Here is a 54,663-nt window from a genome sequence, read left to right on the forward strand (position 1 = left end):
GATAGTCTTGCAGAAAGAGCACAGAAGGAATATGGCATAAAACCAGAGCTCAAATGGCAAATAGGGCATCCCGCTAAGGTCATCGTAGATGTTGCAGAGAAGACGGTTGGCGCAGACTTGATTGTGATGGGTAGTAGGGGACTGGGAGGTTTTAAAGAGTTGTTGCTTGGGAGTGTGTCTCATGCTGTTGTCAATCACGCCAGAGTGCCGGTATTGATCGTAAGATAAAGCGTGCAAAGATTTGACAACCTTCAACACCAAGTTAACACCTTGCAGCAACCCACCACCCTAAGTTAACAGGCAACCGATCAGCTGGAAATAACCCCAAGAATTACCAGTGTGCTAATTCAGAAAATATAGTTGGTTCCGACGCTGTTCTGTATAAAAGCGTCGGGCATGTTTCTGGCAATTTCGCTCACTGCTTTCAAGCCAGAGCAATGACATGGCACAATAAACTTTGGCTTCAATCTCTCTAATTCCTCTACAGTTCTAGGGATTATTGGTTCAAATAATCCGCCTGATAGATGCATGCCTCCAACCACGGAGTAGATTCTATCTTCTCCGGTCAATTCCATAGCATAATTCAAGGTGTTTATTATCCCAGCATGTCCACAGCCTGTGATAATCACTAGTCCCTTATCTTTGACATTCAAAATAATAGCTTGATCATCTTTGATCAATGGATCAGCTTCCAATTTTCCATCATCGACCTCAGAATAGTGGTTGGGAAACCCTTTTTCGAAACTATTGGTCCTAGGAATTTCTCCTGTAACGAGGACTCTGTCCTCAATCCATGAGCTATGTGAATTCTTTTCAATAATCTCATACCCTGCCTCGGTCAAAAGAGATCTATTTGGAGCCGGTAAGTCTATTGTTCTACCATCCTGAAATTTCACTAATCTATTTCTAAAGGCGTCCTCGTGGAGAACGAGTGGGATTCGTTGTATTTTATTCATCTTGTTTCGAAGATTGAGCAGGCCACCTGCATGGTCGATATGTCCGTGACTTGAAATCACTGACCCACAATAAGATAAGTCAAACCCAAGTACATCTGCATTGTGAGAAGCGGCCATTGGATCTAAACCAGAATCAAGTAGTAGTCTGTGCTTTACTCCATCTACGTGTAAAGTTAAAGCAGCACAAAAACCGTGTTCAGCTATCAGTGGTTGGTCATACCAATTCTTAGCTAGGACTGGTCGGCGAGCCACCTCAGTATTTGGCAGAAGTACATCTACATTATTATCAACTAAACACATAACCTCTACCTTTTCAACTTCTTTTAATATCATATTTTCTAATGTCATCATGATAACGACAAGTACTTACTAAGGATTTAGTACACGAATTGCTGGTATCGACACAGAAATGTATGTAAGATCAAAGTGATCAGCGTCTACCGCATGAGCGCAGATCCAAAACAGAGCCAAGAACAAGATGATTACTATCCCCCCACTACTATCTTGGGATAGTAATGGAGTACCAAGACGGGTACCAGAATACTAGGGGAAAGCGCAGTAGCTGCCTTATCTCAGTAGCAACGTGCGGAGGTAGGTAATGTCGGATAGCCTACTTCATTTGGATATTTCCTTAATATTGTGGGACGAAGTAACGACATATGGGGTTGTTACAACCTTTGGTCATGTTTGCTCCAGTCATGATAATTAACATAGCATTTGTGACTACGCTATTCCTTTCACTACCAAGTGGTGCGATGCAGTTCGCATATGGCGATTGCATCCAAGATGAAGACTGGCCAGACAAGCCATGCCTTGACACGCCGCCTTATTCAGACGATTATATGAAACAGATTTGGCAGCAATACTTTGATTTCAAAGGTAAGGATTGGATGGAGATGAAGAAAGCAGAGATGTACCAAATGATAGCAAATGGAACATTGACAGAATGGGTAGAAACCCGTAGCTCACCAAATAACTTTGCCAATTACAATGTATGGTACTACTATTACCTAAATGGTCAAGCTCCAAATGCGAATGGGCCACAGCCAACTCAGGAACAATTGCAAGAATGCAAAGAGCTTGGAATAGGAGTAGGGAAATGTTCCGAAACTGAAATCTTGAGACATAGGTGTCTAGGACCGGCACCATCGCAGGAAGGTGTTAATCCATGCAACCATTCAAATGAGCCACCGATAAAGCTCGATGCACCTCTAACCATCCTGTTCGCAGGGGCAGGAGCAGCCGCTGTAGTTGGAATATTTGTGGCTATACGATTTAGCAAGAAATCACGCAGAGGGATTTGAAGTGCTGGCCAGGTTCAAAGAAGTAACTAAAGGCTCAATAGCGACAATCCACATATTCGTCATGAATACAATACCTGTGTGAAATTATGCAAAAGGAACACGATCACGACATCAACAAAAGGGCGATTATAGCGACTCTAATCGTAGCCACAGCATCAATTCTAGGACTCATCTCATTATCGTCTTATCTAAACGCGGCAGCATGGCTGACTGTAGAGAGACTAATACCATCGGCCCAAATTACTGAAATAGGCATAATATACGACACGGAAGAGGAGCTGGCCCAGTTCCTCAAGCTCAACGAGGCAATAGACATTGTGGATGCAAAGTATGCTGCTAGCGAAATTAAGGACCGAAATGAATTTGCTCGTACAACTGCAACGGTAATTGCATCAAACTCTGAGGGCAATAGGCTGCTGGAATTAGCAGGGAAGAAAGAAGCGAGTGAATTAGTACCGAGGACAGCCGGCAGTGAAGGTTTTGTAATCAAGACACAGAATGGCAATTTGTATTATCTGACGATAGAATTCAAACGGACAGGTTCGGTGTTCCCCATCAGATAGCCAATGGCTGCCAAACGCTCAAAGCGACAGGCAATTCTTGAAATGTAACATAATTAGTCATTATGTTGACCAAGGGAGTGGATAACAGTGGTAATGATTATATCGGGTAACCAAGTGTCGACATGCCTTCTACCCCTCGTACCAAACAGCAGGCCGGACGAGGTTACGCAATCATGTGTTTATCAATAAGTTCATGCGCTGAGTGTGAGGGGATAATCAAGAAAGGCAGCGCTCCACTTGGCCCCGCCCTCTCACTCTTCCCGTTCTTTATTGGCATGGCGCGGCTCCCCCATTCTGATTCGGTTTTTTGCAAGTTCGCCTTACGCCGCCGGCTGTATGGACTCTGATTTCTGCTTCTTGGCCAGCTCGATTACTTTTTCGACTATATGCCCTTCTACATCCACCTGATCGGCAATATCTTGAAGCGTGTGGCCTCCTTCGTAGAGGTTCATGACTCGCTCTAGCTTCCACTTGTCAATTCCGATATGCTTGAGTTTTGGGATATCCATGGTTTTGATTCGGCATTCATCGATTTATTCATGAGGACTGCACTGCACTATAATGCATACTAACACCTTTTATTTCTGCTAGGAGAACCTCGATGTATGAAAACGATTGAAGCAATCATTAGGTTAGAAAAAGTGGCGGATGTGCGAAGGGCTCTTACTGACAAGGGCTTCACTTCTATGACCCTGTTCCAAGTGACTGGTCGCGGCGAACAGAAGGAGGTGAGATTGGACCTTGCAGTCGGTACCGAAGTGGTATTTGATTTGTTTGCGAGGGCATACATAATGATGGCTGTCGAGGACGACAAGGCTGAAGAAGTCGCAAGAATAATTACTCAAGCTGCAAAGACTGGCTCAAAGGGCGATGGGTTGATTCTCGTAAGACCAGTTGAAAGGGCGATGAAAATAAGGACAGGAGAACCGATCTGAAACGCGGCTCCTTGTCGAGCTTGTTCACCGCGTCCCTGAACGTCTTGACGCACGGTCAAGTCTAGGAGGCGGCACTGTCATACGCAGACTGTATCATGAGCGAGGAAGTTTCTGGATCTAGATAAATGGGCAATTGACCCCCTAGAGAAGCAGAAAGAGGAAGTAAAGGCAAGACTCGAAACAATTGGCCGCGACGAACTCAAGCGCTAGAGTTGCTCAGGAAATTGGGCAACGGCGGAAACAGCGAAGTTTCGAACCTGCATTACAAGAATAAAAAGTAAGGCTAGGCTGTCTTCTGTGCCGTTCTAGATTCTAGCGCCCTTTTGGTATCCTCACATGCCCTCTGAAGGCACCATTTAGCATATTTGCGCGCCAGAATAACTCCGATTATCCATCCCCACGGAGTTTTTGGCAGAGAATAGTCAATCTCAAAGAAAACTTTTGTTCCCTTTTCAGTGGGGCTGACTCGTAGATGCATAACATAGCCTGACATTACAATCATCTTTGGCTTTCCAATAGTCTTCCAACTTTTTTCCCTGTTCTTTATCCATTTGGTAACCGTTTCCTTGATGTCGATAGGCATGTTCATGACGCTTCCTTTCCATCTGTATGTCGCGCCAATGCCTTTCTTATCATCAATCACTTCAAGCCGAAGACGGCTTCCCATCATGGGCATCGAGCTTTCGCCGCTCATGTGCCAGCCAACATTGTTTATGTCGTCCATGTGTGCAAATACCTTTTCTGGTGTTGCCAGAATCTCTATTTCGTATCGTGCTCTAGCCATGTTTTTACCTCTAATATTGCGGAATCAGATGATTTACCGCTTTCACTGCGTCATCTCCATATTACTGCCTTCACCCATGGCCTTTCGGAACTCTTCCATGAACTCCTGATTCTCTAGCATGTGGCCTATCATCTGGAACCTTATCTTCGGGTCGTCTATCATCCGCATAATCATGTCTTGTGTAAAGTCGTGGTGTTTGTTCATGTATTCGATTATCTGTGCCCTAAATTGCGCATCATTCATCATACTCTGCATGAATTCTTGATTTTGTATCATCATGGTCATCATCTGGCCGGAGATCTCAGGGTCGCCCATCATACCTGACATTGTGTTTTGCATAAACTGCGAGTTTTCTCTCATATTAGCAATCATCTGAGATCGGAATTCCGGATCATTCATCATCTCCTGCATAAATTGTTGGTTTTGCATCATTGACATCATCATTTGCTGCCTTCCAGTCTGGTCCTGCATCATCTGCTGCGTCCACTGGTTAGCCATCTGAGGGTTTTGTTGCATCATGCTATTGAACATCTGCTGGTTCCACATTGGCATTTGCTGGGTTGAAAGGAAAATCCCATAGCCTATTGCCAGGCCGGCAAAGAAGACTCCTACAGTGATACCAATCCACACGTATTGACTTGCCATGTAATGCAATGATCATTTGGAAGATATATACTCTGAGAATAATGTGCAAGACACTGCATTGCAATGGATTCCCGTCAGTGATATATCTGAAATGCAGACAGTAAGCAATCATGGCAAAGGACCCGGTATGCGGCATGGTAGTAGACGAGAAGACCGCGCTTGCATCGGACATAGGCGGGAGGAAGTTCTACTTTTGCAGCACAAACTGCCTGAATACCTTCACAAACCCGGAAAAGGAATTGTCAAAACTGAAGAAGAGGATGTATGTGGCCGCATCAGGAGCACTGGTCCTTGCAATCCTGCGCGCCGCCGTTTATCTGGGTCTTGCATTTGGCGCAGTTACAGTGACATGGGCACCGATTCCTGATATTCCGTATCTCACATGGGGCCTTCTGCTTTTCATAATCGTAACGCCAATCCAGTTCATAGGCGGATGGACATTCTATGTTGGCGCGTACGAGGCTATCAAAAGAAGGACAGCGAACATGGACCTGCTCATCTCTATTGGTACATTGGCAGCCTACATTTACAGCACTATAGTCCTGTTCCTCCCAGGCGCACTGCCTGTTAAAGAAAGAGATGTGTACTTTGAAGTCTCTGCCGTCATTATTGCTTTTGTGCTTCTCGGAAAATATATGGAGGAAGCTATAAAGAAGAGGAGTTCTGCTTCGGTAAGAAAACTGCTTGATCTGAGGCCTGCCATGGCAAGAGTGCTTCGCAATGGTGAGGAAAAGGAGACCCCTGCTGCGGAAGTCGTTGTTGACGACATACTGATCGTCAAACCCGGTGAAAAGATACCCACCGACGGTACTGTGCTGGAAGGTAGTTCAGCAGTGGACGAAAAAATGATAACTGGTGAATCTATACCAGTGGACAAGAAGCCCGGTGATCAAGTGATTGGTGCCACAGTCAACAAGCAGGGCATGTTGAAGATTAAGGCGACGAAGGTTGGAAAAGAAACCGCGCTTTCGCAAATTGTGCACATAGTTGAAGAGGCTCAGGCATCTACAGGAAAGATACAGCGGCTTGTAGATTCGGTATCGGCGAAGTTCGTTCCTGCTGTCGTTTCGGTAGCTGTTGCTTCTTTTCTTATCTGGTATTTCGTAATGGGCAACTTTGTAATGGGACTGCTTTCGTTCATTGCTGTTCTTATCATCGCATGCCCATGCGCGCTTGGTATCGCTACGCCTGCAGCATTGATGGTAGGGGTTGGCAAGGGTGCGGAAGCGGGAATTCTGATACGCGGAGCAGAATACTTGGAACGCTCGCAGAAAATAACTGCCGTCGTCTTTGACAAGACAGGCACTCTGACAAAGGGCGAGCCCGCTGTCACTGACATGGTTGTAATCTCAGGAACAAGAGAAAAACTCCTCAAAGTGGCAGGGGCCGCAGAAATGGGTTCCGAGCACCCACTTGCTCAAGCCATACTAAAAGAAATTAAGAAGCAACAAATTGTTCTGCAAAATCCGAAGCATTTTGAAGCCGTATCAGGAATGGGAGTGACGGCGGAGCTTGACGGGAGACGCATTCTGTTTGGCAACAGAAAGCTGATCTGCAAGTTTGAGATTGATAGTGGATCTGTGGAACAGCAAATGGATCAGCTTGAATCAGACGGCAAGACAGTAATGATGGCCGCAGAGGGTGATGAAATAGTCGGTCTGATAGCAGTGGCAGACACGATAAAGCCTTCATCGCCCGCTGCCATCAGCGAACTGAAGAAACTTGGAGTCGAAACCGTGATGCTGACCGGAGATAATGAAAAGACTGCCAAGGCAGTAGCAAGAAGTGTGGGAATTGACCGGGTTATAGCAAACATTCTTCCTGCGGAAAAGGCTGCGATGGTAAGGCAGTTGCAGTCTGAAGGTAAAGTTGTAGCGATGGTTGGTGATGGAATCAATGATGCGCCAGCTCTTGCTCAGGCGGACATCGGAATAGCCATAGGCAGCGGCTCAGACATCGCAAAGGAGACAGGTGGAATCATACTGATTAAGGATGATGTGATGGATGTTGCTCGCTCGATAAAATTGGCAAGAGCCACAATGAAGAAGATAAAACAGAACTTATTCTGGGCACTGATATATAACGCAGCAGGAGTGCCAGTTGCCGGATTAGGATTGCTGAGCCCGATAATCGCGGCTGCGGCTATGGCACTGAGCTCCATATCTGTGATAGCAAACTCCACGCTTCTGAGGAGATATAGGCTTGTCGACAAAGAGGAGAGTCATGCAGCAGTTCAAATGCGGAATCTGAAGGAAATGGAAATCGAGGCATGAAATACCAAGATTCCCTACTTCCCTTAAGTCGGCGAGATGATGTGGAAGTAACCAACGTTATGAAGGACGAGAGATACTGGAAAAAGCATTATGTGGTCGAATCTGATGCTGATGAAATTGAAAGAAATATCAAATCAACGATCTTTACATCTAACGGCGAAAACTTTGAACTGATATATTTTGAAAAAAACAAAGATGTGCCAAATATCCTGACCGCTTTCTGCAGTCATGTCGCTTGTATCGACACGGCCTCCAAAGCCTCTGTCAGAGCTTCGGATCCCTACCATGTTTCTGGTTCCTGTCAGAGGCTTTTTCCCGTCACACCTCAAGGATTTGTTCACCCAACTTCCCGCTATTGAGAAAAGGCTAGTCGAGGTGGATGGCGGAGTTTTCTGGATGCTCTCTCATCCAAACAATGCGGCGAAGATAATCTGCAGCTGGTTTCATGAGACTTTGTAGCTTGCAAAGCCCCATGTTCGGAGTGTATTATGGTAACCCGCAAAATGTTACTTCCACTTAGCTGGAATGCACTGCATTGCAATGGATTCGCCGTCGATAAATATCACTAAACCAGCTTGGACGGTATGACTGAACAGGTTTCACAAACATATTGCGAGGTATGTGGAATAGATGTGAAGGCAGACACCGAGCTCAAGAGGTTTGGCAAGCTCTTCTGCTCACAGGAGCATATGGAGCAGTATGTGAAAGCTAAACAGAGGGAGCTCGGTCTAGACGAGCGGCATGAAAGGAGAAGAATAAGGTTCGGCTGCTGACATGGACATAAAGAAAATACTCGTCCCGCATGATGGCGACCAGATGTCTGACAAGGCAGCGATTTATGCCGCAGAGCTAGCCAAAGCACTTAATGCCGAAATCATACTGCTGTATGTGATAGAGGAAATAGAAGTTCCGGCCACACTTCTGCTTGGAAATGACCGCGTTTTGATTGAAAGAGCGAGGAGAAGCATCGCCAGGTCAATCGAGCAGAGGTGGAACAAGTTTGCACAAGATAAAGCCAAATTGTTGTCTTCAGAGAAGGTGAAAGTGTCGTCAAATTTGAAGACAGGCGACCCGGCGGAGCAGATAGTAAAGTTTGCCAAGGAAACGAGTGCAGATATGATAGTGATGGGAAGCAGGAGGCTCGAAGGCGTCTCTAAAGTAGTAGTCGCGCTGGGAAGTGTGGCAAGGAAGGTTTCAGAGAGAGCCTCTTGTCCAGTGATGCTTGTCCACTGATGCAAAAGAAACGGAGTAGTTGAGGCTGGTTACAATGACGCAAGTGGTGGAAACGCTCCTTTTCTACGCCACTTTCTTTTTCTATACTTTTTATCCTTTGTAAACTAAACGCTCAGGCGTCTACTATAAATTGAATGAAAAAAGGAAGGTGTCGAGCATGCATAGAACCCTACGACCCTATCAACGGCAGGTGAGGAATTTCCGAAAGGTGCTTTTCTGTCATCTTCTGGCGGCGTAGCTTATTTGGCTTGCATTGACTCTGGCGGGGCTATCTCTGAACTTCTCGCTTTCGGACCTGTTCAAGGGCAAACCACGTTAGTGCAGCCGCGCAACGGCAATGTCGCAGCTATTGTGACAATTGGTCCACCTCCACTCCCCTCAGCGTCCGACGTTTGCCTGAACACTTCGGACACCATTGAAGTCATCAAGATCACATATGACAATGTGGTACTGCACATACAACAAAACGGTGTCGACATTCTGACCTTTAACTTCGGAAACGTCGACACTTAGATGAAAGAGCTGGCAACTATGTCAAGCCCTGTCATTACCTGTCTCTAGCTGGTCCCCGCTTGTTATCGCGGGAAGGGACTTTCTCCTTGCTACCGAAAGTGCCATAGCAACAGATGAAAGAGACACTAGTGCCGCCGTAACAAATATCAGGTTATAGGCATTCTCGGTTGGGAATAGGCCCGGCACTCCCTGAACAGCCCCCTGATTCATCTGTTGGAATACTCCGGCAAGCGCCGGACCCACCGACATTCCGACTAGGTTGAGAAGTAGTGTCATTCCAAGGGCAATCCCGGTCACCTGCATCGGCACGGAAAGGAGAATAACATTAAATGCGCCGGTCATCGAAAGCGAAAGCCCGGCTGCGAGTATGGCGAGTCCAACTGAAACCATGTTTTCGGTCGCATGGAACATGAACAGGATAAAGAATCCGATCGCGCTGATTACAGTGCCAATTAGTGTCAGCCTGGTATTTTTGACTTTGTTCAGGATAAAGCCGGACATGATTGTCCCGATCAGCAACACAACCATAAAGGGCAGCTGAACGCTCGCGACGGCCACAGCGTTGCCTCCGAATCCTAGCGGCTGCGGGCTCCTTACCAAGACAGGGATCGTCAGGTATACCATGAAAATTGACATCGAGACGAGCAGAAGAATGATGGTCGGCGGAAGGAAAAGTTTGTTGGTCATTAACTTGAGATTAAGCAAAGGTGAGTGCACTCTCTTTTCAATGGCGATAAATACTGCAAGCAATACTCCTGATGTGGCAAAAAGGCCGGCAACCTGATACCCTGCGCTGGCGCTGTTGCTTTCCAGGAAAGTGATGCCGACGAGAAATGAAATTATTGTAGCCGCAAGGGTCAGCGTTCCCTTCATGTCAACTGTCTGGTTATTCGACGGAATGCCGTTACTCGCATCCATTGATGCTGGACCCTGGACGCGCACGAACCTCACTATTATCAGCCAGAGTGCAATTGCGACAGGAAGTATCGCTAAGAACGTTGCCTGCCACCCAAAATTTTGGATTATGGCTGCGCCACCCACCAGACCGATAACTGCCCCGCCAGAAAATGTGGAGCTGAATATCGTCTGGCCTATTGTTAGCTTTTTCTCCGGAAAGACTTCTCTGATGATTCCAAAAGCAATAGGGAACATCGCCATTCCAACGCCCTGCGCCGCTCTTGCAGCGAGCATGAATTCGATGTTTGTGGCAAATCGCCCAGACAGAACGCCCACTGTATAAACTGCCATTACTATGAGCAGTATCTTTTTCTTGCCATAGATGTCAGACAGCCTGCCTGCAATCGGCGTCATGACGGCCGCCGCAATTAGGTAAGACGAAAGTAGCCACGACGAGGTGCTGTACGAGATGTGGAAATCGCGAATGAAATCCGGAATGGCGGGCAGTATCATTGTCTCGTCAAACATAACGATCAGGCCCAAACAACTCAGGATGATGAGCGTTCTCCATCCTGAACGATTCGTGTCTTGTTTTTCTACGCTATCCACTTTTCAACTACCTTTTTTAGGATCGACCCAGCAATCAAAGAACTGGAAAGTGAGACGCTAGGCAATCGTAACTTAAAACAAATCCCAGGTTCTCTGTCTTGCGCTTTGACGGAACGACACTTTGTATCATAAATTGCCTTCTTAATAACTAAACTTTTACTTCTTGTCATGATTAGCTTTTCGGTTCCTGTATTCATCAATCAAACCGGCGGACTCTCGTTGAGCATCAGCGCCAAAAGCGCCGCCCTCAGCTCCTTCCCGTTTGCAGCCTGTCTGAAATACACCGCATTTTTCGTAGCGTCAACAGAGTGCGATATCTCGTCTAGGCGCGGCAGAGGGTGCATCACCGCCACGTCCTTTTTCGCCTTTTCAAGCGTCGCGCTGTCTATCATGTACGACCCCCTGACCTTCTCATACTCCTGCAAATCAGGGAAGCGCTCGCGCTGTATCCTGGTGACGTAGAGCACGTCGGCCTTTTGCAGCACACCGTCAAGCTCGTTGTGCTCCGTTATCTTTAGCTTGCCCTGAACTTCGTATATCGACTCTTTGCGCACCGCAAGCGACGGCGGCGACACCAAGTGGATGTCGACTTTGTAGTTGGCAAGGCCGTACAGCAGCGAGTACACGGTCCGGCCATACTTCAGGTCGCCCACGATTGCAATCGACAAACCGTCTATCCGACCCTTTTCCTTCAGGATTGTATACAAATCCAGCAGTGCCTGTGTCGGGTGCTCCTCGCTTCCGGACCCGGCGTTGATTATCGGGTTCTCCGACAATTCAGCTGCAAACCTGCTCGAGCCGTCCATTGGGTGCCTTAGCACTATCACGTCCGAATAGAGGTCGATTATCCTTATCGTGTCGGCCAGGCTCTCGCCCTTCTCCACCGACGACGATTTCAATTCCGAGATGCCGATGAAGCTCCCGCCCAATGACGCCATCGCCGACTCAAAGCTCATCCGCGTTCTAGTGCTGGGCTCGTAGAATATGTAGCCGAGAGTTCTGCCCTTGCCAAGCTCCCCTCTTTCGCCTGGCTTCATCTCCCTTATCTTGTCCGTCGCAGAAAAGATGTACTCGAGGTCGGACTTGGCGAAGTCCTTTATCGAGACGATGTCGCGGTCGTAAAAAGGGTTGGGCATCGCTCTTTTTCAAAGGCTGGGCGGTAATAAACACTTACTTGTCAAAGTGGCCGGCGGTGCGCTGGAACTCCGAGAGGAACTTTTTCGCCTCGATGTCGTCCTCGAAGTAGAGCGCAAAGCTGGTGACGTATTTGCCGATGACGAGGCAATATTCGCCGTCCTCACCGTCCTTCTCAAACTCCAAATAATCAAGGTCGTTTGGCCCGCCCTTGTATCCGTCGTTGTACAACACCGCCTGCATGAGGTTGACTATGTCGTAGAACTCGCTGTATTTCATGGCAAAGTCGACGCTCATGCCAAGGTCGGAAGACTCTACGTGGAGCGTGAACTCGCGGTTGCTCTTCATCAGGCTGAATGAAAAGTACGCGAGCTCGGTCAGCTCCGGCAGGGTTTCATCGACTTCCATGCCCCCATTGTAGATACGATAGTTTATTTTAACTCTCTTGTCTGAAATCTCATGATGCCGGCGTCGTTTGTGTATGGACAGGTTACACTCAACTTTACGGTGGAGGGCAGGGCTGCCAGCGCCACTGTAAAGTACAGGTACTATGCGCAGGACAAGAAAGTCGAGTACGAGAGCGTCAAGTGCTCGGACTACAAGCTGAGGGAAAAGATAGAAAGCGACCCTGCCATGAGGGAGAGGATAAACGGCTATGTTGCAGAGGTCATTTTGAAACGAAACGAGGGCCTAAGCTAGAGTCCTACTATCAAGGCAGGATCCAGCACAAACGGGGTTTTTAATAACTGGCCGATTCTATAATGCCCCATGCCGCACTTTTGCTTATTAAGTTGCCTGTTCCATAAAACCGCGTGAAGGTCGGCATCATCGGCTCCGGCGACGTGGGCAAAAAGCTGGGCGACGGCTTTGTGGCACTTGGACATTCGGTGAAGATAGGCACGCGCGACGTGAACAAGCTCGCCGAGTGGGCGTCGAAACACGGTACCCACGCGTCGGCAGGCAGCTTTGCAGATGCAGCCAGGTTCGGCGACATTATCGTCATAGCTACGTCGTGGGCCGGGACCACAAGCGCACTTGAGATGGCAGATCCACAGAACATGGCCGGCAAGGTCGTAATCGATGTTACCAATCCTCTTGACTTTTCTACTATGCCGCCCACCCTTGCAATAGGCCGCACCGACTCTGCCGGCGAGACTGTGCAGCGCTTGTTGCCGGCGGCAAGGGTGGTCAAGGCGTTCAACATAGTGGGCAACCCGCACATGTACAAGCCCAGCTTTTCGGAGGGCAGGCCCACGATGTTCATCTGCGGCAACGACGACTCGGCAAAAAAGATGGTCACAGACATCCTCACTGCGTTTGGCTGGGAGAGCGTCGACATCGGCGGCATCGAAGGCTCGAGGTTGTTAGAGCCTTTGGCGATGCTGTGGATAACCTACTACTTCCGCACCAACACGGGCAACCACGCGTTCAAGCTACTGCGCAAGTAACCATAGGTTCATATTCAATGTCCGAACACGCAAGCGTGTAACACTTGGAGATTTACCGCTATACTTTCTACAAGAGCCCCAACATCGGGATTTTTGTCAGGGCAAACGACAGCGTGATGCTGATGCCGCATGGCTTTGCCGAGACCAAGAGCGACAAGCTCGCTGAATACCTGCAGGTCCGGCCGGTTCCCACGTCCATAGCCACCACCAGGCTCATAGGGCCGATGTCGGTGATGAACAACAACGGCATCCTGCTCCCGTCGCTGGCCGATGAGGAGGAGGTGAGCTGGCTCAAGCAGAGCACCGGCCTCAACGTTGAAAAGCTTGCAAGCAGGTTCACGGCGGTAGGCAATCTCATTGCGGCAAACGATAACGGCGCGCTGGTCTCGCCTCTTTTGAAAGAAGTCGAGGGGCAGATCCAAGACGTTTTAGGCGTGCCTGCGCACAATATGGGTGTGGGCGGCTTTGTGCAGACCGGTGCTGTGGTGGTGGCAACCAACGCTGGAGCCGGCGTCCACCCAAAAGCAAGCGAGGATGAGGTGAACGTGGTGGCAGAGGCATTGCAGGTGCCAGCAGAGCCCCTGACGATAAACGGCGGCGTCCCCTTCCTGACGTCAGGCATCGTGGCAAACACAAGGGCGTTAGTCGCGGGAAGCCTTACAAGCGGCCCAGAGCTTATCATGCTCAGCAGGATCTTCCAGGCGTAATGTTTGCTATCGAAATTCTATGCGTTGGAAACGAGCTCCTCGCCGGTATTACGCTCAACACCAACGCGCACTGGCTTGCCGCGCAGATAGCGAAAGCAGGCGGCACCGTTGGCAGGATCACAGTCGTGAGAGACAACCTCGGCGCTATATCGTCGGCCGTACAAGAGTCGCTTGCAAGAAAGCCTGACATTCTCGTTATAACGGGTGGGCTCGGGGCCACCTACGACGACATGACGCTTGAAGGCGTCGCCAAGGCGGTTGGAAGAAAAGTGGTCATCGACGAGCGGGCGGTGCAGATGCTGAAAAACAGCTATGCCCGGAGAAACTTGCACTACAGGATAAACAAAGTCCCCTTAAAGATGGCGACGATCCCGGAGGGCTCAACGCCGATTGAAAACCCGGTGGGAAGCGCCCCGTCAGTCGTGATTGACGGAAAGATATTCTGCCTGCCCGGCGTTCCGGGCGAGATGAAGGCCGTGTTTACTGATCATATACTGCCGCTTGTCAAGGAAGGCGTCGGCGGGTTTGTCGCCAAGGAAGTGAACTACTCCGTCAGGGGCGTGTCCGAGGCCATGATAGCGCCGGCGCTCGCAAAAATAGTGAGGGCAAACCCGGACCACGCGGTGTATTTGAAGACGCACCCCAAAGGATATTATAAGAAGATGATGCCGCAGATACGAGTCCAGCTTATTTGCATGGGCGACGACGCAAAAAAAGTGAAAAAGCGGCTTGATAAAATCTCGGCACAGCTGCTCAAAGAGATAAAGAGGCTGGGCGGCAGGCTGTCATGATACGATATATTCTGGCAGGCATCGGCGCAGGGGCGACAAGCGCCTTTTACCTTTATTTCACCTATCACCCACTTTTAATACACGGCGCAATCCACGCGGCGATTTTCGCCGCAGGGATAATCGCGATGCTCATAACAGGAACGCTTACTGCAAAAAAGGCCGGCGCTTATATCGCGGGCGCTCTGCCCGTCCACCTTGCCATCCACTTTCTCGTGATAGGCGACCTTCAGCGTATTGGCGTGAGCCAGCTCTTGAACTTCTCGTCCTCGCCGTGAACCGCTGCCTCAAAGAGCGTCTTTAGCTGCTTTGTCACCGCGCCGGGCCTGCCGCCGTCTCTGCCTACGTTGCGGTTGTCGATTTCGCCGACCGGCTTTATCTCTGCAGCAGTGCCAGTGAGGAACACCTCGTCGGCAAAATACAGTTCGTCGCGCGCGATGTCACGCTCGATGCACCTGATGCCGTTTGCCTGCGCGATTGCGATGACGCTGTCCCTGGTTATACCGCCGAGCGCGCCGACAGAAGTCGGCGGCGTCGCAAGAGCACCGTCCTTTACAATAAAGATGTTCTCTGCAGACGCTTCGACTACCATGCCGGCAGAGTTTAGCATTATTGCCTCGTCGAAGCCCGCCTTTATCGCCTCCACCCGGGCAAGAGCAGAGTTGGCATAGTTCGCAGTCGCCTTGGCGTGCATCGGCATCGACCGCGGGTCGAGCCTTGCCCATGACGAGGTCATGAGGCGCGCGCCCTTTTCCTCGCCCGAGCCCTTGATGTACTCGTCCCACTTCCACGCGGCGATTGCGACTGAAACCTTGTTCGGCATCGGGTTGACGCCCATTTTGCCGTAGCCGTAGAACGCAATCGGCCTGACGTAGCACTCCTCCATGCCGTTTGCGCGGACCGTTTCGATTGCCGCCTGCTCCAGCTGCTGGCGGGAAAAACCCAGGTCCATAAAGTAGGCCTTACCGCTGTCTATAAGGCGCTGCATGTGGTCCTGCAACCGGAAGATCATGCTGCCATTTACGGTCTTGTAGCAGCGTATGCCCTCGAACACGCCTGTGCCGTAGTGCAGCCCGTGCGTCAAGACATGTATGGTGGCGTTATCGTAATCGACCAGCGAGCCGTTGAACCAGATCTTGCCCTCGGTCATTTCCTGGCTCCGTGTATCTTGTTCCTTGTCATGTGTATGGCCTTGACGGCCTCTGCGACGCTTGTGCCCTTGTCCTCGAGCACTATCAGTATCCGCGAGGTCTCTTCCTGCGCGTCAAGGTTGAGGATGTTTATATCGTGCTCGCTCACCGTGCTCGAAGCGGTCGAGGCTATCTTGGGCACGCGCCACATCTCGTCGCCAATGAGCGTCACCACTGCCCTGCCGTACACCACCTCCGTCTTTGGATAGTAGGCGCGGAAGTGGCGTTCCTGCCTCCTGACATAGTCGGCGTCAAGGAACAGCAACCGCGTCATCTCCGTGTCGTCCTTGACGTAGGGCGACAGCTTGACAAAGTCATGATACTGCTTATCGCGCTCCAAATTTGCTATCAGGTGGGATGCTGACAGGGTCTCCATCCTGACAATCGCGCAGTTCTTTTTGCCGGTCACCATCTTGATGGGGTTGACCCTGTCGTCGGCCGGCGGCGTGCGCTTTATCACAGTCAGGCTGCCTGGCTCTGTCATGTTGGTGATGGCAATGGGTATATCGAGCCCGTTGTCGTCTATCTCTTTGATTGCAATGGGGTCGAGGATCTTCATGCCAAACATGCCGGCTATCCTTGCCTCGTTGTACGAGAGGTAAGGCACAAAGTCGAGGCCTTCCTTCACTATCTTGGGATCGGCGCTCAAGACAGCGCTGTCCTTTTCAAACGATATTTTTGTTTCATATTTGTCGTTCAGGATTATTGCTATGTCTGCCGCGGTCCTGTCTGAGCCGCCCCGCTCGTACGTCGTTTCAAGGTTGTCGACCGTCCTGCCGATAAAGCCGCCCATACTGACGACGTCGTTGCTTTCAATGAGCTCCACAAGGTGGGCCGCCGCCTGCCGCGACTCGCCTACCATAAAATTGGCAGCTTCAAAGTTGTCGTCCGTTATTATCGGCCAGTGCTCTATTGGCACGTGTGCCGCCTTTATCCCGTGGGCGCGCATCACGTAGCCCATCAGGTAGCACATAGTCACCTCGCCGCTATACGCAAGCGTGCGGGAGCGTATGACGTCGACAAAGCGCTTGTTCTCTGCAGCGCCCTTTAATGATATGATGACCTGGCGATAGAACTTATTCAGCTGGTCCAAGAATTCTTTTTTCTGATCGTCCTTGAGGTGCTCTGCCGCGATGCGCTCGTAGACCTCCCTGAGCACTTCTATCTCGATGGGGTTTGACAAGGCATAGTTTTTGCCCACCCTTATTGCTACGTCTGTCATAGAGCTAACCTTGCCCTCGTGCTCTATCAGAGGCGCAGAGAATACGGCGACCACCTTTGACTCCATCTGCATCTGTTTTATCCTCTCAATGACCTTAGGGATCATTACGCCGTCGACTCCCAGGGTGCTACCGCCGAACTTGGCAACAGTTATGGAGGTCAAGTAAGGGCTAGAGCGCGCTGTTCCCTATATTAAATAATGGTCATTTGCTTGCAGAGACGTACAAGACATTCGCATCGGGTGCGGCGGCAGCGTGACACACATCGGCTTCATGATATGCCGCTGTACGAACTGCGGCCACGAGGAAAAGCCTGAAGATGTCATGTGAGTCAGGCGTTGAATTTCAAGACAATGTCCGCTGCTTTTTGCGCGCCCGACACATCGGCCTTTTCGCTGCGGCGGCTAATCTTTTCTTCAATCAGCGACTCGAGCTTAAAGATGTCGTCGTATTTGTAGCCGAGACGTGCAGCGCCCTCTTCCTGCTCGAAATGATCCTTGATCGGGATGAATATTCCCGGTGTGCCGTACGCCATCGACTCGTCCATCGTTGACCGGCCTGCAAGCGATATTACAAGATCTGCAGCGTAAATGAGCTCGTGCAGGTTTTCCACAAAGCCAAGGTTGCGGTAATCCGGCGAATCAGGCAATTTCAGCGACGGACCGGGCACAACGACTAGATCAGCATCCAGTTTTTCTTTCAGTTTCTTGTACGCCTCAACTGTTTTGTCGATCAGGTGACGGCCAACATCGGTGCCCCCCACGCTCACGACAATTGTTCTTTTGGTGAGATTGAACCGCCGCCGGAGCGTGTCGCGGTCCGCGCTCACGTCGCGTACTATCGACCCTACGTATCGCAGGTTGCCTCGGTCGTCGCCCGCATCAGGGATTATCACGTAGTCGCACTTGTCCATCATGTCGCGCATAGACCTGTTCATCTTTTTCTCCACAAGCGACGCCGCGCCTTTCGTGAAATGCGTCTCCAGGATGTCTGTGAGAAGAACGCGCTTTCTGCCCATTTCTTCCGCTATGGATATGGAGGCAAAGTCCTCGTCGCTGATTACAAGCCCGGCATTTTCTTTGATGATGCCCTTTGCTATTTCTTTGCATCTCTTGTAGTACGAGTAGTACGACATCAGCCACCGGAAGGACTGCTGAAGCTGCCCGTTTTCCACGCTAAATCTTTGCGGTTTGTAAAGGTCGAGGCAGCGGTAGCCGCTCTTCTCAATAAGCGCCGGCGCGCCCTCGCCGGAGATGAACAGCAAGTCGCTTTTTGGCACTGCAAGCTTGTCCGCTATTGCGATGTCACGCGTCGCGTGCCCCAGGCCTATCGGGCTTGTGAAAAAAAGCGTCAAAGGGCAATCAGCTTGACGTGGTCCATCTTCTTGTTCGTCTGGAACTTTTTGGTCATGTTCTTGATTTCTGATGCGTCGCCCCGGAGGAAGAAGATCTCCAGGCACCTGCCGCCGTCTATCTTGTTGTGTATGTGGGTGCCAATCAGCCTGTCGTAGTCGTGCTCCATCTGCACCACCTGGTCATCTGACTTTTCGTCGTGGACCGCAAGCAATATTGCATACAAACTTCCTGAAAGGTTCTGCCGGCCCTTCTCCTCTGCCAGCAAAGTCCTGATGCCGGCCCTGACTATCTCGGACCTTCCGGAGAACCCTAAAGCCTTTTGCATCTTGTCAAGCTCGCTCACTATCTCGTCGTTGAGGGATATACTGACTATGGGCATCGTGCTGCTTTGTTATTAACTGACTTATAAACACATCATATTTTTTATTAACGAAGGTATATATTGTTAATAACCCCTAGAGGCTGTGTGAGGCAGAGCAGGGTTGCGCTTGTGGCAATTGCGGTCGCCATACCGCTTGGGATGCTTGCAACGGTTTACACCGGGGGCAGGCCGGCAGGCACGATCGCAGCAGAGCACAAGGTGCAGGTCGTGGCGTCGTTCTACCCGCTATACGACTTTTCCTCTCACGTCGCGGGGGGCAGGGCCGACGTGACGTCGCTTGTGCCGCCCGGCATAGAGCCGCACGACTGGGAGCCCACGCTTGGCGACGTGACCAGAGTTAGGTCAGCGGACATGCTGGTGATAAACGGCGCCGGCTTTGAAGCATGGGTAGATAGCATCGGCGCCAAAAAAATAGTCAATACGACCGAGGAGATAGAGCTGGAAGAGTATGAAGAGAAGGAAGGTGATGGGCACGGTCATGGAGTAGTCAACCCGCACATATGGCTTGACCCGGTGCTTGCAAAACACCAGGTTGAGGCGATACGGGCGGCCCTTGCGCAGGCCGATCCTGACAACGCGGACTATTACAGCGAAAATGCTGCCAGCTACACTGCAGAACTTGACTCGCTTGATGCGTTAATAAGATCCGAGCTGTCCAGCTGCGACAAGTCGGAGTTTATAGCGTTCCACGACGCGTTCGGGCACTTTGCGGAAAGGTACGGCCTCAAGCAGCACGCAATACACGGCGTCTCTCCGGAGGGCGAGATACTGCCACAGCGCCTGCAGCAGGTGATCGAGCTTGCAAGGTCGCTTGGGATAAGCGTCATCTATTCCGAAGATCTGGTGGACAGCAGGCTCGCGGAAGTGGTTGCCGGCGAGATCCCCGGCGGCAGAGTTTTAGTATTGAGCCCGATTGAAGGTATCAGCAGCAATGAGAGGGCGGCAGGAATAGGCTACATCGAAAAGATGATGGAAAACGTCGCAAACCTCAAGGAGGGGCTGGGATGCGCGTAGTAGAGCTTGAAAACGTGTCGTTCTATTACGGCAGTACTCTCGTTCTTGACAACATCACATTTGCAGTCGAGCGGGGCGACTTGCTTGGTATGATAGGCCCTAACGGCGCCGGCAAGACCACGCTCTTTTCCTGCATGCTGGGGCTTCTTGGCGGCTACAGGGGAACCATCAGGATGTTTGGCGAGGACATCCGGAAAAATGGCAGGTTGTTCCAGAAGGTAGGCTACGTCCCCCAGAGAAAGACCATCGAGCAGAACTTTCCGGCGACAGTCGAGGAAATAGTCTCGCTTGGCATAACGAAAACGCTCGGGGAGAAGATCGAGGGCGAGCGCATAGCTTCTGCGCTTGACATAGTCGGGCTCCTCGATGTCAGGGACAAGCGCGTCGGAGAACTGTCAGGGGGCCAGCAGCAGCGCGTATTAATAGCAAAGGCCATCGTGGACGAACCGGAGCTCCTGATACTGGACGAGCCGGCGACCGGCATCGACCTTGAGACACAGAATCGCTTTTACGCCCTTCTGAGAAGGCTGAATCAGGAGCAAAAGATAACGATGATCTGGTCATCGCACGACCTTGACGCCGTAAGCAAGCTGGCAAGCAGGGTCGCGTGCATCAACCGCAGCATGTTCTTCCACGGCCACACCCACGAGTTCTTTGAAAACCCGGACCTTCTCAAGGCATATTCGGAGGCAAGCATGCAGGCACACATGCACCTGCACGACCACCAGTAGGTTACAGAGATGGTCCTGGAAATACTCGAGTTTGGATTCATGCAACGCGCGCTCGTCGCCGGCGTCGCGGTCGCCATAACGACATCTGTAATAGGTCTATTTCTGGTCCTCAGGAAAAACTCGCTTTTTGGCGACGCGCTATCGCACGTCGCGTTCGGTGGCATCGCAGTCGGCCTCGTCGCCGGCATCTATCCACTTTGGACCGGCCTCGGACTTGCAGTAATGGGGGCGCTCGGCATCACAAAGCTCAGGCAGTCGACCAAGATACCGGCGGACGCGACGGTCGCCATACTGCTGTCGTCCGGGCTTGCGCTTGGTATACTACTCGTAAGCGCGTCGGGCGGCTTTACGCTCGACCTGTTCAGCTTTCTGTTTGGAAGCATTCTGCTTGTAAGTGTCACGGACACGCTTGCCATACTTGCTATGGCCGGCGTGATACTATCGATTGTCATCGTTCTGTACAAAAAACTTGTCTACATTACGTTTGACGAGGAGCAGGCAAGAGTCAGCGGACTTGACATAACGCGCCTAAACTACCTCTTCGTGGTGCTTGCAAGTGTGGCTGCCGTGGTGTCGATGAGGCTGGTGGGCATATTGCTCGTGTCGTCGCTCATAGTCATACCAAATGTAACGGCGTTGCTATTTGGAAAAGGGTTCAAAAAGACCGCGCTCATCTCCGTTGCAGTCTCTGTATTTTCAGTGATAACAGGCATCGCCGTGTCATACGCGTTCAACCTTGCCCCCGCCGGGACCATAGTGTTGGTGCAGGTGGCCGTGTTTATTGCGGCTCTCGTCGCGCGGCACTCGCCAAAACAAGTCGAGGAAATAAAGGCCTAAAAGCCGAAATCTCCGCCAAAGTCGCCACCGAAATCTCCGCCGCCGTCTTCCATGCCGCTTGCCCCTCCATCGGCACCTGCATCCCCTCCTGCGCCGTCTTCTCCTGCCGCAGCGCTTTCAGCCGGCGTCATGGCCGCGCCCATGAGCGACATCATTGACATGAAGAACATGGCGTTCATTATGCCTGAAAACAGCATAAACGGCAGCCACATCCTGTCCGACTGCATTGAATTCTGCAATTGCAACATCTGGCCGTTTGAGTGCCACTGCTGGAACTGCTGGAACTTTTTCTCCAGCTCCTGCTTCTTCGCCAACAGTATGCGCGTGCCTGTCTCTGTTATCTGGAAATCCTCCTTTTGGTTGCCAAGAAAGCCCTTCTTTACAACTATGGTGATGAGGTGCTGCGCGGCAAGGTCGTTTATCACCTTGTCCACGACTGCCTTGTCGAGTTTTGTCTCCTTGACTATCTTGCCAAATGATTTCATGCCCCTTGAGATTGCGTCGAGCACCATGAAGTGGTCCGGGCTCTCGTTTACCGATGACACGGTATTATTTCCACTGAAATAGGATTTAAATCATTTCCTAGATTCATGGTAGTGCAGGGCACGGTATAGCGCCACTATCGACGCTGCGTTCAGTATCTTGCCCTTCAGCAGCATCGCCTTTACCTTTTCAATCGAAACAAACTCTAGCTTGATTTTTTCCATCCTGCCCAGCTTCTGCCTGCCCGTCTTTTCGATGCCGTAGGCGGCAAACACGTTGCCGGTCTGGGCAAACATTGAGTAGTCAAGCGTGTACGAGGCGATGTGAACCATTTTCATTGCCCTGTAGCCCGTCTCCTCTTCCAGCTCGCGAACGGCCGCCTGCCTTGCAGTCTCGCCCCTGTCAATATATCCCGAGGGCACCTCCACCTGCCACGAGTCCACGAGATGCCGGTAGCTCTTTATGCTCAATATCCTGCCGTCTGATGAAAACGGCACTATTGTGCAATAGTCGGGGCGCCTTGCGCGGATGTAGACCTTGTCCTTTCCCGCAAGGTCAAGCACGTCCTCATGCACTTGCAGGTAATAATGGTCGTACACCTTTTTTGACGATTTTACCTTCCAGCCGGCTGGCGCGTTTTTCACGTGGTTGTGCAAGGCTATTCCAAATTAAAAGATCTCGTCCCTATCCTTCCTGATGCCGCCAAGCCCCGTCTTGACCTTTGTGGCGCACTCGAGGCAAACTCCCGGCGAGAAGGGAAAGTCCCTGGTGCACTTTTTACACACCGGTTTGCCGCAGTCGGAGCAGTCAAGCGACGCCGTCCTCATGTTGCAGATGTAACACAGGGTCATGCTATTGTTACGTCAAAGTTGCGTAAAAGATTAGCGATACCGTTAAATCTGCAGGCGCGGGCAAATCTGCAGATGCAAGCCGGAAGGCCGGGGCACATTTTCGCCTGCACCAGCAAGACAGAGCGCGAGTGCTTTGACCGCATGTTGTTTGCTGCGGGAAGGCTGTACGGCGACCGCGTCCTTGCCGTGAAAAAGGGCGACCCGCTCTTCTTGCTGAACCTTGACGCTGACGTTATCCATGGCGCGTTTGCGGCCAGGTCCGACGGCAAAAAGGACATAGAGCCGCGAGCCTGGGGCGGCAGGTACCCGTACCAGGTTAGTGTTGCAAAGAACGGTTCTGTGCATTCCGCAAAAAACGCAAAAAAGATGCTTGCAAAAATGGGGCTTTCTTGGCGCAACGAGCTTCCGCCGGAGGCCGCAACCGCGCTCTTGTCATACATCAAAAACCCTAATGGCAAAGTCGCGTCGTTCAAAAAACAGGAGGAAAAGCCCAGTTTCGAGTCGACGACGCTGTGGGACTACCCCCGGCAGAGCTATGGCAAGACTCCCAAGGGCGATAACAAGTACGCTGGAGTCACGCCTGCGTTTGCGATATACAATATGGTCTGGCGCTACACCGAGCCCGGCGACCTTGTGCTGGACCCGATGGCAGGAAGCGGCACGACCCTAGACGTATGCAAGGAAGAGGGCAGAAAATGTATGGCGTTTGACATCGCGCCGCCAAGGCAGGACGTAAAGCAGAACGACGCGCGCGCGATACCGCTGGCAGACGAGAGCGTCGACATGGTTTTCATCGATTCTCCGTACGGTGACAACATTGACTACAACGACCACCCCGGTAACATCGGCACCCTTTCTGCCGAGTCCGAGGAATTCTACGACGAGCTAGAGAAAGTCATGGCAGAATGCAAACGCGTCATGAAGCCTGGCAAGGCCATCGGCTGGGTTATAGGCGACCAGTGGGTCAAGAAAAAGTTTACGCCTGTCGGCTTTATGGTGTACGAGCGGCTTGCCCGGCACTTTGAGCCGGTCGATGTCATCTGCCTTGCCAGGCGCGGCCAGAGCTCCAACACTAACATATGGCGTTCCCGGGCGCTGCGCTTCAACTTTTACCTCAGGGGCTTCAAGTACCTTTTCATAATGAGAAAGCCTGATGGTTCGGTTCCGGCATCGCGAAAAAATGTCAGCTGGACCCAGTACCGGAGATAGGCATGCAGTGCAAGCCGGTGTACACGCTCTGCTTAATGGCTGAACGGTTGTCACTATTAGATTCATGACCGCACATGTTCTACATACTACCTGCGCGGGTTTGACAAGCCCGTGACGATGTAGTTGACAGAGTCGCCAATGTAGCACGCGTGGTCTGCTATCCTTTCAAGGTAGCGTAGTATCAAGAGCGTAGAGACGTAGCAGCGCGGGTCGCCTATCATGTCATTAGAGCCTTTTTTTGTGCTGGGCGTTATTGCTTCGCGCAGGTATTTTCTGTACAGAGCATCGACCGTGTCGTCCATCTGGTATAGCTTTTGCGCGGCCTCCTTGTCCCTTGACTTGAGCGCCTGCACGCTTTCGTGGATCATCTTCGTGGCTGTCTGTGCCATCTCAAGCACGGCGCTTTTGTCGCAGTGCGAGATGGAAACCATGACGCCCATCACGTCGGCGATGTCGTACGCGTAGCGGCCAAAACGTGAAAAGCCGTAGGAAATCTCGATGCAGGACCTTATGAAGCGCAGGTCTGTGGCGACAGGCTGGTACCGCGCGATGAGTTCGACGGCAAGGTCGGTCACCTCGTCCTGCAGAACGCGCAACTGCTCTGACCATTCGAACACCTGGTTCTTGTCGCCTGCGCCCTTTTCGTAAAGCTCTATCGCCGTTTCCACGGAGCGCACGGAGAGCTCGGCCATCTTCATTATCAGGTTGCTAAGGCTCCCGAGGCCGTAGTCCATGAGGCGAACCATTTCTACAGACCTACATGATGCCGCGCTTTTGTGCTTTTCTAGCCGGCTAACCGAACTTGCCCGAGATGTAGCGCTCGGTCAGCTCTTTCTCTGGATTCTCGAATATCTGCTTGGTTGGTCCGTACTCCACAAGCTCACCCAGATACATGAAGGCAGTGTGGTCGGACACGCGGGCCGCCTGCTGCATGTTGTGCGTCACTATTATTATGGTCAGATCCTTCTTCAAATCGTTCATCAGCTCTTCTATCTTGGCAGACGCAATGGGGTCGAGTGCCGATGTCGGCTCGTCCATCAGGAGGATCTCAGGCTGCATCGCAAGCGCCCTGGCTATGCATAGGCGCTGCTGCTGACCGCCGGAAAGACTTATGCCGGGTTTAGCAAGCTCATCCTTTACCTCGTCCCACAGCGCCGCGCCCCTCAGGCTCTCTTCAACCACTTCATTGATGAGATTCTTGTCCTTTATGCCGTTAAGTTTTAGCCCTGCCGCGACATTGTTGTAGATGCTCATTGTCGGAAAGGGATTTGGCTTCTGAAAGACCATCCCCATCCTTCTTTTGATGAGGACAGGGTCGACGCTCTTGTCATAAATGTCAATGTTGTCCAAAAAGACGCTTCCTTGCACAGATGCGCCCGCGGTCATCTCGTTCATGCGATTGAGGCAGCGGATAAGAGTTGTCTTGCCACACCCTGATGGCCCTATGAGCGCAGTGACTGTGTTTTCCTTGACATCAAAGCTGATGTCCTTCAAGGCCTGCTTCGTGCCAAACCATGAACGCAGGTTCTTGACCGAGACCTTGTAGTTGCGCGTGTCAGTATCACTGCCTGCAAGCTTATAATCAATACTCATGCCGCGGGCAAACTCCTCGCTGGTCACTTATTCATCTGCTCCGCTTTGAATAATTAATATTTGCCTATATAGATCTGGTAGTGGAATATAGACGCGGTCACCACTCATTTCCGCATCCTGGTTAGAAGGCTGCCGAGTTGTCTAAAGTCGAATTTCTTTTCCAGGACCAAATACCGCAGGGCTATGCTGAGTGACAGAACCATCAGTATCAGTACGAGTGCGCCTCCCCATGCAAACTCGTGCGAAGCCTCGTATGGCTGCGAGGACAGCCTCCAGATCCTTAGAGGCAGCGCGTCGACAGGCCCGAAGAACCCTTGAAAGAACAGGCTGGTGCCAAGTATAGTCATGATGAGGGGCGCGGTTTCGCCGGCAATCCTGGCCACGCCAAGGACTACGCCCGTGATGACCCCGTTCTTGGCGCTTGTCAGGGTGATGAACATCGTGACCTTCCACTTTGGGATTCCAAGCGAGTGGCCGGCCTCCCGCACCGAGGTTGGAACAAGCTTCATGGTTTGTTCTGTTACGCTCAGAACGATGGGGATCATTATTATCGACAAGGCTACGGCTCCGGCCGTCACGTTGAACGAGCCGACTGTTAGAACCAGAATAATGTAACCTACTATGCCTACGACTATCGAGGGCAGGCCAGTCATGACATTGTTAAAGAATCTGACAAAGTAGGGGAACTTGCCCCCGCCAGCATATTCTGATAGATAGATGCCGCCAAGCACGCCGACTGGCACCGCTATCAGCGATGCAAAGGCTACCACTATCAGCGTACCCTGTATGGCGGGCCCGATACCCCCGTCCCCCCTCACTATGGAGCCTTGTGGTTGTGTCAGGAATTCAGCGCTGAGAGCTGGGACGCCATTCTTGACCACTTCGAGCAAGATGCTGCCAAGTGGGATGAGTGCAATGAGTACACAGCCTACCGTCGCCCAGGTGACTACCCTATCTGTAAGCTTTCGCCGGGCGTTTGTCCGCAGAACTGCATCCTGCACTATTTGTTTGCGCTCCGCTGCCCTGCTCATTCTTTTGCCCCCGGTACTACCTTTACCATCCTTGACACCAGGAACTGTGCGCCGACATTGATCGCCATTGTTAGTATGAACAGCGTAACTCCAAGCGCGATTAGTGCCGAGATGTGGAAGTTGGTGACTGCTTCATTGAACTCGTTAGCTATTACGCTTGACAGAGTTTGGCTCGGGGAAAACAGCGTGTCCGGTATAGCATTGGCGCCTACCGCGTTGCCGATGACCATAGTGACGAGCATCGTCTCGCCGACGGCCCGCCCAAGGCCCAGTATAGCCGCTCCAAGAAGGCCGGCCTTGGCGTACGGGAACACAAACTTCCATACAGTTTCCCATCTTGTGGCGCCCAAGCTGTATGCCGCCTCCCTCTGCGAGTTGGGTACAGCCTTTAGTATTTCGCGCGAAATCGAGGAGATTATTGGGATTGTCATTATCGCAAGCACTATACCTGCCGTGAAAACATCAAGCCCGAACGGCGTCTTGGCAAAGAACGGCAGCGAGCCCCCAAAGGCCTCGTACAGCGGCCTTTCGATGAAGTCCAGTATCCAGAATCTGAACACGAAAAGTGCCCACAGCCCGTAAACGATGCTTGGGATGGCAGCAAGCACCTCCACGATGTACGCCACCGGGCCCCCAAACTTGGGCGGGGCAATCTCTGAGACAAACACAGCTATGCCCAAGCTTACCGGGACGCCTATGCCCATGGCAATGCCTGCGCTTACGAGCGTACCCACCACATAGGGAAGCGCGCCATACGATTCCCTTCCTTCGACCGCGTTCCAGTCGGTCATTCCAAAGAACGCAAAGCCTTCTTTTCCAAACGCGTCAATCGAGCCCTCGCCGATAGAAAACGCAACGAGAGCAAGCATCAAAAGAGAATAGCCGGCCGCGCCAAGAACGACCCACCGGAAGATGACGTCGCCCCTGCGCTTCCCACGCAGAAAAAACGACGAAAGCATCTGTTTGCGCTCCTCTTCCGATTGCGTTGGTTCCGGTCGTGTCATTTTTCCAAAGCCCCTACTTGGAGAATACGCTTGTAAAGTGTGAAGTGTATTTTATGATTATCAACGAGGACAACATAGCCAAGAATGAACTATATAGAAGAAAGAAAAATTGGGCGGGCGGCCCGACTCGAGACTGACCGGGTCTGGACTTTATGCCGCTCAGGATGTTGCTTTTGGAGACTCTTGCGTACGCAATGACACCCACTATCGACGCCGCCAGCACAAGCATGGCCACGACCTCAAACTCTGGGACAACCGTTGCTCCGTGTATGTCCACCGAATCAGAGCCTTCGGGCACCCCGAACCTAATAGTAGTCGACGACGAAGTTTCCGAGACTCTGTCGAAGTCTATCTCGTCGCCGTCTGCTATTACCATTGTAATGCCACTTATCATACTCTTTGGCAGCGTCAGCTCTACCTCGCCTTCTCCTTCAAGCTCAATGGTCACGTACTGCTCTGGAGTTATGTCAAGTCCGGTTGCCATTGCTTTAGTCGACATGCCGAACACGGTGTAGTTGTTGCCGTCTAGTGTGGACGATACCGAGAATTCTTGTGGTTCTGGCTCTCCGTCATCTGGAGGTGGAGGCGGCGGGATGTCGGTTCCAAACACCTTTTCGCCGTTGTAAGTCAGCTCGGCCAGTGTTTGAAGGTTCAGCTCTTGGATTTCCGTGGGTAGCGGAACGTACGACAGCTCCTCCGCGAACACCTGGCCCTCGTCGCTTATAGCCCAGGCGACAAAGTCGACTAGAGCCTTTGCCTTGTCCATACTGTCAATCGTTGGAGATGTGCTCAGCTCCTGGTAGAGAAGCAGGTAGGTAAAGCTTGCAATCGGGTACGAGTCCGCTCCGGGCGCATTCAGTATATGAACTCCGTTCCACGAATCGGCTCCTGCCGGAAGCGTTGCGGCAGCTTGGCCTACTGCAGCAGATGTTGATTGAAGTGATGGCTCGATAAAGTTGCCCCCTTGGTTCTGTACCGATGCAAAATTCATGCCGGTTGTCAGCGCATAAGCCAGCTCAACGTAGCCGATCGCGTTGAACGTGCTCCTCACCGTGCTGGCAACACCCTCGTTTCCTGGTGCGCCCACACCTGTCGGCCACTGCACTGAGGTTCCGAATCCTACCTGTTCTTCCCATTCAGAGCTGGTGAGGGACAGGTACTGAGTCCACACGAATGTCGTGCCGGAACCATCCGACCTGTGAACTACGACAATGTCTTGGCCTGGGAGAGGAACGCCGGGATTCAGCTCGGCGATTCTTTCGTCATCCCATTGCGTGATCTCCCCCCTAAAAATGTCCGCAAGTATCGGACCGGTAAGCTTGAGTCCTTTTTGGTTGTAGCCCGGTATGTTGTATGCTGCTACCACCGACCCTATGGCTTCTGGAATGTGCACCGCAGGTGCTGGAAGCGCTGCTTCCCTCTCGGGAGTAAGTGGAGCGTCAGTTGCGCCAAAGTCGACGGTCTTTGCAGTAAACTGGGCGATGCCTCCTCCGCTACCGATCGACTGATAGTTTATGTTAACTCCTGGCTGTACGTTCGGGTATTCTACGCGCCAAGTATCAATCAACGGGAAGGGAAAGGTTGCTCCCGCGCCGTTGATGGCTATTTCTTGCTGTGCGTACGCTTTTGCAAGCATGGTAGCGGGCATCACGAGTGATACCAGCAACATGCCCGCAAAGAGAGACGCAAACAGAGTACGTCCTTCGATGTGCATGCGCGTGAGATAATGACTGAACGGATTAATGGTTAGCGTATATAATTCACGTGAAATACGTGAGGCCATATAGCCGTACGACGATCATATAGGACTATAGAGACAGTTTTCGGCTCCCTCCACAATTTTCGCGTGAAGCAATTCAAAAAATTATTTCACAACAAAAGATAAGCTTGGGTTGATGGTTGTAACCCCAAGCACCCGTTTTGGGATTGGGGGTAGCTTTCGGTGCTCGTGCCGGGGTTGCCAACCTCAACTACGCTTTCGCCTTGTCCTACTGGGAAAAAGGCTATCCAATATAGAATAGTGGAAAGGTACAGGACCACGAGCTCTATGTGTTAGCGGTTGGCAACAGTTATCAGTCCATCCCCCAATTTAGTAATGATGCAGGCTCGTAGCTTGCAGGAAGGCGGCCAGCTCCTGCTCCTGAGCGTGGACGGCTCGTAAGGCCTTCCCCTTTCTCCTTTTTTTATTCTCATACTGACAATATATAGACAAATTTGATATACATGCCGCAGGTACCCGCCCGTGTGGATCTTTACCTCCTGCGCCATGGCGAGGCGGGCAAGAGGCTTGTCGCCGGGAGCAAGGATTCAGAACGGGCGTTGACGGTCACCGGCACAAAAGAGGTAGAGGAGATAGCCGGGGCGCTCGCAAAACTCGGGATAAAGCTTGATTTGGTGGCGACAAGCCCGCTTGCAAGGGCGCGCCAGACCGCGGGTATGGTGGCCAAGAAACTGAAAATAAAAAAAGATAAACTGCAAGAGTGGGACGAGCTAAAGCCGGAGGGGAGCAGGGCCAAACTCTACGACAGGCTTGCCCGCTTCAAGCCCGAAGCCTCCGTAATGGTGGTGGGCCACGAGCCGTACCTCAGCAGCATGGTAAGCGAGCTAGTGTTTGACGGCCAGAAGGGCAGGATAGTGTTAAAGAAGGCCGGCCTTGTGCGGGTGGGCATACTATCTTTCAATCCGAGGCCCAAGGGCGAGCTTCGCTGGCTGCTTACCCCCAGGCACATGAAGAGGATGGAAGCATGAAAGTCTCGGTGGTCGACCTCGGGTTTAACTCTGTCAAGATGGTCAACTACGACGTCAAAAAGGACGGCAGCTACCTGGCCTACCGGCAGGAAGGCGTCAAGGTCAAGCTGGGCGAAGGGTTGACGAAGGCCGGCTACCTGACTGGCGAGCCGGTCGGGCGCACCATCGAGGCGCTGAAGCTTTTCCGCGACGTCATAAGTTTCGATTCCATACGCCATGTCTTGCCCGTGGCGACGAGCGCGGTGAGGGACGCCGTCAACAAGAACGAGTTCCTGAAGCTCGTGCAGGGCCAGACCGGCTTTCAGTTTAAGGTGCTCACGGGGCAAGAAGAAGCCTTTTACTCGTACGTTGGCGCGCTCGAGTCGACATGCATCCCCACGTCGCTCTTTTTCGACTTGGGCGGCGGGTCGCTTGAAATGGTCTACACTGAAAACTACTCTATCAAAAAGGTCAAGTCGTACCCGCTTGGCGCCCTCCGACTTTCGCAAAAATACGGCGGCGTCTTTTCCAAGAAAGCGTACGATAAGATGGAGGAGCACGTGCTTGATGTACTGCCAGAGAGGAAGGAGCTTGGCATGAGCGTGGACACGACACTCGTGGGAGTAGGCGGAACCCTTCGCGGCATTGCGCGCTATGAACAAGAATTATCAGATTACCAGCTAGACAAGATCCACAGCTACCGACTTGACTTCCCATCGGTCTCCGCGATAGCAAAGGGGCTGTACCGCATGGACGCCGACGAGCTTGTGGAGGTCAAGGCAGTCGGAAGCAACAGGGTCGACACTATTGTTGCTGGCTCGGCCGTGATATCGCTTTTGATGCAAAAGCTAGATTTTGACAAGGTGGTGGTGAGCGCAAGGGGACTTCGCGAAGGCATACTGTCGGTTTTTCTGCGCGACCCCAAGACCTTTTACAACGGGAGCATCTCAAGCGAGCGCGCAAAGGCCTACGTCACATTTGCCTGCCAGGTAGAGCCTCTATCGCAGTACGCGTTCTCGTTTGTCAGGCCACTCGTATCTTCCGGGCTTATGCGGGAAAAAGAGCGCGTGATCCTCAGCCACGCGCTTAAGCAGATGGCCGACCTGCCGACCGTGACTAACCTGAGCAACCTGTTCCACCTGATAATCGACGAAGAAAATGCGTTCTTGACGCACAGGGAGCAGCTGATCCTTGCGCTTGCCATAGTCCATACGAAAAAGGCCAAGACGGTGGACTGGCTGTTCTCGCGCTACCGGTCTATCCTGGAGCCGCAGAACATGCGCTCGATTGAAAAGATATCGGCGTGTATCATGCTTTCGACCATCCTTGAAAGATCAAAGGCCGTGACCCGGCTCTCGATATCCGGCAAGAAGGTTGCCATCAGGATCCTGCAGGGCAGGCAGCCCGTGCCGGCGATGGTTGTCGCAGACGCGCTCAAGAACGTTGAGCGCGCGTTCAACGTGACAGTCAGCTGCCAGGTTAACAGCAACGGACCGCCGAAAAGGCAGCCAGCCTCGGTAAGAGTGATTGTATGAAAAGTGGGATGGAGGGAAAACTGATAATCGTCGAAGGTGTAGACGGCTCGGGCAAGTCCACCCAGATACGGCTGCTTGAAAAGTGGCTAAAGTACGCCGGCGTCCCGGTGTATTTCACCGAGTGGAACTCGTCGGAGACGGTCAGGGAGATAACGTCAAAGGGCAAGAGGAAAGGTCTGCTGACACCCATAACTTTCAGCCTGCTCCATGCTACCGACTTTGCAGACAGGTACGAGCGGCACGTACTGCCGCTTTTGCACGCTGGCTACGTGGTTCTTGCCGACCGGTATATTTACACAGCCTTTGCCCGCGACACGGTGCGGGGCTGCCATCCCAAGTGGGTGCGCCAAATGTACGACTTTGCGGCCAAGCCCGATATTGCGTTCTACTTCCGCGTGCCGGTGGACATTGCGTTTGACAGGATAGTCAAGAACAGGCCGAAATTGAAGTATTATGAGGCCGGTATGGACCTGAACCTCAGCAACGACCCGTACGAGAGCTACAGGATCTTCCAGGGCAGGATAGTCGAGCAGTACGAGTCGATGATAGGCCCCGAGAATTTCGCGGTCATCGACGGGACGGTCAACATCGAGGAGCAGCAAAGACAGTTGCGTCAGAAGGTGCTCGAGACGATACCAAGGCAGATGTTTAAGGCGCAAAAGGGGGCCGCGGCAAAGTGAGGCGCGGGGCCGCAAGCCAGGGCAGGATTCTCAAGTTCTACGGCCACGGCATCCCATACGTCGACGACAGTGAGATAAAAGGCCGGCTAATTGTCATAGAGGGCCCCGACGCGTCGGGCAGGAGCACCCAGATAGGCAGGGTCACGGCGCACCTCGAGGCCGCGGGGCATGCCGTGCTCAACGTCGGCCTGAAGAGGTCGGAGCTCATAAGCGAAGGGATCCTCGAGGCAAAGCGCAACTTTGCCGGCCGCAAGACACTCAGCCTGTTTTACGCAGCGGACTTTGCCGACCAATTAGAGAACAAGATAATCCCGGCGCTGCGCGCCGGATACATCGTTCTTGCCGACCGGTATATTTACACGCTCATGGCCAGGGAGGCGGTGCGGGGCATCAGCAGGCGCTGGTCGCACAACCTGTTCAGCTTTGCGCTCGTGCCCGACCTCGTCTTCTACCTAGACGTCGAGCCGGAGGAGCTCGTGCATAGGGTGTTCCAGAAAAACGCCTACCTTGACTATTACGAGTCAGGAGCCGACATGGGGCTCTCAGACGACATGTTCGAGTCGTTTCTGATATATCAGGGGATGATAGCGAAAGAGTTCCGCAGGATGCAAAAGCGCTACAATCTGGTCATCATAAACGGCAACAGGCCAGTACCTGAGATAAACGCCGACCTACAAAAGCGTATAGACTCCTTCCTCAGGTCCGTCCAGGGCGCAAAGGGCTGATGATGGGCCTAGCCGCGCTTTTTGCCAGCCGGTTTGAGAAAAGCGCCCAACTGGTAAAAGAGCGCCTTAGAGCATACATGGCAGAACCCGACAATGAAGAAAAGGTGCACGACGTCAGGACCTCCCTCCGGCGCCTTGATGCGTCGTTCCTTTTGATGCCAAAGAAGTTTCGCAAGCGCAACCGCCGACAGATAGACGCGCACAAGCAGTTTTTCAGGGCAAACAGCCGCGTGCGCGACTATGACATAATGCGGGGCAGGATGGCGGCGCGTGCGCAAGGCGAACTCTTATCACAGCTTGCGGATGCGCTTGACAAAAAGAGAAAGGCCGGGGTTGCGCGTGCCCTTGGCATGGCAAGGCTTTTATTCGCCCTGCCGGCGGCGAGCTTAGAGGGACTTGGCGACGAAGAGCTGGAATCGACGATGGATGAGGTGGCAGGCAGGCTCGTCGGAAAAATAAAGAAGAGGTTCCCAGTGGTGGCCGCAAACAGGGGCGCGGTTGAAGAACTCCACGAGTTGCGCAAGGACCTGAAAAAGTTACGCTATGTGTTCGAGGTGATGCCGGCCGGACTCAAGAAGCCCTATGAGAAAAAGGCGTCGAAGATCCTGAATAGGAAAAAGAAGCCTGTCATGCAACAGCTCAAGGAGCTGCAGGACGCGCTCGGGGCCATGCACGACATCGACATCACGCTGCAGTACCTGGCGGCGCTCGGGAAAAAAACTGCAGTCTCACTTATAGAGAGCGAGAAGGCGGAAAGGGACGAGCTGTTCAGCAAATTTGCGCAAAGCTTCAGAGCCTGACCCTGCACTCGGTGTGCGACGCGTCGAAGACCGTTGAGCACTTTTTGCAGCCGCGCGAAAGCAAGCCTCCGCAGATTCTGCATATCGAGGCAGCTGTAAGCTCTGTGCCGCAGCTCCGGCACGTGCTGTCAGGCACGGAAAAACTCGCCAACTTTGATATTTCACACTTGCCCATGCCCACCGCGTAGATCCGGGGATCCTATATTGGCACACATATTTCACGTGGGATAGACTTTTGTTCTCTCGCCGCGAAACCAGATTGCCTGTTGTTAAGGTTGACTGGAAACCCCGACAGCTGAACACCAGCCACCCGGTCCATAACGCTTCAGGGCTACACCATCAACCTGTTGTGCAAAATCTAGGTAATGTATGTTAGAAAAGTAATTTCTATAGCTGAATGTGCTTTCAGTTGAATATGCACATATACCCAGCGTAGCGTACAATAACTACGTGTTGCGGCAGCACGCAATAATTATAGACGCTGACGCCTCGCCTTCCGGATACATCGCCTGGTACAACCACCACACGGAGAGCAGCAAGATAATGTCCGTCCGCCCCGCGCTGAGAAACGAGCGCTTTGGGGTGCAGAGGATGGGGATGCTCGCAGTCTATTTCGCTCTGAGGGACAACATTGCACAGATACGCAGGACGCTCAGGCGCGCAAGCAAAAAACACCTCATGATAGAGGTACGCAGCGATTCGAAATCGACTGTGGAGCAGCTGCGCGGTGTCGCGGAAATCCGCGACCTTGTGATGCGGCGCATAGTTTTTGTCATCGGCAAATTGCTAGCAAAGATCGGCTGCACGACAATAGTATTTGATCACCTGAAAAGGTCTCGCAACATCGCCGGCCTGATGCTTGAGCAAGGCAGGAGAAAGGAGCGTGAAAAGGCGATTGAGATGGCAAGCCTAAGGAGCCCGTACAGGTTTGCCCCACTACCTCTTTGTGCCTGACCACTTGCGCATCCATTCAAGCAGGTTGAGCACCGACTCGACGAGCTCTTGGCCCTTTGCGGTCAGCCTGTATTCGACGCGGGGCGGGATCTCATTGTACGCCTGCCTTTGCAGTATGCCCAGCTTGTCAAGCTCTTTGAGCCGGCTTGCAAGCGTCTTGCTGGAGATACCCTTTATCGTGCCCCGGAACTGCTTGTAGCGCACCGGCTCAGTGGTGCAGCAGAGCGGTATCAGTATCTCAAGAGTCCCGCGCTTTGTAATTATCTTTCTTAGCTTTGCAGTCTCGGACATGAGCAACGACGCGTCGTAGCCGGAAAAGTTGCATCCTTGCGCCATCGGGAGCTTGGTTTCCATCCTTACACCAACTGCAATGGTTTACCCTTAACAACTTAAATAGTTTCCTCAGTAAAGTATTAGAGTGCAGATCAAGGAGAAAATAAAGGAAAAGTACGACAGGGTCGCGGTATTGAACGAGTCGTGCTGCATGCCCGGCGACTGCGGCTGCGGGACGCCGAAGCAGGCTGCAGAGATGGTGGGCTATGACGCAAAGGAGCTTGATGGTGTGCCGGAAGGTTCGGTGCTGGGGGTTGGTTGCGGCGCTCCACTCAACTTTGCGGGATTGAAGGAGGGCGAGGTCGTGGTCGACCTGGGCTCGGGCGCAGGCATCGATGTTTTCCTATCAGCGAAAAAGGTTGGTGGGTCGGGCAGAGCAATAGGCATAGACATGACCGACGGCATGCTCGAAAAAGCGACGAAGAACGCGGTTAATTATGACAACGTGGAGTTCCGCAAGGGTGACATAGAGGAGCGTATCCCCTTAGAGGACGGCGCCGCGGATGTCGTCATCAGCAATTGCGTCATCAATTTAACTACAGATAAGGTACGCGCGTTTTCAGAAGTGTACAGGGTATTGAAGGACGGCGGCAGGATGGTCATATCCGACCTTGTCACCGATAGAGAGGCCAAGAGCGTTGACGTGGAAAAATGGTGCAGCTGCATCGATGGCGGGCTTACGCTAGAAAACTATATCGCAAGCATCAAGAAGGCCGGCTTTGGAGACGTGAGCGTATTAGAAGAACGTCCGTACATCCAAGGCGACGGCAGGAAGATAAGTAGTGTGGTCGTGAGGGCTGTGAAATGAAGACCATACTGTTCGTGTGCGTCGAGAACGCTGGCAGGAGCCAGATGGCCGAGGGCTTTTTCAACAGGTACGCGCCGAAAGGCTTTCGCGCAGTCAGCGCCGGCACCAGGCCGGCGGCGCAGATAAACCCACTTGCGGTCCAGGCAATGAAGGAGGCTGGCATGGACATCAGCGCGCAAAAGTCCAAGATAATCACCGAAGACATGATACGCGATTCTGCAAAGGCCGTGAACATGGGCTGCATGGACAGGGCAGAGTGCCCGCTGCTTTTCCTTAACAACCCCATCGACTGGGGCATACAGGACCCAAAGGGCCAGGCCATCAAGAAGGTCCGCGAAATTCGCGACGACATTGAGAGAAGAGTAAAAGAGCTTGTCAAGAACCTCGAGTATAGCCGCTAGCCTAACTGCAAACAAAGGAAGGTTTGCGGCGGAGCTCGTCGGCACGTTTCTGGTAGTGGTCTTCGCGACCGGTTCTGTGGTCATAGATGCGCAGGCCGGCGGCGCGTACGGGACTCCTTTTGCCGCAGTCGCGCCGACGATAGCAGTCGCCGTCAGCGTCTACGCGTTCGGCAAGGTATCAATGGCGCACTTCAACCCCGCCGTGACGGTCGCGTTTTTTATCACAAAGCACATTTCAAAGGCGCAGCTGCCAGTCTACCTTGGCGCAGAGATGATAGGCGCCGTCCTTGGCAGCCTGTTCGTGATGGCGTTTGTAGGGACTGAGGCGGATCTGGGCGCAAATGCCCCCGACTACTCGTTCCCGCTCCCGCTCATAATCGCGGTCGAGGTTCTTGCAACCGGGCTTCTTATGGCAGTCATCTATGTTGTTGTATACACGAAAGGATTGAAGGGTTTCAGTGGAATAGCGATAGGAGGCATAGTCGGGCTTGACATACTATTCCTTTCGTTCATATCAGGCGCATCGATGAATCCTGCGCGCTCGTTTGCGCCTGCCGTCTTTTCGGGCGCGGTGGGCGACCTGTGGCTGTACTGGTCTGCCACTTTCATCGGTTCATCAACAGTCGCTTTTATTGCCGGGAAAAGGCTCTAGCTGTAAGGCTGGCCTTCTTTCTTGGTTGACTTGTCGTCGGTAAACCTGAGCCTGCTGCCGAACTTGATGATGAACGGAGCCATGAATGTGGTAACTATGGTTATCACACCAAAGAGCGGAAGTATAGACGACGAGAGGGCGCCGACGTCCTGTCCACCCTTAATAACTACGAGCGAAAGCTCTCCTCTCGCAGGCGCCATGCCAAAGGCCGCCCTGAGCGACGTAAGGTTGTCAAACTTCATCCTGTTCAAAATGGCAGTCACTATCAGAAACTTGGATGCAAATGACGTCAGGATCAGGATGGCTGCCGGCACAATGAAGACGGGCACGAGCGAGATGTCCATAAGCGCGCCGATGGAGATGAAGAATATGGCGGTAAACATGTCGCGCAGGGGAAGTGTCAGTATCCTTGCCACCGCCGCACTGTTTGACTCGGCTACGAGCACGCCTGCGAGGAACGCCCCGATTGCGACTGACATCCCGAGCCCACTTGCTAGGAATGAGAGACCGAACGCAAGCCCGAGAATGACTATTAGCAGGAGCGCGTAGTCGTTGGTTTTGCCAGCCATGTCTATTACCTTTGGGATCGACTTTGATCCGAGGTAGAGTATGCCGCCTATGAATGCGCCCACAACGCCGAGCGTTATCGCAAGTGTCGGAAGCGACACTTCGCCGTTGTTTACTGCCACCGACTGGAGCACCGCAAGGGCGCTGACCACGAAGATGTCCTCTATTATGAGCATGCCAAGCACGAGCGTCGTCGACTGTGATTTTATCATGCCCAGCTCCTCAAGCACCTTGACCGTCACGACGGTACTGGTGATAGAAAGCGCGAGTGCAAGGAACAGCGAGTCGAAAAAGTTGAACCCAAGCGTCTGCGCTATAAAGAACACTATGATAAGCGTGGCGACAGACTCTGTCATTCCCACGACTGCCGAGAGCCTGCCAATCGTCCTCAAGCGCGCCATTGGAAACTCGGTGCCGATGACAAAGAGCAACATGATGATGCCCAGTTCCGCCAGCACGTTGATCGTGTCAAGGTTGCTGACCAGCGTGAACGGAGGGGTGAACGGCCCTATGATGATGCCCGCCAAGATGTAGCCTATCACCGACGGCTGTTTCAGCTTGTATGTGATGGCGATCATCACGGCCGCGACTATCATAACGGCCGCAAAGTCCTGCACGATGAAATCAGCCGACCCTTCTCCGGGTGTGAAAAACTGCGGCAAAAACGAAGTTATACCGGCGGTCTCGTGGTTCACTGCATAGGTAAAGCTTGTCGACGATAAAAACAAGCTTGTTAAGACCTTGAGGCAGCCATTATGTATGCAGGAACCACTTGCAACAAACTAATTATAGAATCAGCGCCAAGGAACAACATTGCGTTTTGAGATCCGCTGGCGTGCCCTGTTTGTGGCGATAGGCGTGGTGGTTTTTTTTGCAGCCTATTCTGCCGGCGCGGCCGTGGAGATGACGCCGGAGGAGGCAGACAATGTTCGCGAGCAGTTTTCCGATCAGATAGCAGACATAGACCAATACGGGATATTCCTTAACAACATACGCATCGCTTTTGGAATGTTCGTGCCCGCTATTGGCGTGGTCCTAGGTGCGTTCTCCGGTTATGCCACCGGGAATGTATTTGCGGCGATAGCGGAAGGAGAGCCGGCGCTCGCCGACATCCCACCGCAGATAATACTCCTGACACCGTTTGGCATGATGGAAGTATTTGCGTACGGGCTTGCAATGTCAAGGAGCGGCCTGCTTGTTTACCAGTTCGTGAAGAGAAAGCACTGGCAAGAATACGCAGTCCCGACTTTGATAGAGCTTGGAATTGCTGCTGCAGTTTTGTTTGCCGGCGCGGTCGTCGAGTGGTGGATGATACAGGAATATGGCGGCCTGAACCTCGACCTTGCATCCTAGCCCTCTCATGCACTCCAAGCGTGGCGTAGTAGCCCTTGCTGTCGGCCTATGTTATATTCTGAGATAAACTCCTGCGCCTTGGCGGCCACCTCGTCCCCGTTCCACCCTTGACGCTCATCCTGCAGAGGTCGACTTCCCATTGATCATTTCGGTTCAGCCACCGGTAGAGCCTCAGGTCCCTGCTGTACTGCTCTCCACGACAGCAAGGGCGACTATCATGTTCCCGTTCCTGTACAGGTCGTGACCGTCGAGCACCTTGAAAGTGGGGGAAACAAGATATTCGTTCATGCGAGTTTAGCGGTTGATTGAGGCTTTAAGCTTTGACAAAAAGGAAGTGGAAAGGCCCTTACTGGGTCTCGCCGCACGCTGGGCAGGTCTTTTGCGACTTGGGTACCTTTGCTCCACATTCTGCGCAATATTTTGTCGAGGTACTGTCCTGCCCCATGCCAACAGACTTTTCCATCGACATTTCAAGTTCTAAGAACTGTTTTTAATATATAAGCATCATTCAAAACCGGGCGGACCGGTACCGAAGCGGCGATAGTTTTACGCGGTGCTCAGAACTCCAGGTACGTCTGCCTCTTTGTCTGGTCAATGACCATCGCAGATATGTCCGAGAATTCCTTGCCCTCAAGCTCGCTTACAAGCCCCTTAAACGTAGTTTCCCTGTCAGTGGTTAGGCGTTCGAACACCCACGCGTTCAACTTTGACGTGTCAACGCCGTTTTCTCGTAGGAACTTTGCTATATCGGACTGCATGAGGTGCTTTGAGAGGTCGCGTGGCCAAGGCCTCGGGAGTAGTATGACGCTCCTGCCTTCTTTTACGGCCTGCACCAGATCCTTCTTTTTCTGCTCGATTTCGCCGGTGACGTGGAAGGTGACAATGAGCGCCTTGTCGGTCGGCACGCGCGACTTTGCCGCCGCAACCTGTATCGAGCTTATGCCCGGTATTATCTGCACGTTTTCGTCGCCAAATATCTCTAACAGTCGGTCAACGACTTCGGACTCTGAAAAGTTTGCGTCTCCGGTGAAAGGCACGGTGCAGTACTCGCCGTCCTTCATTTTTCCGTAAACATCTTGGTAGATGTGTTCCTGCGACTTCATCGTAACTTCGAACACCTGCTGCTTTTTCCGGTCGATGACTCCCTCTAACGTCGAAAGCGTGTACTTGTAGCCAACGATGTACCGCGACTTGCGCACGGCTTCCTTGGCCGCGTCGGTAAGGTAAAGCGGTGACCCCGGGCCGACGCCGACTACAAACAGTTTTTTCAACTGGCCTGTGTTACACTGGGCTCAATAATTACCTTGCAACTATCATGGTGTTAGTCCCGCGTATGCCCTTTATCTTGCGGAGCCCCCATGAAATGGTCTTTTGCACTTCCTTTTCGTTGCTTTCCTCAACGACTGCCAAGATGTCGTACTCCCCAAAAAGCTGGTAGACCTCCTTCACGCCGTCAAGTGATTTTATCTCCTCCTGCAATAGCGGCTCAACGCCGGTTTCTGTATTGATGAAAATGAATGCCTTGGTCATTAATCGGTCGTTACTGGTAATAAACGGCGTCGGATGCCAATATAACGGTTGTTTTCTAGCCCGAGGCGGTTTTCACGAGCGAGATGAGGGACGACCAATCCATCCTCTGGAACTCGAGCGGGTCCTTTGCCGGGTATTTCACCCACCCCCTGACTACAGAGAACTTCATCGTCTTGACCTTGTCGCCTAGGTTTATCTTCACCTTGAGGAGCGTGCCCCATCTTTTTTCCTCCTGCGAGATGTCCAATATCTGCCTGTACGGGACCTCAAGGTTGTCAGGGCTCTTGTCAAGGTCGGCTTCTAGGTTCTTTATACTGTAGCCTTCCGCCGGCCTGAAAACGTTCTCGCCTGCTTGGAACCGGTTGAGCTGCCTCCTGGAATGGGTGTCGTGCGCCCTGTACGTAATCTCTGTCTTTGAGATGAACGCAAGCCTCCTGTCGGTTATAACGAGCATGCCCTCCTTGCCGCGTTTCATGAATCCGTCCTCCTCGCCCCAGATCCAGAACATGTGCGCCTTGATCTGCTCGTCCCAGTCGACCACGAGTAAGCGAGTAGAAAATGCGATATTAAAGCGTTAAATGAAAAAAGAAAGAAGTGAGAGGCGTTTAGCCTTCTTCCCAACCCTTCACGAAGAGGCCGTGCTTCTTCAGTGGGATTGGCTGTCCGGGGGTGTAATCCATCGGCCTCATCCAGAATATGGCCTTTGTCGGGCACACGCCAATGCAAGCTCCGTCGGAGATGCATCTTTCTGGATAGAACACGAATGCCTTACCCCTCTTCCATCCTTCAACTGGCTTCACCCTGAGCACATCTGGACCGAGTGCGGTGCAGATTTCTACGCAGAGTGCGCAGCCAATACAGTGTTGTTCGCTAACATCAGGAAGTATTGCGACTGGCATCTAGTTCACCGATCATCGAAACCCGTCAAATCTATTTAAACCCTGTGCTATTTTTATAACAGCGATATAATCGAGAAAGACAACGATTGCAGGCGTGCTGCACTCGTGGGGGATACGGCCAATGGTCGTGGCATTTACAACGCGAATGCCTGCATCTTTTCAGCCAGTCTATCTGCCCAGCTAGACTGTGAGATATCATCATTTGCATAATATTTATTCTACCCATGAATGCTTGATACTCTTCCATGCCCGGCCAACACTATTAAGCCAATTTCTGGCACTAGTGGGCATGGCGGGCGTGCTGCTCCACATCGCATTCGACGACACCGACTCGAGGGCGGGCCGGTGCACCACCCACTTGGCCTTTCGCGTGGCAGGCGGGCTCAGAGAGATGGGTGCCAAGCTTGTCGACTATCCGCTCCTAATCAGGTTGAACCCGAACATCCCCTGGAAGACGAGGGGCAACGGCGCGGTCTGCCTGCGGGCAGTCGTACAGGATTCAGGCAAGGCAGTCGACTATGTGAGGCAGGCGGTAGAGGAAGGCTCTGCCATCGGCTCGGGCGCAAACCCGGGCGTGGCCTTTTTGCAGTCAGAAAATGTGCCCGAACAATTAAAAAAATTCAGCGCGCTTGCAATGGCCGACGTGTCGAGCCGGCAGATGGCAGAAAAAGTAGCGCAGGTAAGCGATGTGCAATACTATACGTTTGGCAACGGGCAGGGGCTCGTTGGGGCACTTGGCGCAATGGGCTGCATGCTTGAAGGCGACCATACGTTTGAGCTCATCGCGTATAGAAAGCAGGAAAACTGCGGCGTGCCCCGCGTTGTCGACGAAAGTAAAGTGATCAAGTTTAGCAAGGAGACATACCCCTTCACGTTCAACAACTATGACCAGATGCACGGGCGCGTGTTAATTGCGCCGCACGGGCCAGATCCGGTTTTCATCGGGGTGCGCGGCGAAAACCCCGAGATCGTCTCGTCGGCGCTATCTATCTTGCAGCCGGATGAGGAGTTGGAAGGATCAATCGTGTTCCGCTCAAACCAGGGCACCAACATGCATCTGCAGAGAGAGCTGGATCTGCGCGTAGCAAAAGCGTACACGGCAGGTTTTGTCCGGTGCAATGTCAAGACAAAGCCGGTCGCGATGGAAGGCGGCCATGTGTTTTTTGAAGTGGAGCAGGCAGGCGCGGCGATGCCGGCCGCAGTATACGAGCCGACCGGGCTTGCAAACATCGCGGCAAGACTGGAGCCGGGCGACAGGATAGAGATCGGCGCCGGCGTGCGCAAAGGCACGATCAAGCATCCCAAGGTGCTTAACATTGAATACCTGTCAGTGCTTACGCTTGCAACTGTTTACGACGTTCAAAATCCGCTGTGCAAGATGTGTGGCAGGCGCATGAAGTCGGAAGGCCGCAACAAGGGCTACCAGTGTGACAGGTGTAAGTTCCGCGACGCGCATGCACAGAAAGTGATGACCCAGAAAGAGCGCGAATTGAAAACGGGGCTGTACATTCCCACGCCCAAGGCGCACCGCCACCTCACAAAGCCTCTGCAGAGGTATGGGCTTGAGAAAATAGCGGGGGGTGGATTTTCCGGATTTGCATCCTATTGAACCACCGATCTGCGGGTTATGAGCCCGCCGGGATGACCTGGCTTCCCCACCCCGCTGCCAGCTTTTCTTATACGGGGGAATATATCTCTGCCTAAAATTTACAGAACGCAAGTAGTTGCGCTGTTTTAAGTGATCGCCGCGTGGATACCACACGACCCGAACGTAACCTTGTTCTTTCGCAGACAAAAGTGGCTTTTGTCACCGGTAATGCTGTCGGTAGCCGTTGCAGCTGTCATCCTGTCTGGGGTATTTGTAGTGCTAAGCCAAAGGATCTTCTCGCAGAGGATACCAGAGGTAACTGATGGTGGGAATTATGCGTCTGCTTCTCAGGAGCTGGTAGATGGCAACCGGGGCTTGCGCGCAGCTCTGGAATGCGCTGACTCATGTTATGAATCCCTAAGACTAGAAACATGGTCGCATGCCGGTGGATCCAGTATGCGAAATGATGGTCGGTACGTATGATGCAAGCAGGGATAAAGTCGCAGATTCCCGTATTTTCACTTGATGGGCGGTGATTGTATCAAGCGGAATACCGTGACAGATACTACTGGATTTCGATGCTGCCAGAATAAAGTTATTTTAGAGCGGTGTCAGATCTTTTCTTTCTAATATAGGTTATTACAACGACTATTGTCGCGGTAACAACAACTGCTTACGCTATCTCGATTGCTACGTCGATGCCGTTGCAGGCCGACTGCTCGCAGGGAATCCGTGCAAGCACTGTCTCGAGCATGGATGTAATAGGAACAACACGCACCTAAAGATTTCAAAACAATAGTTTATTTCCGCCTTTATCCCAAAAGAGCGCATGAACGTCAAGTCGGCAGACGACATAGACTTTGCCAAGCGCGGTGGAGTCATACCGGTGGTCGTACAGGACAAAAAGACCAAGGACGTGCTCACAGTCGTTTACGCAAACAAGGAAGCCCTTGCAAAGACGATTGAAACCAGCAACGCCTGGTTCTGGAGCACGTCGAAGAACAAGCTCTGGATGAAGGGAGAAGAGTCGGGCAACGTCCAGCCGGTCCACGAGATACTTGTCGATTGCGACTCTGATGCGCTGCTGTACATCGTCGACTCGGACAAGCCTATGTGCCACACCGGCGAGCGGACATGTTTCCACTATGTGGTGGAAAAACCGTGATATCATATAATTTCTAGAGCTTTTTTGGGCAGGAAAACAGAAATTTGCCCAAAACTAGCTGTTAAGCAGCGCAACATGTAATGACGAAAAAGTTAAGCAATACTAAAATGTGCGCAGTGAAGTTCTAATAATAAACTTTCAGAGAGAGTGCGTAGATCATGGGAAACATCAGGTCGCTGAAGTGCCGGGAGTGCGGCAAAGAGTACGAGCCGCAGTTCCGCTATGTGTGTGAGGAATGCTTTGGCCCCCTCGACGTTACCTACGCTGAGCAAAAGGTGAACAGGCACACTTTTGAAACAAGGGAAAAGACATACTGGCGCTATTTCGAGCTCCTGCCCATAAAGGACAAGAGCAACATCGTCAATCTCCATGCGGGGCTAACGCCCCTGCAGTACGCTGACAAGCTTGGCGAGCGCCTCGGCTTAAAGAATGTCTACATCAAGAATGATTCCGTAAATCCCACTTTTTCGTTTAAGGACAGGCCTGCCGGTGTCGCGGTGTCAAGGGCAAAAGAAACCGGATTGAAAGCTGTAGGCTGCGCGTCTACAGGCAATCTGGCTTCCGCGACAGCCGCGCACGCGGCCAAGGCCGGATTGCCATGTTACATCTTTGCCCCCTCTGACATCGAGCACGCCAAGATCGCGCAGGCTCTCTCTTATGGAGCAGAGTTCGTCGCAGTCGAAGGCACGTACGACGACGCCAACAGGATTGCTTCGATCATTGGAGATTCAAAGGGCTACGGCATAGTCAACATCAACATGAGGCCCTACTACGTGGAAGGGTCAAAGACGCTTGCGTACGAAGTCGCCGAGCAATTGGAATGGCAGGTTCCTGACAGGCTGATAATCCCTGTAGGCTCGGGCGCAATGCTCAACGCCATCTGCAAGGGCTTTGAAGAGCTGCATCAGCTGGGTCTGGTGGACAGCATCAAGAACCTGAAAATAGTCGCGGCGCAGCCGCATGGGTGCGCGCCCATCGTCAACGCGTTCAAGAAAGGCTCCGACGAAGTCATCCCGGTGGAGCACCCGGAGACAATAGCAAAAAGCCTCGCAATAGGCGACCCCGGCGACGGGCTTTATGTGCTCAAACGCTTGAAGCAGTACGGCGGCATCGCCGAAGAGGTGAATGACGGAGAAATAACGGACGGCATCCTGCTCCTTTCGCGGACAGAAGGTATATTCACTGAACCGGCCGGCGGCGTCTCTATCAGCGTGATGAAAAAGCTCATCGACGAGGGTAAGATAGAGAAGGACGAGAGAGTCGTCTGCTACGTGACAGGCAACGGGCTGAAAGCTACAGAAGCGATTATAGGCCTGCTGCCGAAACTCACTGTTGTCAAGCCGGACCCGGCTGTAGTGTCGGCAATGATAAAGTGATCATGATGGCAAAAGTGGAATTCACTGTACCTTCAGTATTGAACAAGGGCCAAGGAGAGAAAAAGCTCCCGTTGGAGGCCTCCGACCTGCAGGAAGCGTTCAACAAGGTGTCGGAGCAGATGGGCGATGACTTTAAGCGTAGAGTGTTTGACCACAACGGTAACCCCCGCTCGCTAATCAACATCTACGTCAACGGCAAGAACATGCGCTTTTCCGGCGGCATAACGACTGCGCTCAAGGACGGCGACGTGGTCTACATACTGCCGGCGGTGGCCGGTGGAGCCGAGCTCACAAGCGATGAGCTGCAGCGCTACTCGAGGCAGGTGATGCTTGAGGAAATAGGCTTTGAGGGCATGGAAAAGCTGAGGGCTGCAAAGGTGTGCGTCGTCGGAGCAGGCGGCATAGGCAACCCCGTCGTGACTCAATTGGTAGCGATGGGCGTCGGCAAGGTACGCATTGTCGACAGGGACGTGATCGAAGTCACCAACTTGCACAGGCAGCATTTGTACACCGACGAAGACATCGGCAAGGTCAAGGTTGAAGTGGCGGCAGAGCGGCTGCGCAAGCTGAACGCCGGAGTCGAAATAGAGCCTGTGCCAACTTCTGTGACAAAGTACACTGCAGAAAACATAGTCGAGGGGTTTGACATTGTTGTAGATGCTCTTGACAGCGTCGATGCAAGGTACGCATTAAACGACGCGTGCATCAAGCATAACATTCCATTGATCTACGCCGGAGCGCTAGGGATGCTAGGCTCCGTCACGACGATAATCCCGAACAAGACCGCGTGCCTGCGCTGCCTGTTCCCGGCGCTCAACGAGGAAGAGATGCCGGCGTGCAGCACCGAGGGCGTACACCCGTCAATATTGTACCTCGTCGGCGGCATACAGGTGTCAGAGGCAGTCAAGATAATCACTGGTCAGCAAGCGTCGCTTGTCAACAAGCTGATGTACATCGACCTCAATGAGCTGTCGTTTGAAAAGGTCCAGATTGCGAGGCAGGATGAGTGCCCCACGTGTGGAACCGCAAGGACGATAAATGGCCAGCAGGTGACGGCGCAGGAGCTGATAATCGAGGAGCTGTGCGGCAGGGACCGCGGGAAAAGGACGTGGACGATAACGCCGGCAAACCCCGTGCCGGTTAACCTCACCGGCATAAGCAAGAGGGCCGAGACTCTCGGCTACCAGGTGAGGACGCGCGGGACGCTTGGCGTCACTGCGACGAACCCGGGCAGGATGTCGGTCAGCTTTCTCTCAAGCGGCGCCGCGACCATCGTCGGCGCCAAGGATGAGGAAGACGCGATCGAGATCTACAACAGGTTCGTGAGTAACGCCTAGCCCATGAACTCGGTCAGGCTCGACTGCATCTTCTTTTCTTCCTTGAATATTAATTTCAATTCGGTCGCAAGCGAGTCCACTCTGCTTTTCAAATAATCACTGATCTTGTATTCCTGGCAAAAGGCCGTCGCTATGCTAAGGTATTTCTCAACCGCTCCCCTGGTCACAGTCTGCGTCAATCCGTTGCCGCATTCCATGCATTTGCCCACAAGTGGCATGCGCCGGAACTTTTCGCCGCAGTTTGTGCACCGGAACGTCTGCGACGAGTAGGACCTCATGTTGCCCATAATGTCCGGCAAAATGTGCGTCGTGAGCACCATGGCTGCAACCTCGTCGACGTCAACCGCGCTTATCAGTCTCGCCGTGTCAAACTGCATTTTCAGCTTCTCATCCATCGTGTTCAGCGTCGAGTAAGCGCTCCTCTGCTCCTTGGTCGTGAGCCCGCCTGTCGTGTGCGTAAAGTTGTATCCAAAAAACTGTGATTCCTGCCCTATGCGGTTCTTGACTGTCTCTATCATGCCTGCAACCTCGGCGGCCTTAGCCTGCTTCCACGTCGCCTCGTAGAACTCTAGCGGATAGGAACTCGCGATGTCGACGTTATGCGCTTGGCGCTGCACCTCGTATGGCAGAACTACGGGCTGTATCAAAAGCGGCGCGTCCATAAGCCCGCCGATCTTGTCGGGCAAAAAGTCAAACGAGAAGTTCAAGAACGCGTCCATGAGTAGCATCACAGAGTCGGCGTCGCCGTCGCAGTCGCGTCGCTTGGCTGAGTGCCATATCGGGGACGCGAGGCACACCTGCGAATCAGTAAAACCGATGATCCTGCCCATGATGCCCACCGACGTGTGCGGCGCAAGGCCCAAGACCATGTGGCCCACCAGATCGCCTATGTTGTCCACGTTGTAGAACGGCTCGCACTCGTACAGCTTCTCCAGCTCGTCGTCGATGAATTTCGCCGTGTTAACAAGGTGCTTTGCAGAATTGCGGGGGATGACGACGTCCTGCATCATCAGTTCAACAAGCTGGTCGGGCGAGGCAAGCTCGCGGCCCTGGTAGTCCCGCGTGTAGCCCAGTTCCTTCAACTTGTCGACGCTTGCACCTATCCACGCCGGCTTAAAGTGCGTCAGCGGCTGGTTGGTCGCGTCAAAGCGTATGGTTCCATCCTTAAACGCGTACAGCGCATGCTTTTGCCGCAATATGCCTTTTTCCAAAGGCTCTGCCGCCCTGTGCTTGCTCATCAGCGACTTGACACCCTTCAGCGGCTGTTGCGCCTTTGTCCCCACTTTTATCTGCGCCGCGTTGATGGCCTCTTTGAGCGGAAAGTTGGCCGAGCTGTACGTCTTGCCCTCCTTGCCGCAGCGCAGGCACCTCGCGTCTTCTTCCACCTCGCCTCTGCACACCGGGCACAGGTTGCGTAGCATCGTGGGCGCGCCGCAGGAGCGGCAGTGGGTCCCAAGCGATGGCAGGTTGCACGCGTCGCAGCGGCGGTTTGCAATTTCGGTGTAGAGCGAGCCTTCGGCCGCGGCCTTGATGATGTCCCGCGTGGCGCCGCCCTTGTTTCCTATCGGAAACAGCACGTGCACGGGAGGCTTCATCTTGCGCTCGGCTGCTTTTTCCGGCCGGCCCACCCTGACTGCCACCGACGAAGCAAACTTGGGCATGACGGTTATGCCTGACATTTTTGCGACGAGTGCTATCGCGTTTTCTGCTTCCGCCGCCTGGCCCTGCAAAAGAATCGACAGCGATGATGCATGGTCTCTGTCGAGCATGATGCTGTCCCCGGAGATAGAGTGGCTTGCGCCCAGCTTTTCCAGGATCTCTTTTACCGCCGGCTCGTTTGGCATTGCGCCGTCCTTCATGCGCTCCTTAAGCAGTAGCAGTTCATGCGGCGTGACGATGTCGAAATAAAATGAATAGTGTGGGTGCAGCGGGATGCTGAGATTCCTGCTTATCTCAAACGCCTCGCCGACGGTTGGAATGGTAGTCGCCGGGTTGTCTGCCAGCTGCACCAGCCTGCCGCGGTCCACGTCGGCGTCGGACGCAAGCTTTTGTTTCAGCTGGAGTGCCCATATTTCTTCAACGTAGCTTGCAGGAGGCAGCTGCGCGTTGTTTTCCAGAAAATCGCCGTAGCTGATTAGAATGTCGCCCAGGTACAGGATCCTGCTGACCTTAGTCCTGAGCCTTTCTGCCTGTTCGACCGCAGTCACGGCAAGCACGCTACCGTCGTCCAGTTTTACGATCGGAGGCTCGACGGTGTCAACGAGCGCTATCGTCGACGCCTTGCCGGGTATGTCCATCTTGATCTGTGTGCCGGCCACAATTGCATAGTTGAGAAGGGCCGGCACTGCCGGGTGTATCCCGACAGTCGCAAAGCCGGTGTTGCACGACCGGCCATAGCGCAGGCGAAATCCGCCGGCCTTTTTCAGCATTGACAGCACGGGCCGGCCGGTGATGACTTCGGACATCCTGTGGTGTGCCGCGTCGTCGTCGCCGGTCTGAATAGCGCCCTTCAGCTCCTTGAGCCACTGCCACCCGTCCAACTTTAGAGTATCAACAAGTTTCAACAATTTCCTGCTCCTGCCTATCAACCCATCGTTCATGACCCTGAGCGCGCCACCACGCACCCTGTCCGTCGCGATCCTCCGCATGCCCTTGTGGCCCACTACATCAACGGGATCGGTGTCCACGCCGTCGAGTTCCACCGGCAGGCTCGATATGCACCTAACAACATCCTCGTCGAGTACCTTGAACTGGAAGCCCATGACCTCCCTCTCGTAGATGCGCAACTCTTCAACGAACCTACCGGTCTCGTCGTCAAACGAGTTTGCTGTGTAGGATGCAAGGCCGGCCACCTTTCTGGCGTGATCTGCAATGAGCATCGTGAGGGCCGCCTCTGTTCCGCCCGCGGACCTTATCGGCCCGGCAAATGAGACCGAAAGATACTGAGAGCCATCGGCGTTGTTCTTTATCGTGACGTCGGATATCCCTTGCAGCGGCGCGACCGTGACGCCTTCCGTCACCACCGCAAGCGAGACGCGCACCGCGCTGTCGAGGCGCGCTTTCAAGTCACCAGAGCCGTACTCGCCCCTTGCTATCTCCTCTGCTATTTTCAGCGCGGCCTTTTCCTTCGTTGTCTGGTCAAGGAGCGCGCGCAGCCTGTCTGTGATGTCGATGTTGTGCATCTTGGCGACCCTGTCTGACAGGTCGAATGCGATTTTTGGCTCGACGACTCCTGCGACATCAATGCCTTTGCGCCGGGCGACGAGCGCGTGTTCGTAGTTTTTCTGAAGGTTTTCTAAAATGTCGTGGTGGTACCGGCGATAATATGCCGGCATGTTGATGTTCCTAAGGCGCGCCTGTCCCTCTGCAAGCATTTACTTCCGGGCCTGCCGCATTGCCTTTATCATGGCAGATAACTTTTGCTGCCACTCACCGTCTTTCTCTATCATCGTGCCGACGACTATGGCATCCGCCCCGGCTTTTGCGATCTGGCCCGCCGTTTCGGGGCTCCTTATTCCGCCCCCGACGATAAGCGTGCCTTCGTAGTATTTTCTCACCACGGCGACCATCTCGGGCTGCACGTTCTGCAACGCGCCCGAGCCAGCCTCGAGGTAGACAAATCTCATGCCCATGTACTGGGCCGCCAAAGAATACATCACGGCAAGGTTTGGTTTGTTGAATGGTATGGCCCTAGCCCTGCCAACGAACCACGCGGCTGTTCCCTCGCCCACTATGATGTAGGCTGTCGGTAGTGGCTCTATGTTGTGTTTTTTGACCGCAAGCGCGCCAAGCGCTTGGGCTCCGGTGATGAAATAGGGGTCTTCTGAGTTGAGGAGCGAGCTGAACAGTATCGCGTCGGCCTTCGGTGACACGCCTGTGACGTTCCCGGGGAACAATATCACGGGTATCGTGACATTTTTTTTGATTTCCGAGATCACGTTTGCGAGTTCCAGCTGGTCAATGGCAGATGAGCCGCCGACCAGGACGCCCGACGCGCCTGCCTCCTCCACCTTCTTCGCAATGGAGGAAGCGCCATCGGAGTTTTCAGAGTCGATTAGCGGAAGGCATATGGTGCCGTGCCTTTCAATCTCGCTTTTGAGCTGCTGCTCTACCTTTCCTAGAAGCACGCCTCATTGTCAGAGAGCTCGGACATTTTAAAGTGTATGCAAGGTTTAATTACGGCGCACTATACAGATTTGTATAGCTATCATGGCCGGGTCGGATACGAAATCTAACGCCATTTTGGGGCAGCTCGTTGCAAATTCTTTATTTACTCCACGCCAGTTGTCAATAATTTCCAAGCGGCTGCAAGGGCTGGGCCGGGCGCATAACATCAGTTCCGGAGCGTATTACAGGCAGGTAAAGCAGTGCCGGGACAAGATCGCTGGCGTCATTTACAGCGTGTTGCTTTTGCAATCGACGGGGATCCTGCAGCCAGAAGCGCTGAGCGCGCTGGGCCGGCTTGCTAATGAATTGGGCGTGATATTGAGTTCAGAGACCAGCGATGTCATTGACGGTGCGCGCCTAATGGATGTGATTTCCGTGATGAACACGCTTGTAAAAAGTATGTCCAAGTTGTAAACAAAGTTTGTTCTGTAACATTAAATCACTGTTTCCCGTCGCAAAGGTGTGACATGATCATAGAGATACCCTATGTAGGCATCACAATCGACCTTGACTACGTGATATACGGTGTGCTGGCGTTTGGTGTAGGTCTTGTCACAGCGATGTCGGCCTACCACCTGCGCCGCGGCGCAATACGTGGTTACCGCGCGGATGATGCAGTAGTTGAGGCCGTAGTAATGGAATACACGCGCAGGTTGAAGGATTACGACCGTGTTATTACAGAGATGCGAGCAAGGCTTGATGTCGTCGACATGAAGATGCAGGCCCTCGCACAGCCTCACGTCGCCGTGATGCCGTCACAGCCGGCCCAGCCTCACGCGCAGCCCGTGAGTGAGCCTGTAGCAGTCACGCAGCACGCGCAGGTCGCAGAAACTTTTGAGGCGCAGAACGGCACGACTGACTACATCCTGAAATTGTTGTTGGAAAGGCCACGCACTTCACGTGAGGTCCAGCACGCGGTCGGCAGAACCAGGGAGCACACGGCTCGGCTTATGAAAAAGCTGCACGACGTCGGTCTTGTCAGCAGAGACGTGAACATGAAGCCATTCCGCTACGCCGTCACTGAAGTGGGTCGAGCGAGGTTGAAGGAGAGACCTGTGCAGGAACTAGGGCCGCAGCGGACTGCCTAGCGCTCTTGTAGACCCACACTTTTCCTTGGCGGGTTCTTGCAAGCCTACCCCGCTCGGTGTACCTAGAAAGGTAGGTCGAGATTATGCTCAGCTTTATCGGTTCGTTGTACGAGTCCTCATACAGTTCTAAGATGTCAGATGAGGTGAAACTTCCATACGGGAACTTAGTGTTGACAAGCGCCCATATCCTGTCGCCAACTGACGCAGGGCGCGCTGTTTGGGTCTCACGGTGGCCATCGCCTTCAATGTTGAGGAGATCCATGAACTCCATTATTTTGACTATCTTGTCATTGGAGATGTTGCCCTCTAGTGAGAGGTTATACTTGCTCCCCTCGGCGTCTTCCAGCTCTATGCGGAATTTTTTCCTCCCAGGCATCGAAAGTAGTTCACCAGCTACACCTTAACACTTAACAGAGCTTGTGCCAAACACGATAACAATTAGCTTAGCTATTGTTAGCTGTACATGAGACGCATGTCATTTTCGTTAACAATCCTATCCGGTTAAGGGCTTCTGTCATAGAAAAGTGGGCTGTTCGGGTTCCAGTGGAAATGAAGGGGTCTGCTGTACCCGTTAACACTGTTAAACGCCACCTTAACATTGCAGTGGAAATAATGGGGTCGTTTTTGCGTCATTTTCACCACTAACAGTAGCACCATTGAGCTGGTGTTATCAATCATGTTTTTGCGCAGACAGCCACCCCTACCTTTCCTGTCCAAAACGCGTCTCATCATATTATACATGAAGCTAGTATCAGCTGATACGTTTCATAGCTAAGGTTGATTCATCGGTTTAAAAACGTCGTGTTAACATGCTGTTAAGGCAACCTTAAGAAACAAGACATCTGGAAAGGAAAGGTAGGGGTGGGGGCGGACGAGCGACATTGACAACATTTTTGACAGCGCGGCAACTGCTAAGTCGTTTGTCAAGGATAGGCAGACTCTTACCATCGACTACGTCCCGGACAGGCTTCTGTTCAGAGACGAAGAAGCTAGGGGGCTTGCAGAAACGCTATCAACGGTTCTGAAGAAAGAGCTAGGGCGGCCTTCAAATCTCTTATTGTTTGGCAAGCCGGGAACAGGAAAAACCGCGGTAGTGAAATCGGTCCTTGACAGGCTGACGAAAAAAGCAGCCAAGCTTGACATCGAAATTACAGTGCCAGTCATAAACGCAAAACTGGCAAACAGCGCCTACAAGGTCTTGTACGAAATCGCCGAGTACATCGGCATTAACAGGGAAGAAAAAAAAGTGCACTTTACCGGGCTTTCAATGGGCGAGGCCACTGGCAGGATACTGCAGTTCATACAAAAAAAGAAGATGCACATCATCCTGGTAATAGATGAGATCGACTCGCTGGTTGACAGGAATGGCGACGACGTTCTCTATTCCTTTACGAGGGCAAACGACCGCATGGCCAAGGGCGGCTTCATCACCCTCATCGGAATATCAAACAGTCTTACATTCAAAGACAAACTGGATCCCCGTGTCAGGAGCAGCCTGTCCGAAGAAGAGATGGTGTTCAATCCCTATAAGGTTGACCAACTGAGGCAGATTCTGTTGGAGCGGGCCAAGCTAGCATTCAACGAAGGGGCAATAACTGACGCTGCAATCAACCTGTGCGCGGCTATAGCCGGCAGGGAGCACGGCGACGCAAGAAAGGCAATCGACCTTCTGCGCGTGGCAGCAGAACTTGCCGAGCGCGCCCATACAGGCAAAGTGGAGGAAAAGCACGTGCGGGCCGCGCAGGAAAAGATAGAGAAAGACACAAACTTTGAAGTGATACGCAACGCCACACTGCACGAAAAGCTGGTCATAATCGCGATAACCAAATCAAAGAACGGCAATACAGGCGAAGTCTATGAAATCTATTCAGCATTGTGTAAGCAAGCAGACCACGACCCCCTCACACAGCGCCGTATGACGCAGATAATCAGCATGATGGATCAGCTCGGGCTCATTTCGACGGACATTGTCAACCAAGGTCGGTACGGCCGCTCCCAAAAGATCAAGTTGACGGTTCCACTCGCAACAATCAGGGACGCGCTGAAGGACGACTCACTCCTTTCAGAATTTATTGATTGAAATCCTTCTTGAACGGCTGCATGGTCGCCAAGTTGACGACTATTGCGATGCCTGGCGACGGCGTTATTCCTATCGTCTGCTGGAACTTTGTCTGCGCCTGCCATGCCCCTGAATTCACGACGAGTGTTCCGCGGTATCCGTCAACATCAGTCACATGCGCGTGTCCGGAATGCAGGATGTCCGGGACTTCCGTCATCACCATCATGTCC

Annotated in this window: 64 protein-coding genes, 1 tRNA gene and 1 pseudogene (1 of these 66 only partly in view); 34 read left to right on the forward strand and 32 right to left on the reverse strand. The window is 52.7% G+C overall.

Annotated elements, in window-relative coordinates; translation table 11 throughout:
* Nucleotides 1–228, forward strand: a 228-nt coding sequence (locus VGA14_RS03325; RefSeq protein ID WP_331002325.1) for a universal stress protein, incomplete at its 5' end; no start/stop codon positions are given.
* 119 nt (nt 229–347) lie between these two features.
* Here the strand turns inward: VGA14_RS03325 and VGA14_RS03330 are convergent.
* Entirely contained in the window at nt 348–1,307 is a 960-nt protein-coding gene (locus tag VGA14_RS03330; RefSeq protein WP_331002326.1) for an MBL fold metallo-hydrolase, read from the reverse strand.
* Nucleotides 1,308–1,639: 332 nt separating this feature from the next.
* Here VGA14_RS03330 and VGA14_RS03335 point away from each other — a divergent pair, with 332 nt between their 5' ends.
* Together VGA14_RS03335 and VGA14_RS03340 are read left to right on the forward strand one after the other, a co-directional pair.
* Nucleotides 1,640–2,260: a hypothetical protein gene (locus VGA14_RS03335; RefSeq protein ID WP_331002327.1), complete on the forward strand. Its 621-nt coding sequence runs from the start codon at nt 1,640–1,642 to the stop codon at nt 2,258–2,260.
* A gap of 86 nt (nt 2,261–2,346) precedes the next feature.
* Complete coding sequence (locus tag VGA14_RS03340) at nt 2,347–2,823, forward strand: hypothetical protein (protein ID WP_331002328.1); 477 nt, start codon at nt 2,347–2,349, stop codon at nt 2,821–2,823.
* 320 nt (nt 2,824–3,143) lie between these two features.
* Here the strand turns inward: VGA14_RS03340 and VGA14_RS03345 are convergent, their stop codons facing one another.
* Nucleotides 3,144–3,332 (reverse strand): hypothetical protein, encoded by a 189-nt coding sequence (locus VGA14_RS03345; RefSeq protein WP_331002329.1) that lies wholly within the window; start codon nt 3,330–3,332, stop codon nt 3,144–3,146.
* Nucleotides 3,333–3,428: 96 nt separating this feature from the next.
* Here VGA14_RS03345 and VGA14_RS03350 point away from each other — a divergent pair, with 96 nt between their 5' ends.
* Nucleotides 3,429–3,758 carry a P-II family nitrogen regulator gene (locus VGA14_RS03350; RefSeq protein ID WP_331002330.1) on the forward strand — a complete coding sequence of 110 codons (330 nt, stop codon included), beginning with the start codon at nt 3,429–3,431 and terminating at the stop codon, nt 3,756–3,758.
* 283 nt (nt 3,759–4,041) lie between these two features.
* On the opposite strand, the gene VGA14_RS03355 is transcribed toward VGA14_RS03350, so the two are convergent.
* Nucleotides 4,042–4,542 (reverse strand): SRPBCC family protein, encoded by a 501-nt coding sequence (locus VGA14_RS03355; RefSeq protein WP_331002331.1) that lies wholly within the window; start codon nt 4,540–4,542, stop codon nt 4,042–4,044.
* A gap of 42 nt (nt 4,543–4,584) precedes the next feature.
* On the reverse strand, nt 4,585–5,187 hold the full coding sequence (locus tag VGA14_RS03360) for a hypothetical protein (RefSeq protein ID WP_331002332.1): 603 nt from the start codon (nt 5,185–5,187) through the stop codon (nt 4,585–4,587).
* A gap of 110 nt (nt 5,188–5,297) precedes the next feature.
* Here VGA14_RS03360 and VGA14_RS03365 point away from each other — a divergent pair, with 110 nt between their 5' ends.
* The 4 genes from VGA14_RS03365 (at nt 5,298) to VGA14_RS03380 (ending at nt 8,693) form a co-directional block, all read left to right on the forward strand.
* Nucleotides 5,298–7,460 (forward strand): heavy metal translocating P-type ATPase, encoded by a 2,163-nt coding sequence (locus VGA14_RS03365; protein ID WP_331002333.1) that lies wholly within the window; start codon nt 5,298–5,300, stop codon nt 7,458–7,460.
* A gap of 59 nt (nt 7,461–7,519) precedes the next feature.
* Nucleotides 7,520–7,819, forward strand: coding sequence for a hypothetical protein (locus VGA14_RS03370; protein WP_331002334.1), 300 nt, complete (start codon nt 7,520–7,522; stop codon nt 7,817–7,819).
* 225 nt (nt 7,820–8,044) lie between these two features.
* A complete protein-coding gene (locus VGA14_RS03375; protein WP_331002335.1) occupies nt 8,045–8,233 on the forward strand; it encodes a hypothetical protein in 189 nt (62 codons plus the stop codon).
* 1 nt (nt 8,234) lies between these two features.
* A complete protein-coding gene (locus VGA14_RS03380; protein ID WP_331002336.1) occupies nt 8,235–8,693 on the forward strand; it encodes a universal stress protein in 459 nt (152 codons plus the stop codon).
* A gap of 534 nt (nt 8,694–9,227) precedes the next feature.
* On the opposite strand, the gene VGA14_RS03385 is transcribed toward VGA14_RS03380, so the two are convergent.
* The 3 genes from VGA14_RS03385 to VGA14_RS03395 form a co-directional block, all read right to left on the reverse strand.
* The gene (locus VGA14_RS03385; protein WP_331002337.1) at nt 9,228–10,712 is read right to left on the reverse strand and encodes an MFS transporter; all 1,485 of its coding nucleotides are present in this window, start codon (nt 10,710–10,712) and stop codon (nt 9,228–9,230) included.
* Nucleotides 10,713–10,912: 200 nt separating this feature from the next.
* Nucleotides 10,913–11,848 (reverse strand): aspartate carbamoyltransferase, encoded by a 936-nt coding sequence (gene pyrB / locus VGA14_RS03390; protein ID WP_331002338.1) that lies wholly within the window; start codon nt 11,846–11,848, stop codon nt 10,913–10,915.
* 34 nt (nt 11,849–11,882) lie between these two features.
* Complete coding sequence (locus VGA14_RS03395; protein ID WP_331002339.1) at nt 11,883–12,254, reverse strand: hypothetical protein; 372 nt, start codon at nt 12,252–12,254, stop codon at nt 11,883–11,885.
* A 54-nt stretch (nt 12,255–12,308) separates the two neighbouring features.
* Here VGA14_RS03395 and VGA14_RS03400 point away from each other — a divergent pair, with 54 nt between their 5' ends.
* From VGA14_RS03400 to VGA14_RS03420, 5 genes are all read left to right on the forward strand, one after another.
* On the forward strand, nt 12,309–12,545 hold the full coding sequence (locus tag VGA14_RS03400) for a hypothetical protein (protein ID WP_331002340.1): 237 nt from the start codon (nt 12,309–12,311) through the stop codon (nt 12,543–12,545).
* A gap of 113 nt (nt 12,546–12,658) precedes the next feature.
* On the forward strand, nt 12,659–13,294 hold the full coding sequence (locus VGA14_RS03405) for an NADPH-dependent F420 reductase (protein ID WP_331002341.1): 636 nt from the start codon (nt 12,659–12,661) through the stop codon (nt 13,292–13,294).
* Between the two features lie 44 nt (nt 13,295–13,338).
* Nucleotides 13,339–14,001, forward strand: coding sequence for a translation initiation factor IF-6 (locus VGA14_RS03410; protein WP_331002342.1), 663 nt, complete (start codon nt 13,339–13,341; stop codon nt 13,999–14,001).
* Nucleotides 14,001–14,792 (forward strand): competence/damage-inducible protein A, encoded by a 792-nt coding sequence (locus VGA14_RS03415; protein WP_331002343.1) that lies wholly within the window; start codon nt 14,001–14,003, stop codon nt 14,790–14,792. The genes VGA14_RS03410 and VGA14_RS03415 overlap by 1 nt, the downstream gene beginning before the upstream one ends.
* Nucleotides 14,789–15,067, forward strand: coding sequence for a hypothetical protein (locus VGA14_RS03420; protein WP_331002344.1), 279 nt, complete (start codon nt 14,789–14,791; stop codon nt 15,065–15,067). Before VGA14_RS03415 ends, VGA14_RS03420 begins: the two co-directional genes overlap by 4 nt.
* Here VGA14_RS03420 and VGA14_RS03425 read toward each other — a convergent pair.
* From VGA14_RS03425 to VGA14_RS03440, 4 genes are all read right to left on the reverse strand, one after another.
* Entirely contained in the window at nt 15,019–15,939 is a 921-nt protein-coding gene (locus VGA14_RS03425; protein ID WP_331002345.1) for a branched-chain amino acid transaminase, read from the reverse strand. The two genes, VGA14_RS03420 and VGA14_RS03425, sit on opposite strands and share 49 nt — an antisense overlap.
* Nucleotides 15,936–17,363, reverse strand: a complete 1,428-nt coding sequence (locus VGA14_RS03430) for an aspartate kinase (protein WP_331002346.1) — start codon at nt 17,361–17,363, stop codon at nt 15,936–15,938. Before VGA14_RS03430 ends, VGA14_RS03425 begins: the two co-directional genes overlap by 4 nt.
* 167 nt (nt 17,364–17,530) lie before the next feature.
* Nucleotides 17,531–18,553: a glycosyltransferase gene (locus VGA14_RS03435; RefSeq protein ID WP_331002347.1), complete on the reverse strand. Its 1,023-nt coding sequence runs from the start codon at nt 18,551–18,553 to the stop codon at nt 17,531–17,533.
* A complete protein-coding gene (locus tag VGA14_RS03440) occupies nt 18,550–18,933 on the reverse strand; it encodes a CopG family ribbon-helix-helix protein (protein ID WP_331002348.1) in 384 nt (127 codons plus the stop codon). Before VGA14_RS03440 ends, VGA14_RS03435 begins: the two co-directional genes overlap by 4 nt.
* 87 nt (nt 18,934–19,020) lie before the next feature.
* Between VGA14_RS03440 and VGA14_RS03445 the strand changes: the two genes are divergently transcribed.
* Genes VGA14_RS03445 through VGA14_RS03455 form a run of 3 tightly spaced genes read left to right on the forward strand, consistent with a single transcriptional unit; the run spans nt 19,021 to nt 21,518 of the window.
* On the forward strand, nt 19,021–19,950 hold the full coding sequence (locus VGA14_RS03445) for a metal ABC transporter solute-binding protein, Zn/Mn family (protein WP_331002349.1): 930 nt from the start codon (nt 19,021–19,023) through the stop codon (nt 19,948–19,950).
* Complete coding sequence (locus VGA14_RS03450) at nt 19,941–20,681, forward strand: metal ABC transporter ATP-binding protein (RefSeq protein ID WP_331002350.1); 741 nt, start codon at nt 19,941–19,943, stop codon at nt 20,679–20,681. The genes VGA14_RS03445 and VGA14_RS03450 overlap by 10 nt, the downstream gene beginning before the upstream one ends.
* Before the next feature lie 9 nt (nt 20,682–20,690).
* Entirely contained in the window at nt 20,691–21,518 is an 828-nt protein-coding gene (locus VGA14_RS03455) for a metal ABC transporter permease (RefSeq protein ID WP_331002351.1), read from the forward strand.
* Here the strand turns inward: VGA14_RS03455 and VGA14_RS03460 are convergent.
* From VGA14_RS03460 to VGA14_RS03470, 3 genes are read right to left on the reverse strand one after another with little or no spacing between them, the layout of a single operon-like run.
* Entirely contained in the window at nt 21,515–22,063 is a 549-nt protein-coding gene (locus VGA14_RS03460; protein WP_331002352.1) for a MarR family transcriptional regulator, read from the reverse strand. The genes VGA14_RS03455 and VGA14_RS03460 overlap by 4 nt on opposite strands.
* A gap of 30 nt (nt 22,064–22,093) precedes the next feature.
* On the reverse strand, nt 22,094–22,645 hold the full coding sequence (locus VGA14_RS03465; RefSeq protein ID WP_331002353.1) for an NUDIX hydrolase: 552 nt from the start codon (nt 22,643–22,645) through the stop codon (nt 22,094–22,096).
* Between the two features lie 24 nt (nt 22,646–22,669).
* Nucleotides 22,670–22,852 (reverse strand): hypothetical protein, encoded by a 183-nt coding sequence (locus VGA14_RS03470; RefSeq protein ID WP_331002354.1) that lies wholly within the window; start codon nt 22,850–22,852, stop codon nt 22,670–22,672.
* Between the two features lie 72 nt (nt 22,853–22,924).
* Between VGA14_RS03470 and VGA14_RS03475 the strand changes: the two genes are divergently transcribed.
* Nucleotides 22,925–24,061 carry a DNA methyltransferase gene (locus VGA14_RS03475; protein ID WP_331002355.1) on the forward strand — a complete coding sequence of 379 codons (1,137 nt, stop codon included), beginning with the start codon at nt 22,925–22,927 and terminating at the stop codon, nt 24,059–24,061.
* An 86-nt stretch (nt 24,062–24,147) separates the two neighbouring features.
* Here VGA14_RS03475 and VGA14_RS03480 read toward each other — a convergent pair whose 3' ends face one another.
* The 5 genes from VGA14_RS03480 to pstS all read right to left on the reverse strand — a co-directional run bounded on the left by VGA14_RS03480 (nt 24,148) and on the right by pstS (nt 29,403).
* Entirely contained in the window at nt 24,148–24,807 is a 660-nt protein-coding gene (locus VGA14_RS03480; RefSeq protein ID WP_331002356.1) for a phosphate signaling complex PhoU family protein, read from the reverse strand.
* 46 nt (nt 24,808–24,853) lie between these two features.
* Nucleotides 24,854–25,654, reverse strand: coding sequence for a phosphate ABC transporter ATP-binding protein PstB (gene pstB / locus VGA14_RS03485; RefSeq protein WP_349257133.1), 801 nt, complete (start codon nt 25,652–25,654; stop codon nt 24,854–24,856).
* A gap of 104 nt (nt 25,655–25,758) precedes the next feature.
* A complete protein-coding gene (gene pstA / locus VGA14_RS03490; protein WP_331002358.1) occupies nt 25,759–26,685 on the reverse strand; it encodes a phosphate ABC transporter permease PstA in 927 nt (308 codons plus the stop codon).
* Nucleotides 26,682–27,644 carry a phosphate ABC transporter permease subunit PstC gene (gene pstC, locus VGA14_RS03495; RefSeq protein ID WP_331002359.1) on the reverse strand — a complete coding sequence of 321 codons (963 nt, stop codon included), beginning with the start codon at nt 27,642–27,644 and terminating at the stop codon, nt 26,682–26,684. Before pstC ends, pstA begins: the two co-directional genes overlap by 4 nt.
* Nucleotides 27,645–27,702: 58 nt before the next feature.
* On the reverse strand, nt 27,703–29,403 hold the full coding sequence (gene pstS / locus VGA14_RS03500) for a phosphate ABC transporter substrate-binding protein PstS (RefSeq protein WP_331002360.1): 1,701 nt from the start codon (nt 29,401–29,403) through the stop codon (nt 27,703–27,705).
* Nucleotides 29,404–29,933: 530 nt separating this feature from the next.
* Here pstS and sixA point away from each other — a divergent pair.
* The 5 genes from sixA to VGA14_RS03525 are packed head-to-tail and all read left to right on the forward strand — an operon-like array spanning nt 29,934 to nt 34,156.
* Nucleotides 29,934–30,437, forward strand: coding sequence for a phosphohistidine phosphatase SixA (gene sixA / locus VGA14_RS03505; RefSeq protein ID WP_331002361.1), 504 nt, complete (start codon nt 29,934–29,936; stop codon nt 30,435–30,437).
* The gene (locus VGA14_RS03510) at nt 30,434–31,951 is read left to right on the forward strand and encodes a hypothetical protein (RefSeq protein WP_331002362.1); all 1,518 of its coding nucleotides are present in this window, start codon (nt 30,434–30,436) and stop codon (nt 31,949–31,951) included. The genes sixA and VGA14_RS03510 overlap by 4 nt, the downstream gene beginning before the upstream one ends.
* Nucleotides 31,948–32,631, forward strand: a complete 684-nt coding sequence (gene tmk, locus VGA14_RS03515) for a dTMP kinase (protein ID WP_331002363.1) — start codon at nt 31,948–31,950, stop codon at nt 32,629–32,631. Before VGA14_RS03510 ends, tmk begins: the two co-directional genes overlap by 4 nt.
* Complete coding sequence (locus VGA14_RS03520) at nt 32,628–33,356, forward strand: thymidylate kinase (RefSeq protein WP_331002364.1); 729 nt, start codon at nt 32,628–32,630, stop codon at nt 33,354–33,356. The genes tmk and VGA14_RS03520 overlap by 4 nt, the downstream gene beginning before the upstream one ends.
* A complete protein-coding gene (locus tag VGA14_RS03525) occupies nt 33,356–34,156 on the forward strand; it encodes a CHAD domain-containing protein (protein ID WP_331002365.1) in 801 nt (266 codons plus the stop codon). The genes VGA14_RS03520 and VGA14_RS03525 overlap by 1 nt, the downstream gene beginning before the upstream one ends.
* Here VGA14_RS03525 and VGA14_RS03530 read toward each other — a convergent pair.
* Entirely contained in the window at nt 34,146–34,331 is a 186-nt protein-coding gene (locus tag VGA14_RS03530) for a hypothetical protein (RefSeq protein ID WP_331002366.1), read from the reverse strand. The genes VGA14_RS03525 and VGA14_RS03530 overlap by 11 nt on opposite strands.
* A 275-nt stretch (nt 34,332–34,606) precedes the next feature.
* Here VGA14_RS03530 and VGA14_RS03535 point away from each other — a divergent pair, with 275 nt between their 5' ends.
* The gene (locus VGA14_RS03535) at nt 34,607–35,110 is read left to right on the forward strand and encodes a hypothetical protein (RefSeq protein WP_331002367.1); all 504 of its coding nucleotides are present in this window, start codon (nt 34,607–34,609) and stop codon (nt 35,108–35,110) included.
* On the opposite strand, the gene VGA14_RS03540 is transcribed toward VGA14_RS03535, so the two are convergent.
* Nucleotides 35,093–35,464 carry a helix-turn-helix domain-containing protein gene (locus VGA14_RS03540; RefSeq protein ID WP_331002368.1) on the reverse strand — a complete coding sequence of 124 codons (372 nt, stop codon included), beginning with the start codon at nt 35,462–35,464 and terminating at the stop codon, nt 35,093–35,095. The two genes, VGA14_RS03535 and VGA14_RS03540, sit on opposite strands and share 18 nt — an antisense overlap.
* A 64-nt stretch (nt 35,465–35,528) precedes the next feature.
* Between VGA14_RS03540 and VGA14_RS03545 the strand changes: the two genes are divergently transcribed.
* The 3 genes from VGA14_RS03545 to VGA14_RS03555 are packed head-to-tail and all read left to right on the forward strand — an operon-like array spanning nt 35,529 to nt 37,304.
* The gene (locus VGA14_RS03545; protein ID WP_331002369.1) at nt 35,529–36,251 is read left to right on the forward strand and encodes a methyltransferase domain-containing protein; all 723 of its coding nucleotides are present in this window, start codon (nt 35,529–35,531) and stop codon (nt 36,249–36,251) included.
* Nucleotides 36,248–36,652: an arsenate reductase ArsC gene (locus VGA14_RS03550; protein WP_331002370.1), complete on the forward strand. Its 405-nt coding sequence runs from the start codon at nt 36,248–36,250 to the stop codon at nt 36,650–36,652. The genes VGA14_RS03545 and VGA14_RS03550 overlap by 4 nt, the downstream gene beginning before the upstream one ends.
* The gene (locus VGA14_RS03555; protein ID WP_331002371.1) at nt 36,624–37,304 is read left to right on the forward strand and encodes an MIP/aquaporin family protein; all 681 of its coding nucleotides are present in this window, start codon (nt 36,624–36,626) and stop codon (nt 37,302–37,304) included. The genes VGA14_RS03550 and VGA14_RS03555 overlap by 29 nt, the downstream gene beginning before the upstream one ends.
* On the opposite strand, the gene VGA14_RS03560 is transcribed toward VGA14_RS03555, so the two are convergent.
* Nucleotides 37,301–38,566 carry a cation:proton antiporter gene (locus tag VGA14_RS03560; RefSeq protein WP_331002372.1) on the reverse strand — a complete coding sequence of 422 codons (1,266 nt, stop codon included), beginning with the start codon at nt 38,564–38,566 and terminating at the stop codon, nt 37,301–37,303. The genes VGA14_RS03555 and VGA14_RS03560 overlap by 4 nt on opposite strands.
* A gap of 118 nt (nt 38,567–38,684) precedes the next feature.
* On the opposite strand from VGA14_RS03560, the gene VGA14_RS03565 reads away from it, so the two are divergent.
* Nucleotides 38,685–39,224: a hypothetical protein gene (locus tag VGA14_RS03565; protein WP_331002373.1), complete on the forward strand. Its 540-nt coding sequence runs from the start codon at nt 38,685–38,687 to the stop codon at nt 39,222–39,224.
* A gap of 346 nt (nt 39,225–39,570) precedes the next feature.
* On the opposite strand, the gene VGA14_RS03570 is transcribed toward VGA14_RS03565, so the two are convergent.
* The 5 genes from VGA14_RS03570 to VGA14_RS03590 all read right to left on the reverse strand — a co-directional run bounded on the left by VGA14_RS03570 (nt 39,571) and on the right by VGA14_RS03590 (nt 41,653).
* Complete coding sequence (locus VGA14_RS03570; protein ID WP_331002374.1) at nt 39,571–39,687, reverse strand: zinc-ribbon domain-containing protein; 117 nt, start codon at nt 39,685–39,687, stop codon at nt 39,571–39,573.
* A gap of 94 nt (nt 39,688–39,781) precedes the next feature.
* Complete coding sequence (cbiE, locus tag VGA14_RS03575) at nt 39,782–40,495, reverse strand: precorrin-6y C5,15-methyltransferase (decarboxylating) subunit CbiE (RefSeq protein ID WP_331002375.1); 714 nt, start codon at nt 40,493–40,495, stop codon at nt 39,782–39,784.
* A gap of 28 nt (nt 40,496–40,523) precedes the next feature.
* Nucleotides 40,524–40,754 carry an Lrp/AsnC ligand binding domain-containing protein gene (locus VGA14_RS03580; RefSeq protein ID WP_331002376.1) on the reverse strand — a complete coding sequence of 77 codons (231 nt, stop codon included), beginning with the start codon at nt 40,752–40,754 and terminating at the stop codon, nt 40,524–40,526.
* Nucleotides 40,755–40,809: 55 nt separating this feature from the next.
* Nucleotides 40,810–41,295 (reverse strand): hypothetical protein, encoded by a 486-nt coding sequence (locus VGA14_RS03585; RefSeq protein WP_331002377.1) that lies wholly within the window; start codon nt 41,293–41,295, stop codon nt 40,810–40,812.
* Between the two features lie 64 nt (nt 41,296–41,359).
* Entirely contained in the window at nt 41,360–41,653 is a 294-nt protein-coding gene (locus tag VGA14_RS03590) for an NADH-quinone oxidoreductase subunit I (protein WP_292639401.1), read from the reverse strand.
* A gap of 289 nt (nt 41,654–41,942) precedes the next feature.
* On the opposite strand from VGA14_RS03590, the pseudogene VGA14_RS09650 reads away from it, so the two are divergent.
* Nucleotides 41,943–43,133 (forward strand): annotated as a pseudogene (locus VGA14_RS09650) (TiaS agmantine-binding domain-containing protein); the annotation flags it as partial.
* A gap of 91 nt (nt 43,134–43,224) precedes the next feature.
* Here the strand turns inward: VGA14_RS09650 and VGA14_RS03600 are convergent.
* Nucleotides 43,225–43,318: transfer RNA gene (locus tag VGA14_RS03600), tRNA-Met, on the reverse strand.
* Between the two features lie 752 nt (nt 43,319–44,070).
* Here VGA14_RS03600 and hisI point away from each other — a divergent pair.
* The 3 genes from hisI (at nt 44,071) to VGA14_RS03615 (ending at nt 47,119) form a co-directional block, all read left to right on the forward strand.
* On the forward strand, nt 44,071–44,406 hold the full coding sequence (hisI, locus tag VGA14_RS03605; protein WP_331002379.1) for a phosphoribosyl-AMP cyclohydrolase: 336 nt from the start codon (nt 44,071–44,073) through the stop codon (nt 44,404–44,406).
* A 158-nt stretch (nt 44,407–44,564) separates the two neighbouring features.
* Nucleotides 44,565–45,782: a threonine synthase gene (locus VGA14_RS03610; protein WP_331002380.1), complete on the forward strand. Its 1,218-nt coding sequence runs from the start codon at nt 44,565–44,567 to the stop codon at nt 45,780–45,782.
* Nucleotides 45,783–45,787: 5 nt separating this feature from the next.
* A complete protein-coding gene (locus VGA14_RS03615) occupies nt 45,788–47,119 on the forward strand; it encodes a ThiF family adenylyltransferase (protein ID WP_349257134.1) in 1,332 nt (443 codons plus the stop codon).
* On the opposite strand, the gene VGA14_RS03620 is transcribed toward VGA14_RS03615, so the two are convergent.
* Both VGA14_RS03620 and VGA14_RS03625 read right to left on the reverse strand, forming a co-directional pair.
* Nucleotides 47,116–50,493 (reverse strand): DNA polymerase II large subunit, encoded by a 3,378-nt coding sequence (locus tag VGA14_RS03620; RefSeq protein ID WP_331002382.1) that lies wholly within the window; start codon nt 50,491–50,493, stop codon nt 47,116–47,118. The genes VGA14_RS03615 and VGA14_RS03620 overlap by 4 nt on opposite strands.
* On the reverse strand, nt 50,494–51,246 hold the full coding sequence (locus VGA14_RS03625) for a geranylgeranylglyceryl/heptaprenylglyceryl phosphate synthase (protein ID WP_331002383.1): 753 nt from the start codon (nt 51,244–51,246) through the stop codon (nt 50,494–50,496).
* Between the two features lie 157 nt (nt 51,247–51,403).
* Here VGA14_RS03625 and VGA14_RS03630 point away from each other — a divergent pair, with 157 nt between their 5' ends.
* A complete protein-coding gene (locus tag VGA14_RS03630) occupies nt 51,404–51,700 on the forward strand; it encodes a hypothetical protein (RefSeq protein ID WP_331002384.1) in 297 nt (98 codons plus the stop codon).
* A 53-nt stretch (nt 51,701–51,753) separates the two neighbouring features.
* Nucleotides 51,754–52,374, forward strand: a complete 621-nt coding sequence (locus tag VGA14_RS03635; RefSeq protein WP_331002385.1) for a helix-turn-helix domain-containing protein — start codon at nt 51,754–51,756, stop codon at nt 52,372–52,374.
* Here VGA14_RS03635 and VGA14_RS03640 read toward each other — a convergent pair.
* The gene (locus VGA14_RS03640; protein ID WP_331002386.1) at nt 52,304–52,750 is read right to left on the reverse strand and encodes a hypothetical protein; all 447 of its coding nucleotides are present in this window, start codon (nt 52,748–52,750) and stop codon (nt 52,304–52,306) included. The genes VGA14_RS03635 and VGA14_RS03640 overlap by 71 nt on opposite strands.
* 513 nt (nt 52,751–53,263) lie before the next feature.
* Between VGA14_RS03640 and VGA14_RS03645 the strand changes: the two genes are divergently transcribed.
* Nucleotides 53,264–54,454 (forward strand): Cdc6/Cdc18 family protein, encoded by a 1,191-nt coding sequence (locus VGA14_RS03645; protein ID WP_331002406.1) that lies wholly within the window; start codon nt 53,264–53,266, stop codon nt 54,452–54,454.
* Here the strand turns inward: VGA14_RS03645 and VGA14_RS03650 are convergent.
* Nucleotides 54,444–54,663: the end of a DNA-directed DNA polymerase II small subunit gene (locus VGA14_RS03650; RefSeq protein ID WP_331002387.1), read on the reverse strand. 1,250 nt of this gene lie beyond the right edge of the window; the window shows 220 of its 1,470 coding nt (coding positions 1,251–1,470); the start codon falls outside the window, past its right edge; it ends in the stop codon at nt 54,444–54,446. The two genes, VGA14_RS03645 and VGA14_RS03650, sit on opposite strands and share 11 nt — an antisense overlap.

It is taken from the genome of Nitrososphaera sp. (assembly GCF_036397675.1).
Classification (GTDB): domain Archaea; phylum Thermoproteota; class Nitrososphaeria; order Nitrososphaerales; family Nitrososphaeraceae; genus Nitrososphaera.

What these genes read in the sequence shown, in the direction of transcription:
- VGA14_RS03620 (WP_331002382.1), bottom strand. Translation starts at nt 50,493, where the DNA reads ATGCTTGCAGAGGGACAGGCGCGCCTTAGGAACATCAACATGCCGGCA.
- VGA14_RS03415 (WP_331002343.1), top strand. Translation starts at nt 14,001, where the DNA reads ATGTTTGCTATCGAAATTCTATGCGTTGGAAACGAGCTCCTCGCCGGT.
- VGA14_RS03375 (WP_331002335.1), top strand. Translation starts at nt 8,045, where the DNA reads ATGACTGAACAGGTTTCACAAACATATTGCGAGGTATGTGGAATAGAT.
- VGA14_RS03635 (WP_331002385.1), top strand. Translation starts at nt 51,754, where the DNA reads ATGATCATAGAGATACCCTATGTAGGCATCACAATCGACCTTGACTAC.
- VGA14_RS03350 (WP_331002330.1), top strand. Translation starts at nt 3,429, where the DNA reads ATGAAAACGATTGAAGCAATCATTAGGTTAGAAAAAGTGGCGGATGTG.
- VGA14_RS03590 (WP_292639401.1), bottom strand. Translation starts at nt 41,653, where the DNA reads ATGCCAGTCGCAATACTTCCTGATGTTAGCGAACAACACTGTATTGGC.
- VGA14_RS03615 (WP_349257134.1), top strand. Translation starts at nt 45,788, where the DNA reads ATGGCAAAAGTGGAATTCACTGTACCTTCAGTATTGAACAAGGGCCAA.
- VGA14_RS03475 (WP_331002355.1), top strand. Translation starts at nt 22,925, where the DNA reads ATGCAAGCCGGAAGGCCGGGGCACATTTTCGCCTGCACCAGCAAGACA.
- VGA14_RS03510 (WP_331002362.1), top strand. Translation starts at nt 30,434, where the DNA reads ATGAAAGTCTCGGTGGTCGACCTCGGGTTTAACTCTGTCAAGATGGTC.
- VGA14_RS03370 (WP_331002334.1), top strand. Translation starts at nt 7,520, where the DNA reads ATGAAGGACGAGAGATACTGGAAAAAGCATTATGTGGTCGAATCTGAT.
- VGA14_RS03570 (WP_331002374.1), bottom strand. Translation starts at nt 39,687, where the DNA reads ATGGAAAAGTCTGTTGGCATGGGGCAGGACAGTACCTCGACAAAATAT.
- pyrB (WP_331002338.1), bottom strand. Translation starts at nt 11,848, where the DNA reads ATGCCCAACCCTTTTTACGACCGCGACATCGTCTCGATAAAGGACTTC.
- VGA14_RS03455 (WP_331002351.1), top strand. Translation starts at nt 20,691, where the DNA reads ATGGTCCTGGAAATACTCGAGTTTGGATTCATGCAACGCGCGCTCGTC.
- VGA14_RS03450 (WP_331002350.1), top strand. Translation starts at nt 19,941, where the DNA reads ATGCGCGTAGTAGAGCTTGAAAACGTGTCGTTCTATTACGGCAGTACT.
- VGA14_RS03330 (WP_331002326.1), bottom strand. Translation starts at nt 1,307, where the DNA reads ATGATGACATTAGAAAATATGATATTAAAAGAAGTTGAAAAGGTAGAG.
- VGA14_RS03610 (WP_331002380.1), top strand. Translation starts at nt 44,565, where the DNA reads ATGGGAAACATCAGGTCGCTGAAGTGCCGGGAGTGCGGCAAAGAGTAC.
- VGA14_RS03640 (WP_331002386.1), bottom strand. Translation starts at nt 52,750, where the DNA reads ATGCCTGGGAGGAAAAAATTCCGCATAGAGCTGGAAGACGCCGAGGGG.
- VGA14_RS03395 (WP_331002339.1), bottom strand. Translation starts at nt 12,254, where the DNA reads ATGGAAGTCGATGAAACCCTGCCGGAGCTGACCGAGCTCGCGTACTTT.
- VGA14_RS03355 (WP_331002331.1), bottom strand. Translation starts at nt 4,542, where the DNA reads ATGGCTAGAGCACGATACGAAATAGAGATTCTGGCAACACCAGAAAAG.
- VGA14_RS03480 (WP_331002356.1), bottom strand. Translation starts at nt 24,807, where the DNA reads ATGGTTCGCCTCATGGACTACGGCCTCGGGAGCCTTAGCAACCTGATA.
- pstA (WP_331002358.1), bottom strand. Translation starts at nt 26,685, where the DNA reads ATGAGCAGGGCAGCGGAGCGCAAACAAATAGTGCAGGATGCAGTTCTG.
- VGA14_RS03365 (WP_331002333.1), top strand. Translation starts at nt 5,298, where the DNA reads ATGGCAAAGGACCCGGTATGCGGCATGGTAGTAGACGAGAAGACCGCG.
- VGA14_RS03440 (WP_331002348.1), bottom strand. Translation starts at nt 18,933, where the DNA reads ATGCCCATAGTCAGTATATCCCTCAACGACGAGATAGTGAGCGAGCTT.
- VGA14_RS03380 (WP_331002336.1), top strand. Translation starts at nt 8,235, where the DNA reads ATGGACATAAAGAAAATACTCGTCCCGCATGATGGCGACCAGATGTCT.
- VGA14_RS03530 (WP_331002366.1), bottom strand. Translation starts at nt 34,331, where the DNA reads ATGGGCAAGTGTGAAATATCAAAGTTGGCGAGTTTTTCCGTGCCTGAC.
- VGA14_RS03470 (WP_331002354.1), bottom strand. Translation starts at nt 22,852, where the DNA reads ATGACCCTGTGTTACATCTGCAACATGAGGACGGCGTCGCTTGACTGC.
- VGA14_RS03580 (WP_331002376.1), bottom strand. Translation starts at nt 40,754, where the DNA reads ATGACCAAGGCATTCATTTTCATCAATACAGAAACCGGCGTTGAGCCG.
- pstB (WP_349257133.1), bottom strand. Translation starts at nt 25,654, where the DNA reads ATGAGTATTGATTATAAGCTTGCAGGCAGTGATACTGACACGCGCAAC.
- hisI (WP_331002379.1), top strand. Translation starts at nt 44,071, where the DNA reads ATGAACGTCAAGTCGGCAGACGACATAGACTTTGCCAAGCGCGGTGGA.
- VGA14_RS03540 (WP_331002368.1), bottom strand. Translation starts at nt 35,464, where the DNA reads ATGGAAACCAAGCTCCCGATGGCGCAAGGATGCAACTTTTCCGGCTAC.
- VGA14_RS03420 (WP_331002344.1), top strand. Translation starts at nt 14,789, where the DNA reads ATGATACGATATATTCTGGCAGGCATCGGCGCAGGGGCGACAAGCGCC.
- VGA14_RS03360 (WP_331002332.1), bottom strand. Translation starts at nt 5,187, where the DNA reads ATGGCAAGTCAATACGTGTGGATTGGTATCACTGTAGGAGTCTTCTTT.
- VGA14_RS03335 (WP_331002327.1), top strand. Translation starts at nt 1,640, where the DNA reads ATGTTTGCTCCAGTCATGATAATTAACATAGCATTTGTGACTACGCTA.
- VGA14_RS03340 (WP_331002328.1), top strand. Translation starts at nt 2,347, where the DNA reads ATGCAAAAGGAACACGATCACGACATCAACAAAAGGGCGATTATAGCG.
- VGA14_RS03400 (WP_331002340.1), top strand. Translation starts at nt 12,309, where the DNA reads ATGCCGGCGTCGTTTGTGTATGGACAGGTTACACTCAACTTTACGGTG.
- VGA14_RS03345 (WP_331002329.1), bottom strand. Translation starts at nt 3,332, where the DNA reads ATGGATATCCCAAAACTCAAGCATATCGGAATTGACAAGTGGAAGCTA.
- pstC (WP_331002359.1), bottom strand. Translation starts at nt 27,644, where the DNA reads ATGCTTTCGTCGTTTTTTCTGCGTGGGAAGCGCAGGGGCGACGTCATC.
- VGA14_RS03550 (WP_331002370.1), top strand. Translation starts at nt 36,248, where the DNA reads ATGAAGACCATACTGTTCGTGTGCGTCGAGAACGCTGGCAGGAGCCAG.
- tmk (WP_331002363.1), top strand. Translation starts at nt 31,948, where the DNA reads ATGAAAAGTGGGATGGAGGGAAAACTGATAATCGTCGAAGGTGTAGAC.
- VGA14_RS03425 (WP_331002345.1), bottom strand. Translation starts at nt 15,939, where the DNA reads ATGACCGAGGGCAAGATCTGGTTCAACGGCTCGCTGGTCGATTACGAT.
- VGA14_RS03525 (WP_331002365.1), top strand. Translation starts at nt 33,356, where the DNA reads ATGATGGGCCTAGCCGCGCTTTTTGCCAGCCGGTTTGAGAAAAGCGCC.
- pstS (WP_331002360.1), bottom strand. Translation starts at nt 29,403, where the DNA reads ATGCACATCGAAGGACGTACTCTGTTTGCGTCTCTCTTTGCGGGCATG.